This window comes from Tessaracoccus zhenghani, assembly GCF_055326325.1.
On record NZ_JBUZNQ010000001.1, the window covers coordinates 402,417 to 459,497 of the forward strand.

The window sequence follows — 57,081 nt, forward strand, 5'->3', positions numbered from 1 at the left end:
CGGCCGACGCCGTCGGACACCGCCACGTCCTCCGCGGGCACCACGGTGGCCAGGCTGACGACGCGCGCGAGGTAGTCCTCAACGCTCAACATCAGGCGGCCTTTCTCAGCGGGAGCACAGCCCAACGGCCGCGGGCGGCGTCGAGCACCATGACACGCCCGACGAGCGGCTCGCCGTAGCCGGCCAACAACTTGATGGCCTCGGTGGCCTGCAGAGCACCGATCTGGCCGACCATGGCCCCGAGCACGCCGATGTCGGTGGCCTTCGGGTAGTCACCGTCGGCCGGTTCGACGGGGATGAGGTCGCGCAGGTAGAGCCTGTCCCCGTGGGCGTCGGGGACACCGAAAACGGAACACTGGCCCTGCATGCCCACCGCGGTGGCCCACACGAGGCGTGCGCCCACGGCCTCCGCGGCGTCGGAGATGAGGAACTTGGCGCCGAACGTGTCACAGCAGTCCATCACCAGATCGAAACCGGTGAACAGTTCCTTGGCCCGCTCGAGATCGATGTACTCGGGGAACTCCTCGACGGTGACGTCCGGGTTCAACGCCCGCAGCCGCTCGGCGCCCGACACGGCCTTGTTGCGGCCCAGTTCGGTGTGCAGCACCTGGCGCTGCATGTTCTTGAGTTCCACGTGGTCGCCGTCGACGACCCCGATCCGGCCCACGCCGGCGGCCGCCAGGTACGGCAGCGCCGCGGACCCCAGGCCCCCGGCGCCGATCACCAGCACCGACGACGACAACAGCCTCTGCTGCCCCTGGACGCCCATGCCCACCACGTCGATGTTGCGGACGTAGCGCTCGAGTTGCTCCTCCGTGAGCGGTGCCTGCGTCACGGGCATTGGGACCACTCGTGCGTGCCGTCCGCGAGGAACTGCTTCTTCCAGACGGGAAGAATCTCCTTGACCCGGTCCACGAGATCCGACGCGCACTCGAACGCCTGCTTGCGGTGCGAGGCCGCGACGGCGACGAACAGCGCCACTCCCCCGATGCCGAGGTGACCGACGCGGTGCTGGGCGGCGATGGCGTGCACGCCGTCGCGACCCACGAACTCCTCCACCACCTGACGCATCACCTGATCCGCCGACGGGTGGCCGACGTACTCGATGGCCGTGACCGCCTTGCCGTGGTCGTGGTCGCGCACCACCCCGGCGAACGAGACCACGGCACCGGCCCGGTCGTCGTGCACGGCCGAGAGGAGCGCGTCGGTGTCGACGTCGGTGGAGGTCACGCCAGCGGTCCGGATCATGGCTGTCATGGTATGTCCTTCGATCGTTTCCCTCGCTCCCCTCGCACGGTCACCGTGCCGGCTCAGCTGGGCTTCGGGGCCCCGGGCCGCGCGTAGCGCACCCAGGCGATGCCGATGCACATCACCGCGAAGACGGCGCCGATGATGTAGAACGTCGTGGGCGACATGATGGTGAGGCCCACGCCGAACAGGAACGGCCCGAACGCGGCGATGGCGCCCGTCCAGCCGATCACGCCGCCGGCCTGGCGTCGCTCGAAGATCATCGGCATCTGCTTGAACGTGGACGCGTTGCCGATCCCGGAGAACAGGAAGATCGCCAGCATGCCCCAGAGGAACAGGTTGAACGAGCTCTGAAGGGCCTCCGCGCTGGAGTAGTCCGGCGTCAGCGACGGGATGGTGATGAGGATGGACACGAAGATGCCGATGCCGGACACCAGGGTCCAGACCGCACCGCCCATGCGGTCCGTGAGCGGTGAGAACAGGATGCGCGCACCGGCCCCGACCAGCGGGCCGAGGAAGACGAACTTCACCGGATCCGGCACCGAATAGCCCTCGATGAGCACCTGGGCAGCGGCACCGGCGCCCTCCACGATCTGCGGGTTCGCGGCGCCGTAGAGGTTGGCCATCAGCAGGCCGAACTGCGCCGACAGGCCCGAGAACGTACCGAAGGTCATGATGTAGAGCAGCGTCATCAGCCAGGTGTCCGGGTTGTTGAAGATGTCGAACTGCTGCTTGATGTTGGCCTTGACCGGCACGGACTTCAGGACGATGTAGGCCCAGATGGCGCCCGCGATGATGAAGGGGAGGTACACCAGCGCCGAGTTCTGGTACCAGATGGTGACCGGCTGCTCACCGGAGACCGCCATCTGCTGCGAACCCAGGAACGTGAACATGCCGAACGAGATGAGCCAGGGCGTCAGCAGCTGCACGAGCGAGACGCCGAAGTTGCCGATCCCGGCCTGTAGGCCCAGCGCGGTGCCCTGCATGCGCTTGGGGAAGAAGTAGGAGGTCGACGGCATGAAGCCGGAGAAGGCGCCGCCGCCGATACCGGCCAGGAACGCCAGCCCCATGAGGCGCCAATAGGGCACGTCGGGGTTGGTCACTTCGAAGCCCCAGCCGAGGACCGGCAGGATCAGCAGCAGGGTGGTGAGCACCACCATTTTGCGGGTGCCGATCTTGGGCGGGAGCACCATCCAGACCAGGCGCAGGAGGCCACCGGAGAGGCCCGGCATCGAGGCCATCCAGTACAGCTGCGCCTTGGTGAAGGTGAAGCCCAGCGCGTTGAGCTTGGGGATGATGGCGCTCGGCAGGAACCACGCCACGAAACACAGGGTGAGCGTGAACGTCGACACCGTCAACGTGTTCCAGGCGAGCTTCTTGTCCCACTTGGACTCGTCCTCGGGGTCCCACGAGACGAGCCAGTCGCCCTTCGTCTCCAGCTTTGTACTCATTGCGTGGCCTCCTCCATGGGTCGTTCGATCGTGCCGGCGAGTTGCGGGGTCTCCTCATGGAGCATCCGGACGATGGTGATGTGCATCCACGCGGCGCAGATCACCGTGAGGACGAAGATGACGAAGAACGTGCTGCTGGGGAACCCGGACCACGTCTTCGAGTAGGCGAACAGGGGCGGCAGGATGAAGCCGCCCAGGCCGCCGAGCGTGCCCACGAGCCCGCCGACAGAGCCGACGTTCTCCGGGAAGTACTCGGGGATGTGCTTGAAGACCGCCGCCTTGCCGAAGCCCATGGCACAGCCCAGCAGGAACACCACGAGGACGAACCAGGGCAGTTGCATGGAGTAGTGCAGGTGCTGGGTCTGGGAACCGTCGGGATGCACGATGGTGATGTGGCCGTTGGGCATCATGAGGATGCCGCTGGTGACCAGCATCAGCGCGAACGTCCAGTACATGACCTTGCGGGCGCCCCACCGGTCGCTCATCCAACCCCCGACGGGGCGCAGCAGCGAGGCGGGGAAGATGAAGGTGGCTGTCAACAGCCCGGCGAGGGCGAGGTCGATGTCGAAGTTGTCCACGTAGTACTTGGGCAGCCACGCCGACAACGCCACGTAGGCGCCGAACACGGCCACGTAGTAGACGCTGAAGCGCCACACGCGCACGTTGCTGAGCGGCTTGAGCATCTCGGAGACGGGCTTCGCCGTGCCGGGGGCGCGATCCACGCGCGGCACGATCAGCCACGTGGCGACGCCCGTGATGACGAGCAGCACCGCGTAGATCACGGGGATGAGCCGCCACCCACCCTGGATGCCCAGGAAGAAGGTGGAGCCGGCCGTGGTGGTGATCAGGACGGGGCCGATGAATTTGGTGACCGACGCGCCGACGTTGCCGGCCCCGAACACGCCCAGCGCGAGCCCCTGGCGGCTCTTCGAGTGCCACGCGGAGTTCCAGGTGGTGCCCACGGAGAAGAGGTTGCCCGCGAAGCCCACGAGGAACGCCAGGACCAGGAGCATCGTGTAGTTGTCCGCCAGCGAGACCAGATAGGCGGGGACGGCACAGGCGAACAGCAGGAAGAGCGTGACCTTACGGCCGCCGATGCGGTCGGCGATGATGCCCGCGGGCAGCCGCCACATCGACCCGTTGAGGACGGCCAGGGCGGCGATCCAGCTGAGTTCTTCGTCCGAGATCCCCAGTTCCTTCTGGATGGGGATGCCGAGGATGCCGAACATGAGCCACACGGCGAACATCAGGGTGAACGCGATGGTGGACATCGTGAGTACCCGGCCTGCGCCCTTGCCGGTTTCGTGGATGGGCGCGACCTCGATGAGGTGTTTGGTCAAGGGAGGTCCTAGCGACGGGTTTTCTCGTTGTCACGGGTACCCACCGGATCCCAGCCCCGGCCCGTGCGGGTGGCCGAGCGGCGCGGCGAGGTGGCGCGGGTGCGGTACACGATGTAGGGGCGGAAGAGGTAGTGGAACGGCGCTGAGAAGGCGTGCACCAGCCGGGTGAACGGCGTGATCGCGAACAACAGCAGGCCGATGACCACGTGCGTCTGGAACTGCCAGGTGGAGGCGGCCATCGCGTCCACGTCGGGCTGGAGGACGAACAGTGAGCGGAACCAGATGGAGACCGTCTCGCGGTAGTTGTGTTCGGTGCCGTCGGCGAACCGGTCGCCGGTGAGGGTGGCGACCATGCCCAGGCCGATCACCGTGGCCAACACCAGGTACATGATCTTGTCGTTCCAGGTGGTGGCGGCGAACACAGAACCGGTGCGACGCCGACGCCAGATCAGCAGCGCCAGACCGACGACGAGCGCCAGGCCCGCCAGACCGCCGCCGTAGTAGGCACCCAGGTGGTACGTGTGCTGGTCGAGACCGACCCAGTCGGTGAACACCTTGGGGATCAGCAGGCCCACGAGGTGGCCCATGAGCACGGCGATCAGCGCGAAGTGGAACAGCGGCGAGGCGACCTTGAGCATCTTCGACTCGTACATCTGCGAGGACCTGGTGGTCCAGCCGAACTGGTCGAACTTGTAGCGCCAGATCAGCCCGCCCACCAGGACGAAGAGGACGACGTAGGGCAGCACGCCCCAGAGCAGGAATTTCATCGTGCGGCTCCTTGCATCGTGGGATACGGCAGGAGGGTCTGCTCCAGGCCGACGGTTTCAGCAGGCGGTCCGGCCATGAGGTCGCGCACCTCGGCGCGCGACTGCGGCGACGCGCCACCCAGCTGGGCGCAGATGGCCGCCAGCAGCCCCGTCTGCGGCAGCTTGTCCTCCGCCAGGCCGATGCGCAGCAGTTCGAGCGAGGCCCGGAACTTGTTGAGCAGTGCGACGCCCAACTCGGGATTCCCGACCGCGGCGAATTCGAGCACCATCGGCAGGAAATCCGGCAGTTCGCCGTCGAGGTCGACAAGCAGGCCGGAGTCGCGGTACGTCTGCTTGATCGCGGCCAGCACCTCCCCGCGACGGCGGGTGTCGCCGTCGGTCCAGTACGTCAGGTGGAGCGCGTGGCGGCGGGACAGGTCGAACTCCTGGACGTGCCAGGACTGCAATTCCATCAGCGGCATGGAGCGCAGGTGGGCGATCGTCGGCGCGAAGTCGGCGGCGGCGCGGGTCTGCCCCACCGCCTCCTCCACGAGGTCGAGGCGGCCCAGGAGCTCCTCATCGGGGTACGTCAGCAGCAGGCCTGCGGCCTGGAAGATGACGGCGCTCATCACACCGCCCCCGGGTCCGTCTGGCGGGCCTTCGCCGAGGCGAAGCTCTCGATGGCCACGGGGATGGGACGCCCGGACGACGAGCCGAACGGCCCCTCGCCACCGGCGCCCGGTCCGCCTTCGAAGTCGAGCGAGCAGCCCATCTCCTCCAGGTTGTGGGCGTCCTCCCGGTGCGCCTTGGGGATGACGTAGCGCTCGTCGTACTTCGCGATGGCCAGCAACCGGTACATCTGCTCCAGCGCCTTGGGTTCCATGCCGACGGCGTGCGCCAACTCCGGCTGCCGCTCGCGGCCGAGCGTCACGTCACGCATGTACGAGCGCATCGCCGCCAGCTTCTGCAGTACCAGGGTGACCACGTCGGCGTCGCCCGCGGTGAACAGCTCCGCGAGGTACTCGACGGGGATGCGCAGCGTGTCGATGGCGCCGAACAGGTTGCCACCCGCCTCGGAGTCGTGGCCCTGCGCCTTCAGCAGGTCCACCACCGGCGACAGCGGGGGCACGTACCAGACCATCGGCATGGTCCGGTACTCCGGGTGCAGCGGCAGCGCGACCTTGAAGTGCTTGATCAGCGCGTAGACAGGGGAACGCTGGGCGGCCTCCAGCCAGTCCGACGGGATGCCGTTGGCCTTGGCGTCGCGGATGACCTCGGGGTCCTTCGGGTCCAGCATCAGGTCGAGCTGAGCCTCGTAGAGGTCCTTGTCATCGGCGAGCGCGGCCTTGGTGACCATGTCCGGGTCGTAGAGGATGATGCCGATGTAGCGCAGGCGCCCCACGCAGGTCTCGGAGCACACCGTCGGCAGCCCCACCTCCAGGCGGGGGTAGCACATGGTGCACTTCTCGGCCTTGCCGGAGCGGTGGTTGAAGTAGATCTTCTTGTACGGACAGCCGGTGATGCACTGGCGCCAGCCGCGGCACTTGTCCTGGTCCACCAGCACGATGCCGTCTTCCGCACGCTTGTAGATGGCGCCCGACGGGCAAGCGGCCATGCAGGACGGGTTGAGGCAGTGCTCACAGATGCGGGGCACGAAGAACATGAAGGTCTTCTCGTACTCCGCCTTGATCTCCTGGTTCGCCTCTTCGCGCAGTTTGCGCACGATGGGGTCCTGGTCGATCGTCTCGCTGATGCCGCCCAGCGAGTCGTCCCAGTTGGCCGAGGCGGTGATCGCCATGTTGTCGCCGGTGATCAGCGACTTGGGGCGCGCGACCGGGAAGTCGTCGCCGAGCGGGGCCTGGATGAGGTTCTCGTAGTCGTAGGTCCACGGCTCGTAGTAGTCGCCCAGTTCAGGCTGCACGGGCGAGGCGAAGATGCTCAGGAGCTTCTTGAACCTGCCGCCCGAGCGCAGCTTCAGCCTGCCCGACTTGGTGCGGACCCAGCCGCCCTGCCACTTCTCCTGGTCCTCGTACTGCCTGGGGTAGCCGAGGCCCGGGCGGGTCTCCACGTTGTTGAACCAGACGTACTCGGTGCCGGCGCGGTTGGTCCACGCCTGCTTGCACGTCACGGAACACGTGTGGCACCCGATGCACTTGTCCAGGTTCATCACCATGGCCACCTGGGCCATGACACGTCGCTGCTTTGCCATCAGTACTGAACCTCCTGCGAGCGGCGGCGCACCGTCGACACGATGTCGCGCTGGACGCCGGTGGGGCCGATGTAGTTGAAGGCGTACGCCTGGTGCGCGTAACCGCCGATGAGGTGCGTCGCCTTGAGCAGGATGCGGGTCACCGAGTTGTGGATGCCGCCGCGGCGGCCGGTGGCCTCCGACTTCGGCACGTCGATGGTGCGTTCCTGCGCGTGCTGCACATAGGCCACGCCGTCGGGCAGTTTCGGGGTGACGACGGCGCGGGCCACGAACACGCCGTTGGCGTTGGTGAGCTCGATCCAGTCGTTGTCCCGGACCCCGATGGACGCCGCGTCGGCCACGCTCAACCAGGCCTGTGGACCGCCTCTGCCCAGGCTCAGCATCAGGAGGTTGTCCTGGTACTCGGAGTGGATGGACCACTTGTTGTGCACCGTGAGGTAGCGCAGAGTGATCTGCTTCTCCCCGGTAGGGCCCAGTTCAGGCTCGCCATAGGCGGCCGTCATGTCGAGCGGGGGCCGGAAGGTCGGCAGGTTCTCGCCCGCATCCGTCATCCAGTCGTGGTCGAGGAAGAAGTGCATGCGGCCCGAGAGGGTGTGCCACGGCTTGAGCCGCTCCACGTTGATGGTGAACGCCGCGTAGCGGCGGCCACCGGTCTCCGAGCCGGACCACTCCGGGGAGGTGATGACGGGCTGGGGGGCCTGCTGGGTCTGGGCGAAGGTGATCCGACGCTCTTCGAGGCCCTCCGACAGATCTGCCAGGCGGCGGCCGGTCTTCTTCTCCAAGGTGCGGAAGCCCTGCGTCGCCAGTTCGCCGTTGGTGGTGCCGGAGAACATCAGGATCGCCTCTGCCAGGCGCTTGTCGGTGTTGATCGCTGGGCGACCGGCGGCCGGGCCCGAGGGGTAGACACCATGCAGCTGACCGAGCTCGCCCACCTGGTGCGAGACGTCGTACGTGATGTTCTTGACCGTGAAGCCCAGCTCCTCGGCCAAGGGGCCGACGGTGAGCAGCTTGTCGGCGATCGCCGTGTAGTCGCGCTCCACCACCTGCAGGATGGGCAGGTTCCTGCCGGGCACGGCCGGAAGATCCGTGCCCCGCCAGTCCGGCACCGTGCCGCCCGGCTGGGCCAGCTGGCCGGGGGTGTCGTGCTGCATCGCCACCGCGACGAGGTCCCTGCGGGTGTCGAGGCGCCCCTTGGCCATCTCGGAGAACTTGATGGCCAGCTCAGCGAACACGTCGAAGTCCGACTTCGTCTCCCACGGCGGGTCGATCGCCGGCGTGAACGCGTGCACGTAGGGATGCATGTCGGTGCTGGACAGGTCGTACTTCTCGTACCAGGTGGCGGCCGGGAACACGATGTCGCTCAACAGGGTGGAGCTGGTCATGCGGAAGTCAGCGGTGATGAGCAGGTCGAGCTTGCCCTCCGGGGCCTCGTCGTGCCACTTCACCACCTCGGGACGGAGGTCTGCCCCGTGCTGGTTCTCCATCACGTTGTTGTGGGTGCCGAGCAGGTGCTTGAGGAAGTACTCGTTGCCCTTGGCGGAGGAGCCGAACAGGTTCGAGCGCCACAGGATCATGGTGCGCGGCCAGTTCTGGGGCGCGTCGATGTCCTCCACGGAGCTCTTGATCTCGCCGGACTTCAGTTTCGCGGCCACGTAGTCCTGCACGCTGGCCGCGTCACCCCGGTCGACGGCGGCCTGCGCCTCGTCCGCCAGGTCCAGCGGGTTCGCGTCGAACTGCGGGTAGAACGGCATCCAGCCCAACCGGTGCGACAGCGCCACCGCATCAGCGGTGTGCACGCCGTCGAGGCTGCCGGTGGACAGCGGCGACTTGATCCGGTCTGCGGAGAAGCCGTCGGTGCGCCACTGGTCGGTGTGCATGTACCAGTAGGCGGTGCCGATCATGGTGCGCGGCGGGCGCGACCAGTCCATGGCGTTGGCCATGTTGAACCAGCCCGTCATGGGGCGGCACTTCTCCTGGCCGACGTAGTGGGCCCAGCCGCCGCCGTTCTTGCCGATACAACCGGTGAGCATGAGCAGCGCCATGATCGAGCGGTAGGTGGTGTCGGCGTGGAACCAGTGACAGATGCCGGCGCCGATGATGATCATCGTGCGGCCCTTGGATTCCTCGGAGTTCTGCGCGAACTCGCGGGCCGTGCGGATGCAGGCCTCGGCGGGCACGCTGGTGATCTCGGCCTGCCAAGCCGGGGTGTAGGGCGAGTCGACGTCGTCGTAACCCTTCGCCCAGGTGCCGGGCAGGCCGTCGCGTCCGACGCCGTACTGGGCGAGCATCAGGTCGAAGACGGTGGTGACCAGGTGGTCACCGACCTTCCGTGCGGGGACGCCCCGGCGGATGATGGAGCCCACACCCTTCGGGTCCTCGAAGACGGGCAGGGCCACCTCGACGCCCTGGGTGCCGTCCTGGCCGAGGAGCGACAGGGCCGGGTCGATGCTGCCCAGCTCCAGGTTCCACTGGCCGGCGCCGTCCTCGTTGTAGCGGAAACCCATCGATCCGTTCGGCACGGCGGGCCCGGCGGCGGCCTGGTCCCACATGACGGTCTTGAAGGCTGCGTCCGGCTTGTCGGCGTGCTCGGGCAGGTCTGCCGCGGTGAGGAACTTCCCGGCGGTCAGGCCGTGGCCGTTCGGGTGCTCCACCAGCGTGATCAGCATGCCCAGGTCCGTGTACTGCTTCACGTAGTCCTGGAAGTAGGGCACCTGGCGGTCGACGAAGTTCTCCTTGAGCATCACGTGGCCCATGGCCATCGCCAGGGCGGCGTCGGTGCCGGCCTGGGCGGGGAGCCATTCATCGGCGAACTTCACGTTGTCGGCGTAGTCCGGGGCGACGGTGACCACCTTGGTGCCGCGGTAGCGGACCTCGGCCATCCAGTGCGCATCCGGCGTGCGGGTGACCGGCACGTTGGAGCCCCACATCATGAGGTAGGTGGCATCCCACCAGTCACCGGATTCCGGCACGTCGGTCTGGTCACCGAAGACCTGGGGCGACGCGACGGGAAGGTCGGCGTACCAGTCGTAGAAGCTGGTCATGGCGCCACCGATGAGGTGGGTGAAGCGCGTGCCGATGGCGTGGCTGACCTGACTCATCGCCGGGATGGGCGAGAACGACACCACCCGGTCGGGGCCGTAGTTCTTGATGGTGTTGACGTAGCTGGCGGCGGCGATCTCCAGCGCCTCGTCCCAGCTGATCCGCACGAGGCCACCCTTGCCGCGCGCCTGTTGGTAGCGGCGGCGCTTGGCCGGGTCCGTCGAGATCTCGCGGAACGCCTCCACCGGGTCACCGAGGCGCTTCTTGGCCTCGCGGTACATCTCGATGAGGACGCCCCGGCCGTACGGGTAGCGCACCCGCGTCGGGGAGTAGGTGTACCAGGAGAACGCGGCGCCGCGGGGGCAGCCGCGCGGCTCGTACTCGGGGCGGTCAGGACCCGTGGTGGGATAGTCGGTCTGCTGAGCCTCCCACGTGATGATGCCGTCCTTGACGTACACCTTCCACGAGCAGGATCCGGTGCAGTTCACGCCGTGCGTCGAGCGCACCACCTTGTCATGGCTCCACCTGTCGCGGTAGAACACGTCACCCTCGCGTCCGCCCTGGCGGAACACGGCACGGTCGTCATCCGTGGTCTCCCATTGAGTGAAGTACCGCCCGAGTTTGAGGAGGGCGTCAGCGGCGGGGCCGTCAAGGCGCGCGGAATCTGTACTCATGCGCCACAGTCTGCCTGCATCGGGGGCCGTTTGTATGACATTTTCGAAATTATGTCTTACGGCGTGTCGTAGAGCAACCGATCTGCCCGAGCGAACTGGTCCGGCGTGTCGAGATCGGCTGTGACCGACGGCGGCGCGGGCACCCGTGCGACGTCCAGGCCGCCCAGGAATCGGCGCACCGAGAGGTCGCGCACCTCCCCCGCTTCGCCGACCGCCCGACGCAGGGCGCCGAGGCGGTAGCGGCCCGCGAGGTACTGGGGCCACCCCTCCGCATCGACCAGCACCACACCGTCCTTTCCGAGCTGTGCCGTGGTCAGGAGGTCGACGACTGCCTGGGGGTTCGCCAGGTCCCCCGCGAGGATGACCACCGAGTCCACCCCGTCGTTCTCAGGGGGCGCGTCCAGGGCCAGCAACCCCGCCACGATGCCCGCCACGGGCCCCCCGAAGGGTGGGTCCTCCAGCGCGAACTCGACGTCGAGCCCGGGCTGCTCGTGACCCGCCACCACCACGCGCGCGGCGACGCCGGCGGCGGCCGCGCAGGTGCGCGCGAGCAGCGTGGCGCCGTCGAGTTCGAGGGCCAGTTTGTCCGTGCCCATACGGGCCGATCGGCCCCCGCCCAGCACGATGGCGGCGATCACGGGCTCATCCCCCGGCGAAGGGCGGCAGCACGTCCAGCGACTGGACCTCTGAGAGGTCCGTGCTGCGGTCCGTGATGCGGGTGCCGTCTGCCAGCAGGGCGCTCACATTGAGCACCTTGGCCAGGCGCTCGTTACCAACGGCGAGTTGGCTGACCAGCTGGTCCGCGGTCAGGCCACGGGCCTCGATGACTCGGCTGTCGGCGCCTGCCGCTTCGGCAGCGCCGGCGAAGAACCGGACCTCCACAGATTCATCTCCCTACTGTCAGCCGCCGATGGCACTCATCGTGCGGTTTGGCTGGACGAAATCCACCTCGTCGATCCCGTGGGCCCTCGGCTTCGCGCGGTGGGCGCCGGTCCAGGCGGCGACGAGGTCGGCGTCGGAGCCGCCACCGCGCAGGATGGCGCGCAGGTCCGTCTCCGTGCGGGAGAACAGACAGGTGCGCACCTGGCCGTCCGAGGTGATGCGGGAGCGGTCACAGTCGCCGCAGAAGGGGTGCGTCACCGAGGCGATCACGCCCACGAGCCCACCGGGCTGCGCGTCGTCCGCCGCGACCCGCCACAGCTGCGCCGGGGCCGCACCCCGCGGTTCTTCGGCGGGGCTGAGCTCGAAGCGCTCTTCCAACGCGCCCAGGATTTCCGCGGCGGTGACCATGGCGTCGCGGTCCCACTCCCCCTTGGGACCCAGCGGCATCTGTTCGATGAAGCGCAGTTCGTATCCCCGCTCCAGGCAGAACTGGGCCAGCGGCACGATGTCCGGCTCGTTGACACCGCGCATGATCACGGAGTTGATCTTGACCGGACGCAGCCCTGCGGCCTGCGCGGCCTCGATGCCCCGCAGCACATCCGGCAGCCGGTCCCTGCGGGCGAGTTGCGCGTAGCGTTCGCGGACCAGCGAGTCCAGGGAGATGTTGACGCGGTTGAGTCCGGCGGCCACCAGGCCCTCGACCCTCTTGTCGAGGCCGAGGCCGTTGGTGGTGAGCGCCAATTCCGGGCGGGGGGTGATGGCGGCTGCCGACGCGATGATGCGCTCCAGCCCGGCGCGCAGCAGCGGCTCTCCGCCGGTGAAGCGGATCCGGGTGACGCCCAGCTTCTCGACGGCGACCCTGATGACGCGAGCCATCTCGTCGTCGGTGAGGGTCTCGTCAACGGGCTGCCAGTCCAGCCCCTCCGCGGGCATGCAATAGGTGCAGCGCAGGTTGCAGCGGTCCGTGAGCGAAACGCGTAGATCACGCGCCGTGCGTCCATATCCGTCAACCAGCATGTCCGCATGCTACCCGGACTTTCACCACACCCCTCGTGTAAATGCCCTGCGACGCTGTGTTTAAATGGATTGATGCACGGTCTAGGCCCCACTCGTACCCGCGTTCTGTCACTCCTGCAGTCGGCCAGCGGGCCATTGACTGTGGGCGCAGTGGCCCAGCAACTGGACCTGCACAAGAACTCAGCGCGGTTCCACCTCGACGCCCTCGTCGACTCCGGTTTCGCGGAGCGCTCCACGGAGCCCAGCGGCCGCACCGGCCGCCCACCGCTGCTCTACTCCGCCACCAGCGAGTCCCCCACCATCGGCAACACGCACCTGCTGGAACTGGCGAACGCCCTGCTGGGCGAGTTCGTCGCCCCGGAGAGCGACGGCCCCGAAAGGGCCCGCCACGCGGGCAGGATCTGGGGCGCACGGTCCCGCGACCCCGAGGCGCTGGGTGTCGAGAGCCTCAAGGCCCACCTCAGCCAGCGCGGCTTCGGAGTGCTGACCACGGAGGACTCGCTGACGTTCACCCGCTGCCCGTTCCGCGAGGTCATCGACGTCGATCAACTGCCGCTGGTCTGCTCCGTGCACCAGGGCCTGCTGGACGGCATCACCGAGGGCTCCCGGTTCACCGTGGGCCACCTCGAGGTGGGCCCACGGGTCTGCCGGGCAGCACTCAGCGTCGACGCCACCTAGGCCTTCAGCGCCTCGCCCTCCTGGGCGAGAGGACGACGGAGACCTGTGGCGTCAGCCCTTCACGCCACCTGCCGTCAGGCCGGAGACGATGTACTTCTGGAGGTACATGAACAGCAGGATGATCGGGATGGCCGCGATGACCGCGCCCGCCGCGAACAGTCCCCACGGGGCGTTGCGCTCATCGGAACCCCAGACGTACAGGCCCACCGCCAGCGTGTAGTTCTCCGGGCGGGCCAGGATGACCTTGGCCAGGATGAACTCACCGTACGAGCCGACGAAGCTGAGCAGGCCCACCACGGCGAGGATGGGCGTCACCAGCCGCATGATGATGCCCCAGAACACCTGGGCATGCGTGGCCCCGTCGATCTTGGCGGCCTCGTCGATGTCCATCGGGATGGTGTTGAAGAAGCCGTACATCAGGAAGGTGTTGGCGCCCAGCGCGCCACCCAGGTAGATGGCGATGAGCTGCAGGTGCGAGCCGATGCCGAGGATCGGGAAGATCTCGCCGAGGGTCAGCGCCAGCAGGAAGATGGCGATGAAGGCCAGCATCTGCGGGAACATCTGGATGATGAGCAGCGCCGTCAGCCCGCCGCGGCGGCCGGCGAACCGGAAGCGGCTGAAGGCGTAGGCCGCGGCCGCGCCCATCAGCACGGTGCCGATGGCGGTCACCGAACTGACGAAGAACGAGTTGATCATCCACTTCGTGAAGTCCGTGGTGAACAGGCGCTCGTAGTGCACGCTGCTGAACGCTCGGAACAGCCGATTGGAGCCCGTCAGGGTGCCGCCCGGGTTGAGCGAGGCCGACAGCACGTAGAGGATCGGGAACAGGCAGTAGGCGATCACCACCAGAGCGAGGATGTGCTTCCACCCCACCTGGCCCCACCAGCGGCCGCCGCGCAGGCGGGTGTCGTTGTCACCGTTGGCTAGCTTCCTGGCCATCACATGATCTCCTCAAGCTTGCGGGTCTGGCGGAAGCCCAGCCACGAGATGAAGCCGACCACCACGAAGATGAGGATCGACATCGCGCTGGCCAGGCCGAACATCCGGTTGCCGCCCTCGAACGCGATGGCGTAGACCATCGAGATGAGGATGTCGGTCTCGCCGATCGGCCACGGTGCGCCCGCATAGTTGGGCCCACCGCCGGTCAACATGAAGATCAGCGAGAAGTTGTTGAAGTTGAACGCGAAGCTCGCGATCAGCAGCGGCGCGACCGACACCAGCAGCAGTGGCAGGGTGATCGACCAGAACCGGCGCAGCGGACCTGCGCCGTCCACCACCGCGGCCTCGGTGAGCTCTCCGGGGATGGACTGCAGCGCTCCGGTGGCCACCAGGAACATGTAGGGGAAGCCCAGCCAGAGGTTCACGCCCAGGATGGCCAGCTTCGCCATGGTGCCGTCCGTCAGCCAGGGGATGGCCGCCCCTCCCAGCAGCACCTCGTTGATGAAGCCGAAGTCGCGGTTCAACATGCCGCGCCAGACCAGCGCCGCGAGGAAGCCCGGGAAGGCGTAGGGAAGGATGAACAGTGCCCGGTAGACGGTGCGGCCCTTGATCCGGGGATCATTGAACACCACCGCCAGCATCAGGCCGAAGGCGAAGGTGGTGAGCACCGACAGGATGGCGAACGCGAACGTCCAGCCGAGCGCTGCGAAGAACGGCCCGGCCAGGCGACCGTCGGTGAACATCGTGGTGAAGTTGTCGAAGCCGACGGTGACGCGCCAGCCCGGCGTCAGGCTCTGGCCGTCCTCGGCCACGAACAGGCCCTGGCTCTCGTCGGCCGTGTAGACCTTGCCCTCGGGATCAGTGAACGTGTCGGCCGCCTCGTCGTAGATCAGCAGCGACTTCGCGACATAGGCCATGGCGGCGTTGTCGGTGCGCAACCACCCGTCGTCGGGATTGTCCGTCATGGACACGCGGAGGTCGAGCACGTCGCGTTGGCGCTGCTGGATCTGGGCGAGCGTGAGCACTTCGGCGCCCGGCACCTCGGTGACCTTGTCACCGTCGACGACCGCGTCGGCAACCTCCTCGAGCGGGGTGTCGGTGTCGCCCACCTTGGCCACCCCGTCCTGCACGACGGCGAAGGCCACCTCACCTTCGCGCTCCAGCACGGTGACGGGGTAGGTCTGGGTGCCCTCGACGCGACGGTCGGCCGTCTTCATGATCTGCGTGATCGCGGGGGCCTTGGCGTCGTTGTGGCCGTCGCCGTAGTTGGTGAAGGCCACATAGGCAGTGTTGGCCATGACGTAGATCTGGAACACGATCAGGAACAGCAGGCCCGGCACGAGGTACTTCGCGGGGATCGCACGCTTCGTGAAGTACACGTAGTCGACGACGATGAGGGCCAGGGCCAGGAAAATGAGGACTCCCCATTCCTGCTGGCCGTAACTGGCCAGGATGCCGTACAGGCCAAGCGCGTTGACCAGCATCATCAGGACGAGCTTCACATAGAAGCCCGGGCGCGAGATGTCGCGCGCGTGGGAGAGCCGCGGCGACGGGTCTGTCGAGCTGCTCACAGTTGATCCACCTTCGCTTCGTTGCGGAATTGACATTGACTATAGGGGAACGGATCGCTCCAGGCGTGGAATCGGGGGCCGCACCGGCGTACGGTGCGGCCCCCGATCAGCTGTTATCAGCCTTCGACGGCGCCGAAAGCTTCCTTGATGTTGGCGTTCATGGCGTTCCAGGCTTCGGCCGGAGCGGCCTGGCCGTTGATGATGCTGACCTCAGCACCGCCCCAGAACTGCCACACGGCGCCCATCTCGGGGATGGCCGGCATGGGCTGGCCGTCCTTGCCCGCCTCGCCGAAGCCGGCGAGCAGTTCGTCGGAGACAGCGTCGGCGGATTCGGTCAGGGCCGGCAGACGGCCGCCCTTCTCGAAGAGCACGTCCTGGGCTTCCTTGGTGGCCATGTAGTCGATGAACTGACCGGCCAGGATGGCGTTCTCGGACTGCGAGGAGAGGAACACGCCCTGCACGCCCACGAACGGAGCGGAGGGTTGGCCGCCGGCGGAGGGGACGGGGAGGACCGAGATGTCCATGTCAGCGGCCGCGAACTCGGTGGTCCACCAGGGGCCGGTGATCATGTACGGGGTCTTGCTGTCGAGGAAGGCCTGCTTGGCCTGGTCGCCGCCCATGGAGACGGAGACGACGCCCTCATCAGCCAGCTTCTTCAGGTACTCGGCGAAGGCGAGCCCCTCGGGGCCTTCCATGCCGAGCTCAGCTGTGTAGTCGCCGTTCTCGTCGGTCTTGAACACCGGTGCGCCGAACGAGGTCTGGATCGGGTACAGGTGGTACGCGTCACCGTCCGGGCCCTGCTGGATCACGACGGGGAACTCGGCGCCTTCGGCGGTCTTGCCTTGGGCGATCAGCTCGTCGAAGGTGGCCGGGGTGTCCTGCACCATGGCGTTGTTGCGCACCAGCGCGATGTTCTCGACGGCGTAGGGGACGCCGTAGGTCTGGCCGGCGTCGGTGAACGCACGGAGCGAGACCTCGGAGAAGGCGTCGGCCTTGTCACCGAGCTCGACGGGGGAGATGACGCCGTTCTTGACGAGGTCGCCGGTCCAGTCGTGCGCGCCGACGATGAGGTCGGGACCCTGGCCCGTGGGTGCCTGCGCGATGAAGTCGGTCTTGATGTCCTGCGACGGCTTCTGGACGACGTCCAGGGTGACGCCCGTAGAGGTCTGGAACGTCTCGCCGAGGGCCTTGAAGCCTTCGATGCGGGTCTCGTCGACCCAGACGGTCAGCGTGCCGGTCGCTTCGGCGGGAGTGGATTCGGTGCTCGCCTCCGCCGAGGCCGAAGCCTCGGTCGAGGGGCTGGCGCTGCCGGCGGTCTCTTCGGCAGCGGGTTCAGTGGTCGTCGTGGCGCCGTTGCCGCCGCCACAGGCGACGAGCGTCAGCGAAAGCCCGGCCGCGGCAACGGCGAGGAGGCTCTTGCGCATGTGGGTTCTCCTTGGTTTGGGTCGGGTCGCCTCGGTGCTGACCCGCTAAAACGATAGTAACGGTTTTTGCAACGCTTGCAACCTCCCTTGCGTAACAAGTCGATAACGAAGGGCAGCGATCACGCCCTCTGCGCCGGACCACGGACGTCAGACCTCGACCTCCGCGCTCACCCGGCGATGTCTGCCCGCGGGAAGGGTTTCTGCAAAGAGCTTGCAACGGGTTGCAAAGTGTTGCAGGATGGGCTGCAACTGATCAGTTGCAACGCGCACGTCTTTTCAACGGAGAGGAGGCAACGTGATCCCCCAGGGCGCAAAACTCGCGGACCTCGCTCGGGCCGCCGGAGTGTCTACCGCCACGGTATCCCGGGTCCTGAACGGGAAACCAGGCGTGGCAGAGGCCACGCGCCGGACGGTGCTGTCCTCCATCGAGGCGCTCGGCTACTTCGTCGACGACCAGCGCGCCGGTGCGGACGACGGGTTCATCGCGGTGATGGTCCCCGAGCTCGGCAACCCGGGGTTCGCTGCCTTCGCCGCCGAACTCTCCCTGCAACTATCGGCGGCCGGCCGGCACATGATCCTCTGCACCGCCGGCCCCGGAGCCACCACGGAGGTCGCCTACCTCGACGCCCTGCTGGGCGTGGAGATCTCCGGCATCATCTCGGTGTCCGGAACGCTCGCCGACAAGCTCGTCGGGCACGACCACTACCAGCGGCTCATCTCCGCGGGAGTGCCCGCGGTCTTCATCAACGCGCATGACCCGAACATCGACGGATCGTTCTTCTCCACCTCCGACGCGGAGGCCGTGGCCATGTCCCTGGCCCACCTGCGCCAGTTCGGGCACGAGAAGATCGGACTCGCCGTCGGTCAACAGCGGTACCTCCCGGCCCAGCGCAAGATCGACGCGTTCCTCGCCCACGGCCTGTCGCGCGGCAGCATCGTGTCCACCATCTTCAGCGTCGAGGGCGGGCAGTCCGCCGCCGCGCGCCTCTTGGGGGCCGGCCACACCGCCATCATCTGCGGCTCGGACCTCATGGCGCTGGGCGCCATCCGCGAGGCGCACGCCCGGGGCCTCGACGTCCCCGGCCACGTTTCGGTGGTCGGCTACGATGACTCGCCAGTGATGGCTTTCACGTCTCCCGGGCTCACCACGGTGCGCCAGCCGGTGGCCGCTCTCTGCCAGGCCGCCGTCGGCGCATTGATGAGCGCGATCCGGGGTCTCCCCACAGATTCAACCGAGATGTTCTTCCATCCCGATCTCATCATCCGACAATCAACAGGACCTCACCATGGCAACTGAGTGGTGGCGCGACGCCGTCATTTACCAGATCTATCCCCGCTCGTTCGCAGACTCCACCGGCGACGGTTACGGAGACCTGCCCGGCATCATCGACCGGTTGCCGTACCTGCGCCAACTGGGCGTCGACGCCGTGTGGTTGTCGCCGTTCTACACCTCTCCCATGTCGGATGCCGGCTACGACGTGGCCGACTACTTCAGCGTCGATCCGCTCTTCGGCGACATCACGGACGCCGAACGGCTGATCGAGCGTTCGCACGAGCTCGACATCCGGGTGCTCGTCGACCTCGTCCCGAACCACACCTCGGACGAACACAAGTGGTTCCGCCAGGCGCTGGCCAGCGAGCCCGGCTCCCTGGAACGCGGCCGCTACCACTTCGTGGACGGCCTCGGCGAGAACGGCGAACTTCCCCCCAACAACTGGAAGTCCGTCTTCGGCGGCCCCGCCTGGACCCGGGTGGACGACGCGGCCGGCAACGGTGAACGCACCCAGTGGTACCTCCACCTCTTCGACGTGAAGCAGCCGGACCTCAACTGGAGCAACGAAGAGGTTCGTCAGGGCTTCGACGAGATCCTGCGGTTCTGGCTGGACAAGGGCGTCGACGGTTTCCGTGTCGACGTCGCCCATGCCCTCGTCAAGGCGCACGGCCTGCCGGACTGGGACGAGGAGCAGGCCATGCTCGACGGCCTGAGCGGCCCCATGTGGGACCAGGACGGCGTGCACGACATCTACCGCCGCTGGCGTCGGATCCTCGACGAGTACGACGGCGACCGCAGCCTGGTCGCCGAGGCCTGGGTCTCAGACCCGGACCGGCTCGCGCTGTACCTGCGCCCCGACGAGATGCACACGGCCTTCAACTTCCAGTTCCTGGACAGCCGGTGGGATGCCGAGGAGTACCGCACCAAGATCGCGCGGACCCGCGCGGCCGACGCGGAGGTGGGTGCGCCCACCACCTGGGTGCTGAACAACCACGACGTGGTGCGCAGCGTCAGCCGGTTCGGCCTAGCAGACCCCGGCTCCAGTCATGAGGGCCTCGGCTCCGAGGACGAGCAACCCGACAACGAGGTGGGCCTCCGGCGCGCCAGGGCGGCCGCGCTGCTGATGTTGGGCCTGCCGGGCTCCGCCTACCTCTACCAGGGCGAGGAGCTCGGCCTGCCCGAGCACACCACGCTCCCCGACGAACTGCGTCAGGACCCCACGTGGTTCCGCTCGGAATTCACCCGGGTGGGCCGCGACGGCTGCCGCATCCCCATGCCGTGGGAAGCGGACAGGGCGGCCTTGGGCTTCTCGCCCAACGGCGCGCGCTGGCTGCCGCAGCCGCCCGAGTACCGCAGCCTCGCCGTCGACCAGCAGGTGGGGGTTGAGGGGTCCACCTGGGAGCTCTACCACTCAGCCCTCGCGCTGCGGAAGGAACTGGGCCTCGGTTCCGGTTCGATCGAGTGGGTGCACGCGGGCGAGCACGTCGTCGCGTTCGACAACGGGGGCGTGCGCGTCATGACCAACGTGCTGGGCGATGCTGTAGCGCTGCCGGAGGGCTACCGCGTGCTGCTCTCCAGCACTCCCCTGGACGACGGCGTGCTGCCGACGGACGCGTCCGCCTGGTTGACCACCGAGTGACGCCGGCCCTTCAGACCAGTTGAAGCTCCACGACCGCCGCTGACCTCGCGTCAGTGGCGGTCGGTGCTTTGAGTGCCGCTTCGGCTGCCCGCCGGCACTTCTCCAGGGAGACCTTGGTCAACTGCACACCGACGCCGGGCACGGCCGCCGCGGCCATCGACAGGCTGGTGACGCCCATCCCCACCAACACACAGGCGAGGGCGGGATCCGCTGCCGCCTCGCCGCACACCCCCACCGGTTTCCCCACCCGCTGACCGGCATCGGCGGTCATCTTCACCAGCCGCAGGACGCCCGGCTGCCAGGGGTTGGTCAGGTGGGCCAACTCCGGTGCGAGGCGGTCCGCCGCCATCACGTACTGGGCGAGGTCGTTGGTGCCGATCGACACGAAATCCACTTCCCGCAGGATCTCCTCCGCCAGCAGCGCGACGGCGGGCACCTCGACCATGATCCCGGCGACGAGATCCCGTTGCCGGCATTCGCGGGCGAATCCACGCGCCTCGTCGACGGTGGCGATCATCGGTGCCATCACCCAGGGCCTCGGCTCGCGACCCCGGGCGGCGAGTGCGATCGCGTCCAACTGCCGCCGGACCAGGCCCGGCTGCGACATCGCGAGCCGGTGCCCGCGGATGCCGAGGGCTGGGTTCGGCTCGTGGGGCAACGACGCGAAAGGCACCGGCTTGTCCGTGCCTGCGTCGAGGGTGCGCACGACGACCTTGCGCCCCGGGAACGCGTCGAGCACCTCTGCGTACGTGTCTGCCTGCTGCTCGACCGACGGTTCCGTGAGGGAGTTGAGGAAGCCGAGTTCGGTCCGGTAGAGCCCGACGCCGCCCACCGGGCCCGTCGCCGCCGCGCGGGCGGCGGCGCCGTCTGCCACGTTGACCAGCAACTGGATGGCGGTGCCGTCGGCCGTGGCCGCCGGGCCGGTCCACCCGTCGATGACGGCGCGTCGGCGCAGATCCGCCGCAACGAGCGCGTCGGCGTCCAGCTCGGAGAGCCGCCTGGAGAGGGTGCCCGCGGCACCGTCGAGCAGCACCACGTCACCGTCGGCGATGGACTCGAGGTCCGTGACGCCCACGACACAGGGCAGGCCCCGCTGCCTGGCGATGATGGCGGTGTGGCTCGTGGGCCCGCCGAGCCGGGTGGCGATGGCGATGATGAGATCGAGGTCGAGATCTGCCGTGTCGGCCGGCGACAGGTCGTCGGCGAGCAGGATGGAGGGCCGCTCCGGCGTCGGCACGCCGGGCTCGGGTTGCCCGGACAACCGCGAAACCACCCGGTCGCGGATGTCGCCCAGGTCTGAGACCCGCTCCGCCATCACCCCGCCCAGGCGCCGGAACGTCGCGGCGATGGATTCGATGGCGTTGATGGCCGCGGTGGAGGCCGGCACGCCGGCGGCGATGGCCTTCAGCGCGGGCCGGACCCAGCCGCGGTCGCTGGCGAGTTGAGCAGTGGCCATGAGCACCTTCGCCGCGGCGCCCTTGGCCCGGCGGGCCCGCTCCTCGTACCCGGCCGAGACGCTCTGCACGGCCTGCATGAACTCCTCGGCGGCCGCCTCTCGATGATCCGAGGCAAGCGCGTAGAGCGGCGCGGGGGGCGTCAGGTTCGGCCGCTTCCACACCACGGGCGCCTTCACCACTCCGGCAACGACTCCAGTGCCGCGCACGACGTCGGTCATGGTCCTCCCACCTCCAGGGTCGACGTTGTCAATGTACTTCCCCTTCGGGGACATGGCTATGCTGGGGCCCGAGTCCGCGCAAAGTCGCGCTTGGGCCGTGAAAGGAGCCGCTCGTGCCGAGCAAGACTGTGACCGTGGGATCGACGGTGGGCCTGCATGCCCGCCCTGCAGCCCTCATCGCCGCTGCCGCCGGAGAGTTCGACGATGACATCACGCTCTCCATGGGGGGCGAGTCAGTGGATGCCGCGTCCTCGCTGCTGATCATGACGTTGGGCGCCGAGAAGGGCCACGAGGTCACGGTCACCTCAGACAACGTCGCTGCGGTGGAGGAGATCGCGACGATGATCGAGCAGGACCTGGACGCCTGACTCCTCACACATCGAACCAGCCGTCCCCTGCCGTCTCGAGCGCCGCCTGCGTGGTGTTGACCACCTCGCGGCCGACGGCGGCGTACTTCTCGTAGGCCCGCGCCAGGTAGGTCTTCACCGAACTGAGCGAGATCGGCGGGTCGAGCTGCCGGCCAATGGCCTTCACCGGCACCCCCTCCCCCGCCAACCGGAGGCACTGGAGCTCCTGCGGCGAGAGGCTGGGCACGCTCTCCGCCTCCTGGAGCAGCGTGGCAGCCATGACGCTGCTCTGCGACCATCCCCCATCGGCGACATCGCGGATCGCCTGGACCAGCACCTGGGCGGGGTCCGATTTCAGCACCAGCCCCCGGGCACCCGCCTGCATGGCCAGCATGACCGGCACCCTGCGGTGCTCCGCCGTGAAGGCGATACTCCACACGTTGCGGGCGGTGAGCGCCTCAATCATTTCGTGTCCGGAGATCCGGCCGTCGAGGAAGAGGTCCACGACGGCGACGTCCGGCCGGATGCTGTCGAGGTCTGCGAGCATGGCCGACGGCTCCGTGTAGGAGCCCACCATCTCGAGGTCGCCCCCTGCGAGCTGGGGCAGGTCGCCCAGCGAACGCAGAATGAACTCATGGTCATCGAGGGCGACAACTCGGATGGGTACAGCTTGAGTCACGTCAACTCTCCTTGCCGGTTCTGAACTGGGTGAAATCCGGGTCAGCAATGCTGACCCAGCGTTGCAGGGGTGAATCCTCCGCCATGGCGACGGCGGGGGTCGCCGTCACGGTGGCGGTGCCCTCCTCGGCTGAAACCAGCAGCTGGGCCTGGTCCTCGCCGGGCCGCCCCAGGCGCCCGAGCAGCTCAACGAGATCGTCCGACATCGAGCCGACGTCGCCGGTCAGCAGCCGGGCATCCCACCCCGCACCGCGGAGCCTGTCGAGTTCCGAGGCGAGGCGTAGGGGCCCCGGCCACAGGCGCAGTTCATCGCGTATCCGGGCGCCGAGGCGGGCCGCACGCGCACGCGTCTCCGGTGCGAAGGGGTCGCGACTGCCGTCGGCGACCTCTCCGAGGAAGGCGCCGGTGAGTTTCTCGGCGCGCGCGAGCCAGCCGTGCCAGACGCCGTCGCGCGCCTGCGCGGCCTGGGCGCGGAGTTCCGCGGCGGCGGCGAGACGTCGGGTGACATGCAGGTGCCGCGACACCGCCTGCGCCCCGAACACCAATACCAGCGTCACGATCGTGTAGAGCAGCACGGCGAGGATGCCGCCGAAGTGCGAGCCGATCGTGGCCTGCCAACCGAGCGTGAGCCAACTGGTGGTGACCGCGCCCACCACCACGACGCCGGCCAACGGTACCGCCACCCTGACGGGCTGGCCGGGCAGGCCGATGATCAGGAGCGCCGACACCAGCGACGGTGCCCACAGGTCCCAGTCGGTGCTCGGTCCGCCCTGGACGGCGGCGTAATTGACGATGAACGTGATCATGCCGACGCCGCACAGCACCGCCGACTGCCACGGCGCCAGGCCGCCCCCGCGCACCGCGACGGCGCCCACCGCGATCAGCAGGGCGACGATGACCGTGATGGCCATGGGGAAGGCCGCGCCGGGCCACTCCAGGGTCAGGATGTGCAGGGCGCTGGCCGCGACCAGTGGAAAGGGGCACCAGGAGATCAGGCGGCGGGCCCGCTCCCCCAGGCCGCCCGGCTCGGGAGGCGGCGCCGGCCACAGCATCTCGACCGTCGTGCCGCCGGTCCCGGAATGCACGCGCGCCTCGCCCCCGATGGCCGCTAAGCGCTGCACCACGGAGCCTTCGAGGCCCAGGGACTGCCCGCGCGGTGCCGTCACGTCGAAGCCCGGCCCCTCGTCGGTCACGGTCACGCGCACCGTGCCGCCGCGCTGGACCAACTGCACCTCCGGGATGCCGGGGGTGTGCTTCAGGGCGTTGCGTACGGCCTCCCTCGCGGCGCCCACCAGCGCCTGCGCAACGGAGAGCGGGACGAGGAGGATCTCCGGTTCGCAGGTGATGACCTGACGGCGGGGCTTCAGCGAGCGGTGCAGCATGGCACACACGTCGACGGGCTTGTCGTCGGTGAGCGGCTCCGGCATCTGGGCGAGCCGCTGGCGGGCCTCCTCACAGGACGCACGCACCTCGTCGGCGCTGGCTGCACTCCAGGTTGCGCCCATCCGCTGCAGGGCGTGCAGCAGCGAATCATGCATCTCGCGTCGCAGTCCGGCGAGGGCCTCTGCGCGGGCGGCCGACTCCCCGGCCTCCTGCTCCTGTTCGGCGCGCAGCTGCCGGCTCGCGAGGTATTCCTCGGTGATGGCGATCGTGATCAGGCGGGCCACCACGATGACGCCCAGCCCGCTGAGCGTGTAGGCGAGGCTGCGGACCTGCGGACCCCATTCGAGCTGCTGGGTGCCCACGACGACGGCCAGGCCGAGCACGAAGGTACCCCCGAGCACCACGAGTTGGGGCTTGTTGTGGCGCAGCACGATGCCGTAGGTGAGCAACGTGCCGAACCACGCGTCGGTGCGCCAGTGACCGGGCACCGCGAGGCCTTCCCCCAGTTGGCCGACGACGATGATGACGGTGGCGACGACGGTGAGGCCGACGATGAGCCAGCCGAGCCTCCGGAACCACAGGCAGTCGATGGCCACGAGGACGTGGGCGACGAAGAGAACGCCCAGGCCGGTGAGGAGGTACGTGGGATCCTGCGGGGAGACGCCTGCGACGAGTTTGGGCATGCCGAGGATCGCGATGACCGCGACGGCGACTTCGATCGGCCTCTCAAGTGACGCCCCGCCCCCGCGTGGCCAAGGCCGCAGAACCTCCTGCGGCCGACCCTGCCGGCGGTGAACGTCCGGCGGCTCCGTCGTCTCCAGCGCCACGGGTTCACAATAACGCGAAAAGGAGGATGATGCCCCTGGTCTCCCCCAAATGGCCAGGGACATCACCCTTCACGAGAAGGACCCCCCATATGCGCCCGACTCTGGTCATACTTCACCACTGTCCGCGACGTCCGTACAGTCGTCCGTACGGACGACGCTGGAGGCGGCTAGGGTGGGGCACCCCGGCAACGTCGCTAGGAGGCCCCATGCCGCTCCCCGAATCACTCACCAGCAGACTCCGCCTGCCCGTGGTGGCCGCTCCGCTGTTCCTGCTCTCCGGCCCGGAACTGGTCATCGCAGCCTGCCGCGCGGGCGTGCTCGGCGCGTTCCCGGCGCTCAACCAGCGCACCACGGAGGGGCTCGTCAGCTGGCTCGAACGGATCGACGGCGCACTCACCGCCTCGGACGCGCCCCACGCCGTGAACCTCATCGTCCATGCCACCAACACCCGGCTGACCGCCGACCTCGAGGCCGTCGTCTCCCACAAGGTGCCGATCGTCATCACGTCGCTGGGCGCGGTGCCCGACGTCGTGGAGGCAGTGCACTCCTACGGCGGGCTCGTGCTGCACGACGTGACCACGCTCCGGCACGCGCAGAAGGCGGCCGCCGCGGGGGTGGACGGCCTGATCCTCGTCTCGGCCGGGGCCGGCGGTCACGCGGGCACCACCAATCCGTTCGCACTCATGGCATCCGTGCGGCCGTGGTTCGACGGCATCGTCGCGCTGGCCGGCGGCATCACCAGTGGGGCCGACGTGCTCGCCGCGCAGGCGCTCGGGGCGGATCTTGCGTACATGGGCACCCGCTTCGTCGCCACCGCGGAGTCGCGCGCCTCGGACGACTACCGCAGGCTGATCGTCGAGGCCGGAGCCGCCGACATCGTCTATACGCCCGAGGTCAGCTCCATCCCTGCGAACTTCCTCGCCGCGAGCCTCGCTGCGGCCGGCGACGAGACCCGCGACGAGCACACGGCCTGGCGCGACATCTGGTCCGCCGGTCACGGGGTGGCGGGCATCCATGACATCCCGACGGTCGCCGAGCTGGTCGACCGCCTCGCGGCCGAGTACGACGCGGCCCGGACGCGGGTGGGTTAGGACTGGTCGCGGCGGTCCGCCGCGTCGAGCTTCTCCTCCATCTGCGCGATGAGTTCCGGCGTCATCGCCGGCAGGCGGCCCGTGTCGAAGAGCCCGCCGGAGAGGTCCGCCGGGTCCAGGGCGTCGTCGATCTCCTCCGCGGTGAGGTTGCCCTCCGCCAGCACCAGTTCCCGGATCGAGCGCCCACTCCTGAGCGCCTCTTTGGCGATCTTGCTGGCGTGCAGGTAGCCCAGCTTCGGCATCAGCGCCGTGACCACGCCGACGGAGGTCGACACCTGCCTGTCCAGGCTCTCGCGGTTGACGGTGATGCCGTCGACGCAGTTGATCCGCAGCGTGCGCACCGCTCGGCGCAGCCAGGTGCTGTTCTGCAGCAGCACGTGCGCCATGACGGGCTCGAACGCGTTGAGCTGGAGCTGCCCGGCCTCGGCCGCGAAGGACACGGTGATGTCTGCTCCCGCGATCACGAACGCCACCTGGTTGACCGCCTCCGGGATCACCGGGTTCACCTTGCCGGGCATGATCGAGCTGCCGGCCTGCACCGGTGGGAGGTTGATCTCCCCGAAGCCCGCCTGGGGCCCTGAGCTGAGCAGCCGGAGATCGCTGCAGATCTTGCTGAGCTTCATCGCGGCGCGCTTCATCACCGACGACGCGGAGATGAACACGCCGGTGTCACTAGTGGCCTCGATCAGGTCCGGGCCGTTGTGGAGCTGGGGGTGTCCGGTGATCACGCGCAGGTGCCCGATGACCGCCTTGGCGTAGCCGTCGGGCGCGGTGATGCCGGTGCCGATGGCGGTGGCACCCAGGTTCATCTCCTCCAGCAGCGGGAGGACGTCCTCGATGCGGTCGATGTCCTCGCCCAGGGTGGTGGAGAAACCCCGGAATTCCTGACCCACCGTCATGGGCACGGCGTCCTGCAGCTGGGTGCGCCCCACCTTCAGCACGTCCTTGAACTCGCGACCCTTGGAGGCGAACGAGTTGCGCAGCAGCCTCATCTCCTGGGTAAGCCGCTCCATGGCGTAGACGAGGCTGAGCTTCACCGCCGTCGGATAGGTGTCGTTGGTGGACTGCGAGCGGTTCACGTGGTCGTTGGGTGAGATGTAGTCGTAGTCGCCGAACGGCCTCCCGGCCAGTTCCAGCGCGCGGTTGGCGATCACCTCGTTGAAGTTCATGTTGGTGGAGGTGCCGGCCCCGCCCTGGATGACGCCCACGACGAACTGGTCGTGGAGTTCACCGTCGACGATGTCCTGGGCCGCCCTGTCGATGAGGTCGGCGCGCTCCGCGTCGAGCACCCCGATGTCGCGGTTGGCTCGCGCCGCGGCCTGCTTCACCTGGGCGTAGGCGACGATCAGGTCCGGGTACACCATGATCTGGCGACGGCTGATGTAGAAGTTCTCCACTGCCCGCAGCGTGTTGATGCCCCAGTAGACGTCGTCCGGGATCTCACGCTCCCCCAATGAATCACGCTCGATGCGGACCACGATTCCTCCTCGCTGAAGAACAACACCGTCACGCTACCCGACATGGTTGAGTTACGACCATGGATCTGATCGCCTGGGTGATTCTGAGGGACGACGTGGGCCGCGTGCTGCTGGCGCGGCGCAGCGGCACCATGCTGGCCGACGGGCTGTGGAACCTGCCCGGCGGTCACATCGAGGACGGTGAGCCCGCCGTCGTCGCCGCGGCACGCGAGGCTGGCGAAGAGATCGGGGCCACCGTCGCCGCCGGCGACCTTGCCCAGGTCGGCCTGCAACGCTTCGACGTGGCCTATGGCGCCACCCGGGCGCAGGGCTTCAACTTCTTCTTCGAGTCGACCGTGTGGCACGGCGACCTGGCGCCGGGCGAGGCGACGTCCGAGGTGGGGTGGTTCGCCCTCGACGACCTGCCGGAGGACTCACTCCCCTGGCTCTCCGCGGCCCTGCACACGCATCTGGTCGAGGGCCACTTCTACGTGGAGACTGTCGCCTGACAGGTATGTCGCCGGGCCCGGAGGGACGAGGAACTAGCCTCGATCGCCGGTTGAGAGCTTCTGCAGCAGCAGGGTCTCGGCCAACGCGGCCTTGGCGAAGTCGCCCAGGTCGAGGGACTCGTCGATGCCGTGCATCCGCGAGGTGGGATCCACCACGGCGGTGACCAGCACCAGCGCGCCCTCGTTGCGGCTGGCGAACTCACCGACGATCGGGATGGAGCCCCCGATGCCCATCTCCACGGGCTCGACCCCGAACGCCTCGCGGATGGCGTCGACGGCGGACCGGGCACGCTCGTCGTCGAGCGAGGTGCGGCTGCCCGCTCCCCCGCGCTCCGACTGGATGTCGATCCTGGCGCCCCAGGGGGTGTGCCTGATCAGGTGCTCGCGCAGCGCCCGGTCCGCGGCGACGGGGTCGTCGCCCGGGGCGAGACGGACGCTTACCTTGGCGCGGGCCGACGCGATGAGCGTGTTCGACGCGTCCTTGACGGGAGTGGCGTCGATGGCCAGAACGGAGCAGGCCGGCTTCGTCCACATACGCGCCGAGGCCTTGCCCTCGCCGATCCACTGCACGCCGTCGAGGATGCCCGCCTCCGCACGGAGCTGCGCGTCGTCCTCGTAGTCGATGGTGGGCTCGGGGTCCACGGCGAGGCCCTCGATGGCGACGTTGCCCTTGTCGTCGTGCAGGGTGGCCAGGACGCGGCACAGGGTGGTCAGCGCGTCAGGCGCGAGGCCGCCCCACTGGCCGGAGTGCACGCCGGATTCGAGCGTCGAGACGGTGACCACCGCGTCGATGAGGCCGCGCAGCGTGGTGGTGAGCGCGGGCTGACCCACCGTCCAGTTCATGGAGTCCGCGATGATGAAGACGTCGGCGGCCAGTTGCGTGCCGAAGGTGTCCAGGAGTCGCTGCATCGACGGGGAGCCGATCTCCTCCTCACCCTCGATGAAGACCTTCACGCCCACGGGCGGCTTGCCCTCGAAGGCGCGCAGCGCGGCCAGATGCAGCGCGACGCCGGCCTTGTCGTCCGCGGAGCCGCGCGCATACAGGCGGCCGTTGCGCTCGGAGGCGCTGAACGCGGGCGTGGTCCACGCCTCGGGATCGCCGATGGGCTGCACGTCGTAATGGGCGTACAGCAGCACGGTGGGCTGACCCTCGGGCGCCGGGAAGTGACCGTAGACGGCCGGCTTGCCGCCGGCCTCGAGGAACTCCACCTGCGGGCACCCCACCTCGCGCAGCAGTTCGGCCACCGCCTCCGCGGCCGTCAGTACGTCGTCGTCGTGTTGGGGCACCGACGAGATCGAGGGGATGGCGATGAGGCGCTCGAGGTCCGTGAGGACGGACGGCAGTACAACGTTGACGCGGTCATGCAGGCTCATGGATCCAGACTACTACTTTCGTATGAGCCGAAGATGTATTCTGCCTCCATGAAACAACGGCCACCGATGATCGCGCCGCTCCTGCGCACGGACCTCCAGGGAGAACTGCTGGCCGCGCTGTTCCTGCACCCCGATGGGGAGTACACCCTCACGGACCTGTCGCGCCTCCTGGACGCCGGGCTCAGCACGGTGCACACGGAGGTGGAGCGGCTGGCGGAGGCCGGCTTCATCCGCGAGCGCCGCATCGGACGGGCCCGGTTGGTCCGGGCGAACCCCACCCATCCGCTCACACCGTCGCTCACCGAGATGCTGACGCTCACCTACGGGCCCCCCGCGGTGCTGCCGACGCTGCTGTCACGGCTGAAGGGCGTGGAGGAGGCCTACCTCTACGGGTCCTGGGCCGCGCGCCGGTTGGGCGACCCCGGCCCGTACCCCGAGGACGTCGACGTGCTGGTGATCGGCGCCGTGTCCCGACGCTCCGCCGGCCGCGTGCAGGCCGAGGCCACCGGGCTCCTGCGCCGCGACGTCAACCTGACGGTGCTCCCCACCGACGAATGGCACCAGCCGACCACCGGCTTCGCCAAGACGGTCCGCTCCGGCCCACTCGTACCGCTGACGCTGTCCTAAGCTGGCAGCATGTCGCGCTCAGCCCTGGCAGACCTCATCAAGGAGCGCCGCGTCGAGTCCGTCGCGCGGGACCCCCAGCAGGTGGCCACCCTGCGCGAGCAGGCGCGGGCACACCTGGCCAGTTCGCGGATGATCGGACACACGGACGTGGCCGGCGCCTTCTCGCTGGCCTATGACGCCATCCGCAAGGAACTCACGGCGCTGCTGCTGGAACACGGGCTCCGGGCGAAATCCGCCGGCTCGCACGCGGCCACCGGTCAGGCCGCGGGCATCCTGCTCGAGGGGTTCGACACCAACGGTTTCGAGTGGTTGCGCCTCGTGCGCAACGCCACCGAGTACGGATCGACGAAGCGCCCCGGCGCCACCATGGAGGACGTGGAAGAGGCGTGGGAGTTCGCGCGCGAACTCGGTGAGTTGAAACCTAGGCCATCGCAGCGGGAATCGGCGAGACCCAGACGTTCCTCGCCTCCTCAGCCGACACGGTGAACTGACCGACGAACTCGAACTCGTCGCCCTCGGTGACCTCGCCCAGGCGCTGCACCGGAACGCCGTGCTCCGCGCAGAGTGCCTCGAACTCGGCGACGGCGCCCCCGGCCAGCGACACGATCGCACGCGCCGCGGACTCCGCGAACAACTCGACGGTGGGCTCGCCCTCGGGCAGCGTCACCGCGAAGCCGGTGCCACCCTTGAACGCCGACTCCGCGAGCGCGACCGCCAGGCCACCCTCGCTGAGATCGTGCGCCGACGACAGCAGGCCGCGCCTGGCGGCCTCGCCCATGAGCTTGGCCAGTGCCATCTCCGCGCCCAGCTTGACCACCGGCGGCAGGCCGCCGAGGTGGCCGTCGTGCACGGCGGCCTCCCAGATGGAGCCGGAGAGTTCCTCGCCGGTCTCACCGAGCAGGAGGATGGAATCACCGGGATGCGTGAACGACGCGCGGATGCGGGTGGCCACGTCGTCGATCACGCCGAGCACGCCGACGGTGGGCGTGGGGAGGATGGGCTCCTCAGCCGTCTGGTTGTAGAGCGACACGTTGCCGCCGGTGACCGGGATGCCCAGCTCACGGCAGGCGTCGACCAGGCCGAGGATGGCCTCCGCGAAGGTCCACATGACCTCCGGGTCCTCCGGCGAGCCGAAGTTGAGGCAGTCCGTGATGGCCACCGGCTCCGCGCCGGTGACGGCCACGTTGCGGTACGCCTCGGCCAGCGAGTGCTGCGCGCCCAGGTACGGGTTGAGGTAGGTGAAACGCGAGTTGGCGTCCAGCGCGAGCGCGATGCCCAGGCCGGTCTCCTCGTCGATGCGCAGCATGCCGGAGTTCTCCGGCTGCGCCAGGACGGTGTTGCCGCGGACGTAGCGGTCGTACTGCTGCGTGACCCACGTCTTGTCCGCCACGTTGCCGTGCGCGAGCACCCGGAGCAGCGCGGCGCGCAGGCCCTCAGCGGTGTTCTCGCGCGGCAGGTCCTCAGCGCGGTCCGCCTGCACGTCGTCCAGCCACTCGGGGCGGTGGTAGGGGCGCTCGTAGACCGGGCCCTCGTGCGCGACGGTCTTGGGGTCGACGTCGACGATGGTCTCGCCGTTCCATTCGATCAGCAGGCGGTCACCCTCGATGACCTCGCCAACGACGGTGGCCTGGACGTCCCACTTGCGGCAGATCTCCATGAACCGCTCGACGTTGCGGGGCTCGACCACGGCCATCATGCGCTCCTGCGACTCGCTCATGAGGATCTCCTCAGGCGCGAGGTTCGGGTCACGCAGCGGCACCAGGTTGAGGTTGACGAACATGCCGCCGTCGCCGGCCGAGGCCAGTTCCGAGGTGGCGCAGGAGATGCCCGCGGCGCCGAAGTCCTGGATGCCGTTGATGATGCCCGCCTGGAACAGCTCCAGCGTGCACTCGATCAGCAGCTTCTCCATGAACGGGTCGCCCACCTGGACGCTGGGTCGCTTGGCCGGGCCGTCCTCGTCGAACGTCTCCGAGGCCAGGATGGACGCGCCGCCGATGCCGTCCCCGCCCGTGGCCGCACCGAACAGGATCACCTGGTTGCCCACGCCCGAGGCGTGCGCCAGGTGGAGGTCCTCGTGGCGCAGGACGCCCACGCAGAGGGCGTTGACCAGCGGGTTGCCCAGGTAGGAGGTGTCGAACTGGACCTCGCCGCCGATGTTGGGCAGGCCGAGGCAGTTGCCGTAGCCGCCGACGCCGGAGACGACGCCGGGCAGCACCCGCCGGGTGTCGTCGGCGTCGAGGGGGCCGAAGCGCAGCGAATCCATCACGCCGATGGGACGCGCGCCCATGGCCAGGATGTCGCGGACGATGCCGCCGACGCCGGTGGCGGCGCCCTGGTACGGCTCGACGAACGACGGGTGGTTGTGGGACTCCGCCTTGAACGTCACGGCGTAGCCCTGACCGATGTCGACGACACCGGCGTTCTCGCCGATGCCCGCCAGCAGCGGTCCGCGCGGGGTCTCCTGGGACAGGCTGCCGAACTTCTTCAGGTGCACCTTCGACGACTTGTACGAGCAGTGCTCGGACCACATGACCGAATACATCGCCAGTTCCGCCGACGTGGGGCGCCGGCCGAGGATGTCGCGGATCATCTGGTATTCGTCGTCCTTGACGCCGAGCGCAGCGTACGGCTGCTCGACGTCGGGGCTCTGGAAGGCATTCTCAACGGTGTCTACCACAGGGACAATCTACCGTGCCGCGCTCGGAACCGTCGCCCGTGCTCAGCGAGGGCGCCCCTAACCCCCAGGGGTGGAATGCCCACCTGCGCCGATCGGCATGGGGAGAGACTGACCCCCTCGTCCTGCATGATGACCCATTCCCTTCTCCACGACGAAGTAGTCGTGGAGCCTTACCAGGAGGAGAACTGGATGTCGCATCCATTCGCCGCCCGCTGCGCGCGGGCCTTCGGTGTGGGTCTCCTGTCAGCCACCGTCGCGCTCAGCGCCGGGACTGCCATGGCCGCACCCGGGCAGGCACCCATCGCCACCACCCCCACCACCCCCGCACCCCCCATCGAGGAACAGCTGGCAGCTCTCGGCGACGAGGTCGTCAGCGGTCGCTGGTTCGTCGAGGTCGAGGGGGCCCCCGAGATCGCCGGCGGCACCGCCGGCGCCGCCAAACAGGCCCAGGACAAGGTCATGGCGGCAGCCAAGGCCGAGGGCATCGCGCTGAAGCAGCCGAAGCGCTTCACCGCCACGTGGAACGGCGTCGCCGTCACCGCGAGCGCCGCCGACGCCAGCAAGCTCGACGCGCTGGCCGGGGTACGCGGGGTCTACGCCGTCGTCCAGGTGGACAAGCCCGTCCAGGACGCGGCCGCCAGCCCCGCCATCAATTACGCGCGCACCATGACCGGCGCAGATGTCGCCAACCAGGAGTTGGGTTACACCGGCGCCGGGATCAAGGTCGGCATCATCGACTCCGGCATCGACTACAACCACCCCGACTTCGGGGGGTCCGGCACCAACGACGAGACCAGGGACTTCCCCGGTGAGCGCGTCAAGTGGGGCTGGGACTTCGTCGGCGACGCCTACGACGCGAACAGCGACGACCCGGCCATCAACACGCCCGTCGGTGACCGCTGGCCCGACGACTGCGGCGGGCACGGCACGCACGTGGCGGGCATCGTGGGCGCCGACGGTGAGGTCACCGGCGTCGCCCCTGAGGTTGACTTCGGCTCCTACCGCGTCTTCGGCTGCGACGGTTCCTCCAGCTCCGAAATCATCATCGAGGCCATGGACCGCGCGTACGCAGACGGCATGGACGTCATCAATATGAGCCTCGGCGCGTCGCTGCAGACCTGGCCCAGCTACCCCACTGCGCAGGCTGCGGACCGCCTCGTCGACGCCGGCGTGGTCATGGTCATCTCCCAGGGCAACTCCGGCGCCAGCGGCACCTTCTCCGGCGGCGCGCCCTCCGTCGCGCACAACGTGATCTCCGTCGGCTCGGTCGACAACGAGCAGTACATGGCGAACTACCTGACCTCCACCGCAGGCACCGAGCTCGCCTACATGACCGCGACAGGCTCTCCCGCCCCGGAGCCCGGCACCACGTTCGCGCTGGTCAACGCCGACCCGGTCACCGCCTGCGTGCCCGCCGAGATCGAGGCGGCGGGCGCGGACGGCCAGGCGCTGCTCATCCAGCGCGGCGGCTGCACCTTCCACGAGAAGGCGCTCAACGCCCAGAACGCCGGCTACGACGCCGTGCTGATCTACAACAACGCCTCGGGCATCATCAACATGACGGTGGAGGGCACCACACCCATCACGATCCCCGCCATCAGCCTGCTCCAGGCCGACGGTACGGTCCTGGCGGCCGAAGCCGCTGCCGGCGCCACCAGCATCACGTTCTCCAAGGACCAGAAGCGCTTCGACAACCCCACGGGCGGCTACCAGTCGGACTTCAGCTCCTACGGCCTGGCCGCAGATCTGACGCTGAAGCCCGATGTGTCGGCCCCCGGCGGCAGCATCTACTCGACCTACCCGCTGGAGGAAGGCAGCTACGCGACGCTGGGCGGCACGTCGATGGCAGCCCCCCATGTGGCTGGCGCCGCGGCGCTCGTGCTGGAGGCCCGCCCCCAGTTGGATCCGTACGAGGTCCGGACGCTGCTCACCACCACTGCTGACCCCTTCATCTGGGGCCTCTTGCCCCAGTACGGGCTGGCCGAACCGGTGCACCGCCAGGGCGGCGGCCTCGTGGACATCCCGCACGCCATCACCACGGCGACCTTCGTGGAGCCGCAGAAGATCTCGCTGGGCGAGAGCGCGGCCGGACCGGTCACGACCACGATCAAGGTGACCAACACCTCCGACCGTGACCTGACCTACGACCTCGGTGTGGAACACGGCGTGGGCACCTGGGGCGAGTCGACCGACTCTCTCGGGTTCTACATCCTCGAGGCCGACGTCACATTCTCCGCCGCCAGCCTCATGGTGCCGGCCGGTCAGAGCGCCACCGCCACAGTGACCATCGACGAGAGCTTCGAAGCGGAGCTCGACGGCGCCATCTACGGCGGCTGGATCACGCTCACGTCGGGGAGCGAAGACCTCGTGATCCCGTTCGCGGGTCTGGCCGGTGACTACCAGTCGCTCACCTCACTGGAGTTCGCGGCGCTCACCTACATCGACGACGAGGGCGTTCTCTCCGTGGCCGAGCCGTGGCAGACGTTCACGCTCGCCGACGGCGACATCCCGCGCATCGCGCTGTACCTCGCCTACCCCGTGTCGGGCCTGTACGTCGACGTCTACCGGGCGAACCCGGACGGCACCCGCGGTGAGAAGGTGCACGCGAACTACCTCAACTACGCCACGGAGGTGGACCTCGGCCGCTTCGGCGGCCTCGCCACCATCGCGTGGGACGGCACCTATCAGGGCAACCAGAGCGGAAACGGCAAGCTGCGCACCGTTGCCGACGGCAGCTATGTCCTCCAGGTCCGCGTGCTCAAGGCGCTGGGCGACCCCTCGAACCCGGACCACTGGGAGACGTGGGATTCCGCCCCGCTCACGATCGATCGTGCGGAAGGCATCGACGATCCCCGCGACTACAACGGTCCCAGCAAGGGCCGCGGTAAGCGCTGACCCCTGACCGAGGTGGCGATCTCGTCCTCGTGGATCTCCTCGCGGACGAGTCGCACCAAGGTCGCCGGGGCGGCGGGGTGCGCGGCGAGCCAGTCACGGCCCGCCGCGTGCCCGCCCTCCGGGAACCCGCCCCGCACGAGCCGCATGGCGATCTCAATCGGGTGGTCGCGCCACACCTGCTCGAGAGAGCCGAAGTACCGTCCAGCGTACGGTTCCCTCAGTTCCCGCTGGCCGGGTGCGGTGAAGCCCGCCAGCAGCGCATCGACGGCGTCGTTGGTCTCACCGTCGACGGCGTGCGCCCGGCGCCACGCCTCCTCCTTCACCGCCGCCTCCGGGCGCGAAGCCCAGGCCCGCAGGCGCGCCGTGCGCCCGGCCGCGGTGTCGTCGGCCGCCAACGCGGCATCGAGTTCGGCATCGGTGGCGGCGCCCTGCGTCGAGAGGCTCTGCCACGCCAGCCAGGTGAGATCGGGCGAGAGCTCGAGCCCGTCGATCCCACCGTCGAGCACCCACCGCACGTCCTGGGCGGCCAGCGCGGCGCCGCGGAGGTACGCGCGGGCCCAGAGCAACTGCTCCGGGGAGCCGGCCTCTGCGGCTCCGGTGGCCGCGCGGGCACCGTCGCGCCACTGCTCGGCCAGGCGCGGGTCGGTGCTGTACCGCGACACCGCGACGAAGGCGCGCTCGAGCAGCGAGGCGAGCACGCCGGTCTGCCGCTCGCCAGCCCCCAGCACCGATGCGACGAAGGCACCCGGCTCCAGGTCACCGGCGCGGACGTCCTGCCACAGCGCGGTCCAGCCGACGGCCCGCGGAAGCGGCTCGAGGTCGCCGACGTGGCCCAGCAGGTAGCCGCGCGACGTCTCGTCGAGGGCGACCCGGGCGAAGGTGCGATCCAGGTCGTTGAGCAGCACGGCGTCCGGCAGCGGCCGGCCGACGGCGGCAGCCACGGGCGTTTCACCGGCGGTGAGCACCACGTCGTGGCGGCTGTCGAGCTCCAACCGGTCCCCCATCAGGCGGTAGAGGCCCACCGTGGTGGCGTGGGGCCGGCCCGCGTCGGTGTCGCCCGCGCCGAAGAAGTCGCGGTGCACGACGAGTTCGCGCACGGTGCCATCGTCCGGCTCGGCGAGGACCGTGGCGCTCAGCGTGTCGTGGCCTGCGGTCTGCAACCAGGCCGCGCTCCAGGTGCTCAGGTCCCGGTCGGTCTCGGCGGCCAACGCGTCGATGAAGTCCGCGAGCGTGGCGGAGGAGAAGGCATGCGCCTTGAAGTAGCGACGCGAGCCCGCGAGGAACGCGGGGAGGCCGACGAAGTGCACCAGCTGCGTGAGGGCGGAGGCGCCCTTGGAATAGGTGATGCGGTCGAAGTTGGTCTTGGCCGCCTCGAGGTCCGGGATGTCGGCGACCACGGGATGGGTGGTGGGCATGGAATCGGCGAGGTAGGCGCCCACCTTGCGTTGGGTGGCGAAGTTGACCCAGCCCTCGTCGAAGCCCGCGGCTTCGACAGAGACGTGGGTGCCCATGAATTCGGCGAAGGATTCCTTCAGCCACAGGTCGCCCCACCAGCGCGGGGTCACGAGGTCGCCGAACCACATGTGGCTCATCTCGTGAAGCACAGTGTTGGCGCGCCCCTGCAGCTGCGCCGGCGTGGGCGTGGAGCGGAAGAGGTACTGCTCGGTGAACGTGACGAGCCCCGGGTTCTCCATGGCGCCGAGGTTGTATTCGGGCACGAAGATCTGGTCGTACTTGGTGCCCCACGGGTACGGGCCGAAGTGCTCGGTGAACCAGTCGAGGCCGGCCCCGGTGACGCGGAACAGTTCCTCGGCGTCCAGGTGCTGCACGAGGCTCCTGCGGCAGAGCAGCCCGAGTTCAAGTTCCCCGGTTCCTGAAGGCTCCCCGGGTTCGCGAGCGCCCGTCCAGGTAGTGCTCACCCGGTGGTACGGGCCGGCGCAGAGGCAGGTGATGTACGTCGACAGCGTCGGCGTGGGCTCGAAATCGACCCGCACCACACCGTCGGCGACCTGTGCCCGGGTCGCCTCGGGCTGATTGGAGCCGAACCACCAGCCCTCCGGCCCGGTGAGCGCGAAGGTGAAGGGCGCCCGCACATCGGGCTGCTCCAAGGTGGGGAAGACGCGCCGCGCGTCGGCGGGTTCGTACTGCGTGTAGAGGTAGGTCTCGCCGTCCACCGGGTCCACGAAGCGGTGCAGGCCCTCGCCCGTACGGGAATAGCGGGCGCGCGCCTCGACCAGCACCTCGCAGCGACGACCCACCGGCAGGTCGGCGAGGCGGAGCCGAGCGCCGTCATACTGCACGGGTTGCGGCTCGCCGTCGATGAGGAGGCGGTCCACTTCGCCGATGAAGTCGAGCCACGTCTCGCCTTCTGATGCGGTAAGGGACAGGAGCGCCACGACGGGGAAGTCATGGTGCGCCGGATCGACCGCGTCCCGCACGTCGACCTCGACGTGGTAGGCGTGCACCTCGACGGTGGTGGCACGGTGGGCGGTTTCCTGCTGGCTGAGGTTCGCAGACGACATGGAGCCTGAGTCTAGACGTGAGCATCGCGCCACCTCGGCGTGCGCCTCCGGTGTGGAGCAGTATCGCCCAGTGGGATCGGCCCGGCGCCAGGGGGTACTTCAGGTTCGGGGGTGCGGTTAGGGTTTCCCTAGAAGAAGGGATGCTTCCATGGCGAAAGACGAGGATGTCTCAGGTCCTACACCGTGAACTGCTCCATCCTCCTGACCGGGCTGCCGCTGCTCGAGCGCGCGCAGGCAGCACGGGACGCGGGATTCGATGCGGTCGAGTTCTGGTGGCCCTTCGCCACCTCCATCCCGCGTGCAGCCGAGATCGGGGCCTTCGAGGCCTCGCTGCGCAACGCGGGCGTGCAGCTCACCGGCCTCAACTTCAACGCCGGGGACATGGCGGCGGGTGAGCGTGGCCTCGTGTCACTCCCGGGCCGAGAGGATGAGTTCGTCGCCAACCTGGACGTGGTCGCCGGCATCGGGGAGCGCACCGGCTGCCGCGCCTTCAACGCGCTGTACGGCCTGCGCGACGACGCCTACACCCCGGACGAACAGGACGCGCACGCCGTAGAGATGCTCCGCAAAGCTGCGGACGTCGTCGACCGGATCGGTGGCACCGTGCTCGTTGAGCCCGTGTCGGGTGCCGAAGGCTACCGCCTGAAGACCGCCGCCGATGTGCTCTCAGTCATCGCCGAAGTCGGTCGTGACAACGTCAAGCTGCTCGCCGACTTCTTCCACCTCGCCGCCAACGATGACGACGTCGCCGCCGTGATCGAGGACCACGCAGCCGACTTCGGCCACATCCAGATCGCCGACTTCCCCGGCCGGGGCGCCCCCGGCACGGGCAGCCTCCCGCTGGCCACCTGGCTCGAACGCTCGAAGGAACTCGGCTACGACGGCCACATCGGCCTTGAGTACAAGCAGGCCGACGAGCCCTTCGCCTTCGTCGGCCGGGGCGTCCTCCCCGGCATCTGACCCGCTCCCACCCATTCTTCGAAAGGCCTTCTCATGACCAACATCGCATTCATCGGCCTGGGCATCATGGGGCTCCCCATGGCGAGGAACCTCGTCAAGGCGGGCCACACCGTCGTCGCCTTCAACCGCAGCCCCGGGAAGGTGCAACAGTTCGCCGCCGAAGGCGGCCGGGGCGCCACGTCCGTCGCCGAGGCAGTGAAGGACGCCGACGTCATCATCACCATGGTGCCGGATTCTCCCGACGTCGAGGCCGTGGTGACCGGTGACGAGGGAGTGTTCGCCAACGCGAAGCGGGGCGCCATCTGGATCGACACATCCACCATCCGTCCAGACGTCGCCCAGCGCCTCGCGCAACAAGCCACGGAAGCCGGCATCCGCGCCATCGACGCCCCCGTGTCGGGCGGCGAGGCCGGTGCGGTCGAGGGCAACCTGTCGATCATGGTGGGCGGCGACCCGGGCGTGGTGGAGGAGGCCCGCCCCGTGCTCGAGGACGTCGGTACCACCATTGTGCACGTCGGCCCGGCCGGTAGCGGCCAGACGGTGAAGGCTGCCAACCAGCTCATCGTGGCCGGCACCATCCAGCTCGTGGCCGAGTCGCTCGTATTCCTCGAGGCCCACGGCGTCGACCTCGAAGCCGCCGTCCAGGTACTCGCCGGTGGCCTCGCCGGGAACCGCGTCCTCGACCGCAAGGCCGCCTCGATGATCAAGGGCGAGTTCACTCCGGGGTTCCGCATCGACCTGCACCACAAGGACCTTGGAATCGTCACCTCTGCGGCCCGTGAGGCGGGGGTCATCCTCCCCGTCGGCGCGATCGTCGCCGAGCTTATGAACTCCGCCCGCCAGCGCGGGTACGGATCGCTGGACCACTCGGCTCTGCTGAAACTCGCGCGGGACCTGGCCGGCAAGAGCTGAGCCGCTCGCCCCAGCCCGACCGTCCACGACGACAACCGTCGCACCCACTAAGGAGACCCACCATGGCCCGGTACTCATCCACCTGCGTATCGACGTCCAGATGACGGAGATCGAGTTCCACATCGAGACCCACGGACCGTCGCCCGCCGGCGGCTGAGGAGGCCTTCGTGTTGGTCGTCATCGCCCCCGACAAATTCAAGGGTTCCCTGGCCGCGCATGAGGTTGTCGAGGCCATCGCCGCGGGTATCCGCGACGTGATGGGTGAAAGCGCAGAGATCGTGTCCCTCCCCGTCGCTGACGGCGGGGAGGGCACGGTCGAGGTGGCCATCGCGGCCGGTTACGAGCGGCGCACCGCCATGGTGCGCGGCCCACTCGGCCACGGAGTCAACGCCCACTGGGCACTTCGCGATTCGGAGGCCGTCATCGAAATGGCGGCGGCCTCCGGCCTCGAACTCATCCCCGCAGCTGAACGCGACGGTCTCCGGGCCTCGTCGTTCGGCACCGGAGAACTGGTGCGCGAAGCACTGGATGCCGGGGCCAGCACCATCGTCCTCGGCGTGGGCGGCTCCGCCTCCACCGACGGTGGCGCAGGCATGCTGGAAGCCCTCGGGGTCAGGCTCCTTGCCGCCGATGGCTCCCTCGTGGGTCCCGGTGGCGGCCAGTTGGCCGACCTCGCACTGGTCGACGCTTCAGGGCTCGACCCGCGGCTGGCCGCCACGCGTCTTGTGCTGGCCAACGACGTGGACAACCCGCTCTGCGGACCCAGAGGCGCCGCTGCCGTGTTCGGGCCCCAGAAGGGCCTGACCCCGGACGCCATCCCCGTCATCGACGACGCCTTGATGCGCTGGGCGAACCTCCTCGGCGAGGCCATCGGGTTCCCGCCAGGAGCGGATCTGCTCCCGGGCGCGGGGGCGGCCGGCGGGGTCGGCTTCGCGGCCCTCGCTGGGCTCGGGGCTGAATCCCGGCCGGGGGCCCAACTCGTGGCGGAGCTCGTGGGCGTGCCTCAGGCATTGGTCGGGGCGGATCTCGCCATCACCGGCGAGGGCAGCCTGGACGAGCAATCCTTGGGCGGCAAGGCCCCGATGGGCGTGCTCGCCGCCGCCAAGAAAGCCGGGGTGCCCGCCGTGATCGTCTGCGGCAGGTCCCTGCTCGACGACGAACAACGGCAGGAAGCAGGATTCACCGCTCTCTACGCGCTCACCGACCGGGCCACCAGCCGGGAGGAGAGCATGCGCGAGGCGGCGAGGCTCCTGCGCGAGGTCGGACGAGAGATCGCGATGTCGATGTTGACGTCGCTTCCCCTGCGAAAAGGCCAGACATGACGAACGAGCAGTCGCAGGGCGGCGACGGGATCTGCAAGGTGCCGACGCGGAAGAGGCGCTGCACCAGCGCCGTATGCCGCCCTGCCGCTGGCCGGGCAGTTGCTGACCCGCGGCGAGCAGTGTCAGTCAGAGCTCTCCGACAGGGCCCCGCTCAGACCTTGGCTGCCCGGTACCCGGCCGCCTCTGCCGCGCTACGCGTCGCGAAGCACTCCTCGGGCTGCGTGCGGCTGTAGTAGCGCTGATCGGGCATGTGGTAGATCATCGAGTTCGCGTTGCCCTTGATGGGATATGCCGACGGGCAGTTCCAGCCATTCGGCGAGGCGGACCCCGACGTCGGCGCCGGGGCCACCGTGACGGGAGCTGCGATCGCCGCCGGCTTGGGCGCGACAGCTGCGCTGAGGAGCTGCTTGGGGCCTGGAGCCGGCGGCGCCAGGTACGGCGCAGGGGCCGGGATCATCGTCACGGCGGGCACCGTGGAGGTGGAGAAGCGCACCATCGAGTTGAAGACCTCCTTGGTCTCCTGCTTCACGACTCCCCCGGTCTCCGAGGCGACGGTGGCGACGATGTAGTTGCGGCACGCGCCCCGGCCGGTGGTCGCGGTGTCACACTCGGTACGCCACGTTCGGCCGTCGGCCGAGGTCCAGGAGCCGGTGGTGCCCAGCGGGTTCGACGCCCACGCCTGCCGTGCCGAAGGGAGGTAGGCGAGGTTGTTGAAAGCCCAGGTGTTCTGCTTGTACCACTGGCCGTTCTCCATGAAGACCTTGGTGGCGAAGATGTCCGTGGTGCACCGGATGATGGTCGCCGAGTAGTTGGAGCACCCCGTCTGCCAGTAGCGGTCGTTGATGAGTTGTACACCGGGCGTTGAGTACACGTCGCCCGTGGCGGCCTGTGCGGGCGCCGGGACCAGTAGCCCCGCCGTCGCTATGACGGCTGCGGCGATCCCCGCGAGAGTTTTGCGCATGGACATGAACATTTCCCCAATCACCGGGACCCCCGCCCGGTTCCGAGCAGTCTGACACAGCCGAACTGGGCGCCATCCCCCGGGGTGGGTCTATGCAGCCGAAAGGGTCAGACGCGGGCGCCGAGGAACCCGATGACCGACTCGAAGAACCTCGCGCCGTCCGTGGTGGGCGACGTGAGCGGCTCGACGTTGTGCTCCGGGTGCGGCATGAGACCGACGACGTTGCCGCGCTCGTTGGTGATGCCGGCGATGTCATTGGCGGAGCCGTTGGGGTTGTCCAGGTAACGGAAAACGATCTGGTCGTTGTCCTCCAGTTTGCGCAGCGTCTCCGGCGTGGCCTGGTAGTTGCCCTCGCCGTTCTTCAGCACGATGGTGATCTCGTCGCCCTTGGCGAAAGCAGCGGTCCAGACGGTGTCGATGGTCTCGACGCGGAGCCGCTCGTCGCGGCAGATGAACTGCTGGCCGGCGTTGCGGATCATGGCGCCTTCGAGCAGGTGCGCCTCGCAGAGGAGTTGGAAGCCGTTGCAGATGCCGAGGACGGGCATGCCCTTGTTCGCGGCGTCGATGATGGTGTCCATGATGGGACTGAAGCGGGCGATGGCGCCGCAGCGCAGGTAGTCGCCGTAGGAGAAGCCGCCGGGCAGGATGATCGCGTCCACGCCGTCGATCGAATCCGAGCCGTGCCACAGCGGGACGGCCTCGGCGCCGGTGAGTTGCACAGCGCGCAGCGCGTCGTGGTCGTCGAGCGACCCCGGGAAGGTGACGACGCCGATGCGGGTCATCAGTCGGTCACCACATCGAAGGATTCGATGACCGTGTTGGCCAGCAGGGTCTCTGCGGCCTGACCGATCTGCGCGAGCATCTCGGGGGTGACGTCGCCGTCCACCTCGATCTCGAAGCGCTTGCCCTGCCGCACGGACATCCCGTGGAAGCCCAGACGCTGCAGGGCACCGGTGACGGCCTTGCCCTGAGGATCCAGGATCTCGGGCTTGGGCATGACGTTGACAACGACGCGTGGCATGGGGGCAATCGTACCGGAAACGGGATGGGCGGCCCGAAGTGTCTCTCCGAGCCGCCCACGTCCTGTGTCTGATCAGCTGAACAACACGATGTTGTTCAGGCGCCAGCCGGTGTGCTGCTCGAACCGGTAGGCCCCGGCGGGTCCGGGCTCGGCCGACACCGCCGTCGCCCGGACGTAGGAGCGGCAGGCGCCATGGCCGGTGGCGGCCGTGTCGCACTCGGTTCGCCAGTCCCGGCCGTCGGAGGCCCGCCACTCGCCCGTGCGCGCGAGGGGGTTGCCCTCCCAGACCGCGCGTTCCACAGGGAGGTAGGTGAGGTTGTTGAACGCCCAGCCCTGGCGCACCTCGTACCGGCCGTCCATCTGGGTCACGGTGGTGGCCCAGATGTCGGTGCGGCAGCGCTCCGTGACCGAGTAGGTCTCGCAGTCGGTGTACCAGCGCCGGCCTCCCACGTCGTGGAGCCCGGGCAGCGTGTACGGGGCGGTGCGCCCAGCCGTCGCCTGCACGGTGTGCGTGACCACCGCCGTGGCGGTCACGGTGGGCGCCGGCCCCGGCATGGCGGTCTCAGTGACCACGGCTGTGGCGGTGACGGTGGGCGCCGGCTCCGGTGTGGCGGTCTCAGTGACCATGGCTGTGGCGGTCACGGTGGGCGTGGGGACGGGTACCGGATCAACGGCCGTCACGAGCACGGAGCCCGCGAAGGTACCCCGGCCGGTCACCGTGCTGTTCCAGGTGAGCGTGTACGCCCCCGGCTCCTCGAACACCAGCCGCCCGCCGAGAGTGCGGCTGACGGTGGCGGGCAGCGTCAGGGCCACGTCCGTCCCGTCGAGGTGCGTGATGGACGTCGCGCTCACGGCTCGGCCGGTGTCCACCTGCTGCTCCACGCTCTGGTAGCGCGCCCGTACCTTGCTCGCATCCGTGACCACGAGGTCCTGCAGCGGGCTGAGGTCGACGATGGCGTTGCTGCTCAGGTCGAGGGAGGTGAGCGAGTCGAAGGCCGCCAGCGGCGTGACGTCCGAGATCGTGTTCTTCGACACCAGCAGCGACGTCAGGGAAGGCAACCCGCTGAGCGGAGCCAGATCGGAGATCTGGTTGCCCTGGGCGGCGAAGGTCTGCAACGACGTGAGCCCACGCAGCGACTCGAGCGAGGAGAAACCGTTGTCGTGCGCCACCACCCGGGTGAGGTTGGGCATCCCGGAGAGGTCCAGCTCGGCGATGGAGTTGGCGTCGATGGTCAGGTCGCCGATCGAGTCGCTCACCAGGTTGCCGACGCTGGTCAACTGGTTACGGCTGAGGCCCACGGTCTTCAGCCGCAGCAGGGATGACAGCGCGCCGGCATCGGAGACTGCGTTGGAATTCAGCATGAGCGAGGTCAGATCGGTCAGCCCAGCCAGCGGCGTGACGTCGGCGATCTGGTTGGTCGCCAGCCACAGGGAGGTCAGCCCCGTGAGGCCGGCCAGCGCCGAGACGTCGGTCAGGCCATTGCCCGTCAGGGTGAGCGTCTCGAGGTTTTTAAGCCCGCTGAGCGGCGTCAGGTCCGCCACCTTGTGTCCGCTGATCGACAGCGACGAGATCCCGGTGAGGTGGTCAGCGCCGGTGACGTCCGTAATGGTGCGGTACTTCGACGCGGCGCAGGTCAGTTCACCGGTCAGCCCAGTCAGGAGCTTCTGCGAGAGTGGCTTGTCAGCCACGATCCCGAGCCGGTCGGTCAGGCACAGACGGAACTTCGCGTCCGGCACCTCCACCGCCGTCGGGTCGGTCACGGTCAGGCCTGCAGGCTCACTGCGCAGCGTCCCGGCCTCGTTCGTTGCCACTGCACGCACCTGGCGGCCGTCATCGGCCAACGCGACGGAGGCGAGCGTGAGGGTGGCGCCTGTGGCGCCGTCGACGGGGACCCAGGCGACGCCGTCGGTGGAGGACTCCCAGGTGATGACAGGCGTGGGCCGTGCCTTCACCGCTACGGTGAACCGCGCGTCGTACCCGGTCTCGGTGACCACATCCACCGGCTGGGCCTCGATCACCGGGGCGAACGGTGCGGGGTCCGGCAGTTCGCCGGGCGCGTAGCCGGCCCAGCGCGGAGCAACCCCGCCGAACACCGACGACGGCGACACCGACCAGCCCTCCACACTTCCGGGCTCGGGGGTGTAGCTGCCGGCACCCAGGTCGGAGAACGTCCAGCTTCCCCAGCCGGAGTCGTCACTCCAGTGCCGGTGCCAGTAGGTCCACCACTGCCCGTCGAGCACGAAATCGGCCCGGATGCCGTTGATGACCTTCACGAACGACGGGTTGTCCACCGTGAAACCGGCTGAGGCAAGTGCGGCTGAACCGGTGGCGAATTCCGTCGCGCAGCCGCCCAGGAGTTCACCGACCCCGGGGTCAACGAGGACCCAGACGTTGTCGTCGTAGATGCATTCGAGCACGTCCGTGTCCGTGAAGGTGAACTCGGTGTCGGCCCGGGCGACCGGTGGGAGCGAGAGCCCCAGGGCGAGGGTGAGGGCGCCCACGAGGGCGCGTTTGATGATGGTGGCGTGTTTCATGGCCTGTCCTTCTCGCGACGAGCGTGACCAGGGCAGCAGAGCCGCACCGGACGCAGCTCGCTGTCCGCGGCGAGTACTGATTCCTGGAACAGGTTTTGGTCCGGCTCGCCGGAGTGCGGGACTCCGGTCACGGTTGCGGGTCAGCCTGGGATTTGCACCCAGTTCGCCACCTGTCTGGGCAGCACCCTATCCCTTCTGTGCGGACGGGGTCAGGCGGCGAAGGCCGCCACCAGCTCTTCCAGGCTCACCTGCGGTTCACCCGCGACGGTGCCGTCCGGGTTGACGTCGACCTGGTGCAGCGCGTCGTCCGAATGCCAACAGACGCTCCAGTCGACCCGGGCCGTCAGGAGTTTCTCGATGGTGCGGTCCACAAGCTCTCCGGCTTCAGTGACCGAACAGTTGAGCCCGAGCGTCTCCTCCTGGCCCATCAGGAACACGGCGCAGGAATCCTCGTACCGGAAGGCGAAGATCGACTGGGTCTCGCCCAGCGGCGCGATGACCTGCAGGTGCTCGGTGGCTGCCGCCACCGTCGAGGCCAGCTGGCGTTCCAGCCCTCGGGCGCTGTTCGTGGAGACGGCCGGCGACAGCGGGAGATCCTCCGGCGTCATACCCAGCAGGCTGAGCGCGAGCCGGCCTTCTTCCCCAGAGGCCAACAGTTCCAGGAACTGCGGCAACGCCAATACAACTGCACCTTCGGATGTGGTCATCTTGCCCCCCAAGAATCGACACGGGTGGAAATCCACCGATTATCAACAATAACAGCCTAGAATGCCCGCGCGATACGCTCTGCTGCATGCCTTCCCGTCGCTCTGCAGTGCCACCGTTCGAGGTGATGACCGTCCTGGACCAGGTCGCCACGATGCGCGCCGCCGGCCGCGATGTGATCTCCCTCTGCGCCGGCGAACCCGCGGGCGGTGCGCCAGCGGCCGTCAATCGCGCCGCGGCAACGCTCCATGCTTCGGGGCGGGTGTTCGGGTACACCTCGGCGCTGGGCATCTGGCCCCTGCGCGTGGCCCTCGCAGAGCACTACCGACGCTGGTACGGGCTGGACATCGACCCTGCCCAGGTGGCAGTCACCACGGGTTCATCAGGAGGCTTCCTCCTGACCTTCCTGGCCGCGTTCGAGGCCGGTGACCGGGTGGCGCTGGCGCGCCCGGGCTACCCGGCCTACCGCAACATCCTCACGTCCCTCGGGTGCGAGGTGGTCGACATCGAGTGCGGCCCCGACGTGCGGTTCCAGCCGACCGTCGAGCAGCTCGCCGCAGCACACGCTGAACGGCCGTTGCAGGGGCTGATCCTCGCCTCCCCTGCCAACCCCACCGGGACCATGGTCAGCCGCGACGAACTGGCGGCCCTGGTGGACTGGTGCCGGGCCGAAGGCGTGCGGTTGATCAGCGATGAGATCTACCACGGCGTGACGTACCCCGTCGGCGGCCACCGCGGCACCTCCGCCTGGGAACTGAGTGGGGACGCCGTCGTGGTGAGTTCGTTCTCGAAGTACTGGGGCATGACGGGCTGGCGGATCGGGTGGTTGCTGCTGCCTGCCGACCTGGCCCCCGCGGTGGACGCGCTGGCCGGCAACCTCGCCCTCTGTCCCCCGGCACCGGCGCAGTACGCGGCGCTCGAGGCATTCACCGACGAGTCCTACGCGCAGTGCGACGCCGCGGTCGCCGGGTTCGCGGGGGCGCGCGGGCTGCTGCTGGCCGCGGAGGACCGGCTGAACTGGGGCGTGGCTGCGCCAGCGGACGGCGCCTTCTACTACTACGCGGACCTCGGCCCGCAGCTGGAGCGCTGGGCCGACTCTGGGGCCTACGCCTCGGCGCTGCTGGAGGCTACCGGGGTCGCCGTGACGCCTGGACGGGATTTCGACACCGTGCTCGGTGACCGCACCGTCCGGCTGTCGTTCGCTGCCGGCGCCCCCGCGATCGCTGAGGCGATCGAGCGGATCGTGGCCTTCCAGTCCTAGCCGGTCCTGGAGTTATCCACAGCTGCATCGATAGCCCTTGTGAAGATCGCCGGGGGCTCTATCTTTTAGAACATGCACGTGAATCGACGCAGTACTCAGGGGGCCCTGGAGGTCGCCCGGGAGGCGTTGTCGTCGATCGATCACAGCGAGCGCGAGGGGTTGACCGCGGCGGAGTTGGTGGGGCTGATGCAATTGGCCCGCAACCTGGCGGACCGGTTCTCCGCCTTGGCATCGACGGTGACCAGCGAGGTGGACCGCCGCAGGTCTGCGCGGGAGGCCACCGGCACGGAACTGACCGCGTTGATCTCCACGACGGAGGGCCTGGATTCACGGGATGCAGCGGGTCAGGTGTTTCAGGCGGCGGAGATCAGCAGACACGAACCCGTGCGCGACGCCGCCCTGGCCGGCAATATCTCACCGAAGCAGGCCGTCGCGGTGGCCAAGGGCATGGCCACACTCCCCGAGTTGCCGGTGGAGATTCAACGCAAGGTCGAAGAGGCCTACGTCGGCAGGGCGCTGGAGATCGGCGCCACACCACGCAAATTGAGGGACATCGCGCCCTTGGTGCTGGCGGAGGTGGCGCCGGAACTGCTCCCCTCACGGGAGTCGGCGCAGGAGCACTTGGCCGCCCAGGCGGAGCGCGCCAGGGCCAGGCGGTATTTCGACTACTCGGACGACGGTGCGGGTGCGGTGAAGTTCCACGGCTGCCTACCCGAACTCGAGGCCGTGCCACTGTTGAAACTGGTGGAGGGCTACGTCGAGCGTGATCGCCGCGCCCAGCGCCGCCGGTTGGCCGGGCTGGCAGGGGCCAGGGCCAGCGCCTCGGACATCCGATCCCAGCGGGTGCTGGACCTGAACCGGACCCCCGGGCAGCGTCGCGCCGACGCCCTCCTCGCCCTGGTCGCCGACCACAGAGAGAGGCCGGTCGCCTCCGGAGACCGGCCACGAGTTGTCGTTGAGATGACGCTCCAGGAGCTGCGGGGGCAGGCGGAGGAAGCCCGGCTCCTGCCTGAGGGGAAGCAGGTCGCGGCAGGGGACCTGCGGCGGCTGCTGTGTGACGCCGACGTGATGCCCGCCGTCCTGGGTGGCCGCTCCGAGGTGCTGGACGTTGGCCAGGCGCAGCGGCTGGTGACCCCGGCGATGCGACGGGCGTTGACAATCCGCGACAAGGGCTGCATCTTCCCCGGTTGCTGCAAACCCGACGCCTCATGCGAGGCCCACCACGTGATCCCCTGGTGGGCCGGCGGTGCCACCTCGCTCCGAAACCTGGCGTTGTTGTGTCCCTTCCACCACTCCCAGGTCGAACCGGACAGGTACCGGCGATCCGATCAGTGGAAGGTCATCATGGACCCCCTCACCCAAAGGCCCAGAGTCGTCCCACCCGACAGGCAGTCGGTGTTCACCCGTAGGGGATCAGGATCGGCCAGGGGGCCCGACTAGGCGCGCCCGCGGGAGACGGTGGGGTCATCGGCGATGGAGAACCGCAGCGGGTAATCCGTGGCCACGCTGATGCCCACGCGCGGACCGGACACTGCCACGGGCGCGGGGCCGGTGCGGGGGCTCAGGAGCAGCCCGGTGGAGCCGTCGAGCGGCGCCCCGGTGTCCGCGAGCGTGATGCCCATGGCCACGGTGAGCCTGGCCGGGCCTGCGGCGAGGTCGTGATCGGTGCGGGTCCGCCCCTGCGCGGAGCGGCGGGCACGCGCTGTGTCCACTCCCTCGACGACCTCCCCGGCGCGCACCAGCACACCGGTGGCCGTGCCCTCAGGTCCCACCTTGATGTTGAAGCAGGTGTGGAGCCCCATATGCCGGTAGACGTAGGCGTGCCAGGGTGGGCCGAACATCGCCGCGTTGCGCGGGTTGGGGCCGCGGTAGGCGTGCGAGGCCGGGTCGTGCGGCCCCGCGTACGCCTCCACCTCCGTGATCCGCAGGGTCACCGGCCCCGGTTCGCGGTCGACCGTGAGGTGGGCGCCCAGCAGACCCCGGGCCTCCCGGGCCACGAGGTCGAGGGCCGCCAGGGCGTCGGCACCCAGGTGGGTGAACAGGATGTCGCGGGGAACCAGCACCCCTCCGACTCTACGTGTCTCCGCTAGCCTGAGAGCCAGTTCAATGACGAGCGGAGGCAAGACGAGCGGAGGCAACATGAGCAGGGTGTTACTGGCGGGCGAGTCCTGGGTCAGTGCCGTGGACGACCACAAGGGCTACGACGTCTTCCCCCATACGCAGGTCCACATCGGCTGCGCTGAACTGCTCGTGGCGCTGGCGGAGGCGGGGCACGAGGTCACCCACCTGCGCTCCCACGACGTGGCCACGGATTTCCCCCTCACATTGGAGGGCCTGGAAGCCTACGACGTGGTGATCCTCTCCGACGTCGGCGCCAACACCCTGCTCCTGCCGCCGGTCGTCTTCGAAGAGGGACGGAGGGCGCCCAACCGGCTGAAACTGCTCCGGGAGTGGGTGCTGCGCGGCGGCGGCCTGATGATGGCGGGCGGCTATCTCAGCTTCCAGGGCTTCCAGGCCAAGGCCAACTACCACGACACCGCCGTCGAAGAGGTCCTCCCCGTCACGATCCTCCCCTACGACGACCGCGTGGAAGCACCGGAAGGGGTGGAGGGCACCGTCGTCGTCGCGGACCATGACGTGACCCGCGGCCTCGATGGCACCTGGCCCGCGATCCTCGGCTACCAGAAGCTCACGGCGCGCGAGGACGCCACCGTGCTGGCGGAGGTCGAGGGGCGGCCCCTGCTGGTGGTGCGTCAGATCGGGGCCGGCCGCACCCTGGCCTACGCCTCTGACATCTCGCCGCACTGGGCGCCGAAGGAGTTCATGGCGTGGGCCGGGTACGGCCGTCTGTTCGGGAATGCGGTGACCTGGCTGGCGGGGTGACAGCCTAGAACGACAGGCGCTCGGGCTCCGGCCCGAGATCCGCCTCCTGCGGGTCCACCACCTGGAAGCCGTTGGCCTTGTAGGCCTCGTAGTCGAAGTTCTCGCACTCGTCGTAGCCGATGCGGTGGTAGTCGTAGAACCCGTCCCAGTCCTCGTAACCGTCGCCGAGTTCGGTCTCGAGGAACGCGTCGGCCATCGCCATCCCCAGGCGCGGAGCGATCCAGAAACCGCCCATCGCCAGCAGGTTGCAGTTGTTGGCGGCAGCGGCGCGCTTGGCGCTGTGCACCGTCTCGGCGACGGCGGCGTGCACGTGCGGCACCTTGCTGGCGGCGACATGGATGCCCATGCCGGTGCCGCAGAAGGCCAGCGCCTTGGTGAACTCGCCTTCGGCGAGCTTGGACCCGACCATGAACCCGACCCGGTGGTACATGGGGAGCCCATCCTTGAGCGGGGTCAGGTCTGTGACCGTCCAGCCCTTCTCCTCCAGGTGCTTCTTCACATGCTCCTTCAGGGGGAAACCGGCGAAGTCCGCCCCCATCACGACACGGCGCTCCTCAGTGGTCATCTTGATCACTGCTCCTTTCTCTTCCTGAAGCGGCTCCAGAAGTCACGCCCCAGGTCCTGCGTGCTGATGACGGTCAGCAGCACCGCTCCCCAGATGAGGGGGCGGTAGAAGTTGCTGATGTCGGGGAACATGTTGAGGCCCGACGACAGGATCTGGAGGATGGCGATGGCCAGCACGACGCCGATGAGCTTGCCGCTGCCGCCGTTGGGGTGCACGCCGCCGAGCACCACGATCAGGATGGTCAGCAGCGTGTAGGCCACGCCATAGTCGGCCTTGGCCGAGTTGTAGTTGGCGAGCATGACCAGGCCCGCCATCGAAGAGGCGAGGCCGGAGATCATGTAGGTGCGCAGCAGGAGGCTGGTGGCGTTGAGGCCACTGAACTTTGCGGCGGTGGCGTTGCTGCCGAGCATGTAGAGCTTCGAGCCGAACGCCATTCGATGCAGGATGAACCAGATGATGACCGCCACGACGACGAACACCACGAGTGGTGTGGGGACGCCGAGGACCTTCCCCCCGAACGTCTCGCCGTAGACAGGCGGCAGGCCCGACAGCGGCTTTCCCGCGGTGATGATGATCGCGATGCCGGTGAAGAGTTCGAGGGTGCCGAGCGTGACCAGGATCGCGGGGATCCGTACCTTGGCCACGAGGAACCCGTTGAAGAGCCCGGCCAGCGCTCCCATCACGAGGGAAACGACGACACCCACGGCGACACCGGTGGCCTGCTGCCCCGTGTCCGCGCCGGCCGGTGCCATGGTGAGCATGATGGACGCGGCGGCGATGGCGGTCATGTTCGCGATGCCGACCGACGACAGGTCGATGCCACCGGTGATCATGGTGAGCATCACGCCCAACGCCATCAGGCCGTACTCGGGGAACTGAACGCCCATGGACTGCCAGGTGCCCACGCTGATGAACGCGTCGGTCTTCACGATGAGGAAGAACGCCGTCAGCGCGATGAGGATGCCGAAGAGCCGGATGAGGTGCGCGTCCCGGGTGACCCGGGCTCGGCGCCGGCTGGTGGAAACGGTGGCTGTACTCATGTCAGTTGCCTCTCACTCCGCCACCAGGCGTTGCCGTCTGCGTCTACGCGTCAACTGCACGGCGGAGATGCCGGTGCCGACGATGATCAGCATGCCGAGGGCGAACCGCTGCCAGAAGGTGGGGATACCCATCAGGATCATGGAGTTCTGCACGATGACGATCAGCAGGGTGCCCAGCATGACGCCGGTCAGGGAGCCGGTGCCGCCGGTGATCGCAGTGCCGCCCAGCACGACGGCGGCGATGACCATCATCTCCATGCCGAGCAGGTTGGTGGGGTGCATCTGCCCCATCATCGAGGTCCGCACCAGGCCGCCCAGGGCGGCGATGACGCCGACGATGACGTAGAGCCAGAACTTGATGTTGCGCACCTTGAAACCCGCGCGGATGGCCGACGACTCATCGCCGCCGATGGCGTAGATGCCGCGGCCGAACATGGTGTAGCGCATCACGAAGAAGACGATGACCACCACGGCCACCAGGATCAGGAACGACACGGGCATCGACGACGTGAGTCCCGACGTCGGGTTCGTCGCCGTGAAAAGCGTCGCCCGGCCGAAGTCCTCCATGGACTGGGGCAGCTTGGGGATCTGCACCGATGACAGCGCGCCCTGCATGACGCCGGAGAAGACGTTGGCGGTGCCGAGCGTGATGATAAGCGTGGGCACCGCCACCGCCAGCCTGGCGGTGAACACGCCGTTGAACGCACCGAGCAGCGCGCCGAGGACGATCACCAGCGCAAACGGGATGAGGATGCTGCCCTGGAACCCGCTGTCCACGAGGTACCGGGTCACCGCGTAGACCGCGAGCGAGGCCAGCGCGGGGAACGACACATCGATGCCGCCGGACACCAGCACCATGTAGGTACCCACCGCGAACAGGCCGGGGACCACCATCGCGTTGGCGAGGTCGACGAGGTTGTTGGGGGTGAAGAACTGACCGCTGCGGGCCTGGATGATGAGGCTCACCACCACGATCACCAGGAAGACGTAGAATTCGTTGGCGCGGACGACCTTGTTCAGGAGACCCATGTCAGTTCTCCTTCGTGGCGCCGGTGATCATGGCCGACAGGTCGTGTTGTGAGATCTCCGTGGGGTCCACCTCGGCGACGATGCGGCCCTCCTGGAGCAGCAGCACCCGGTTGGTGACGCGGAGCAGTTCGGGGATGTCGTCGGAGATCACGATGATGCCCATGCCTGATTCGGCCAACTCCTTCAGGATCACGTGGATGTCGTGCTTCGAGCCGATGTCCACACCGACGGTGGGGCCGTTGAGGATGAGGACGTCCGGGTCGGTGGCCAACCATTTGGCCAGCACCACGCGCTGCTGGTTACCACCCGAGAGCGTGTTCACCGCGTTGTACGGGTTTTTCGTCGCGATGGCCAACTCGTCGACCCAGCGGTCGACCTCAGCCTGACGACGGCCCGGCCGGGTCACTCCCATGCCGGTGGAGAGCTTGTCGATCTCGGAGATCACGATGTTGTCCCCGATGGACCGCTCGAGCATGAGGCCCTCACTGAGGCGGTCCTCGGGCACGTAACCGATCCCGTTGGCGATGGCGTCGCGGATGCTGCGGAGCGTGACGGGCTTCCCGCCCACCTTGAGTTGACCGCTGTCGGGGGTGAACACGCCGAAGAGGGTGAGGGCGAGCTCGGTGCGGCCCGAGCCCAGGAGGCCGGTGACACCCAGCACCTCGCCCTTGCGCAGCGTGAAGCTCACGTCGTGGAACGCGTCCTTGAGGCTCAGGCCCTCGGCTTCGAGGGCGATCTCGCCGGGCCCACCCGTCGGCGCGGTGGTCTCCTCGCTGACGTCGCGGCCCGTCATGTACTGGGCGAACTTCTGGTGCGTGAGTTCCTCCGGGAGGGAGGTGATCACGAGCTTGCCGTTGCGGATGATCGTGAACCGCTCCGAGATCTCGAAGACCTCATCGAGTTTGTGGCTGACGAACAGGATCGCGATGCCGCGCGCCTGCAGGTCGAGGATGACCCGGAACAGCGCGGCGACCTCGCGGTCGGTCAACGCGGTGGTCGGTTCGTCCATGATGATGAGTTTGGTGTCGGTCAGCAGCGCCCGGGAGATGGCGACGAGCTGCTTGTCCGCCACCGACAGGTCCGAGACGCGGGCGTCGAGGTCGATCGAGAAGTTGATCTTCGAGACGGCCTTCTCCGCGATCTGCCGGAACCGCTTCCAGTTGACGAACATGCGCCGCTCGGACAGTTCGCTGGTGAGGGCCAGGTTCTCCATCACGGTGAGGTTCGGGAACACCGAGAAGTCCTGGTAGATCACCTGGATGCCGTGGTGGATCGCCTCGATGGGTGTGAGCTTCGAGTGCGAGCGACCGTTCAGGATGATCTCGCCCTCGTCGGGCTCATACACACCGGAGATGACCTTGATCAGGGTCGATTTCCCTGAGCCGTTCTCGCCGGCAAGGCAATGGATCTCGCCGGGATGGATCTCGAAATCGATGTGATCGAGCGCCTTCACTCCCGAGAAGGCCTTGCTGACTCCCCGGACCGCGATCACCGGTTGCGTCATTGTTGTTCCTCCAGAGGTAGGGGCGTACGGGGCCCGGTGCGGACCCCGTACGCCTTGGGTGCGGGTGGATCAGAAGCCGAGGCTGTCGACGTTCTCCGCGTTGATCACGATCCAGCCGGCGCCCTCGAGTACCTTGTCGCTCCCCTCGGCGAACTTGAGGTCCTCATAGCCCTTGACGCCGAGGTCCAGCCCGTCCTCGATCGGGGTCCCGTCGAGGACGGCCTTGGCCAGGGAGGCCATGGCGTAGCCGGCATCGGCCGGATCCCACAGGGTGAGTGCGGCGACGAGGCCCTTCTCCAGGATCTCCTTGTTGGCGGCGGGCATACCGGTGCCCGCGGTGAAGACCTTGCCCTTGAGGCCGAGTTCCTCGATGGCCCGCGCGACGCCGGGGGCGTCGAACGACGAGGTGCCCATGATGCCCTTGAGCTCGGGATACTTCTTGAGCAGTTCCTTGGCCGTCTGGTAGGCGACTTCGCCGTCGTCCTGCGACTCCACCCGGGCCTCGGCCTCGAGCAGCGTCATGTTGGGGTACTTCTCCTTCTGGTGCGCGACGCCGCCGTCGGCCCATTCGTTGTGGGACGCATTGGTGACGTGGCCGACCATCGTCGTGTAGACGCCCTCTTCGCCCATGGCCTCGGCGAGGTTGTCCATGATGAAGCCGCCGTAGGCCGTGTTGTTGAAGGCCTCGATGTCGTACTGGGTGTTCTGCTGGCTCGCGCCCTCGTGGGTCACGACGACGATGCCGGCGTCCATGGCCTCCTTGAGGACAGGCTCCAGTGCCCCGGGATCGACCGGGACCACGCCGATGGCGTCGACCTTCTGCGCGATGAGGTCGCGGATGACCTGGGCCTGCATGGTGGCGTCGGTCTCCGAGGGGCCCTTCTGGTAGACGTCCAGGCCAGAGTCCGCGGCGTACTTCTTGACGCCCTCCTCCATGCGGACGAACCAGGGGTTGGTGGAGTCCTTGGGCACGATCACGATGGTGTACTCGCCACCGCCGTCACCGCCCGCGGCGGTGGATTCACCGGCCGCAGGCGCTCCGGTGGAGGTGGTGTCCCCACCACCTCCACAGGCGGTCAGGCCGATCGCAGCCGCGCCTGCGAGGCCGCTGATCTGGATGAAAAAGCGCCGCTTCATGAGTGGGTCCTTTCGACGGTCAATCCGGCAACACTGCCGTGATTGAAGCGCTTCAAATGTCTTGCGCAAGAATGTACTCTCACGTTCGAGGGCCCGGAAGGGCTCCGCGAAGATCGATGCATTTCTGTGACATTCACCGGAGCAGCCATGAGAGATACCGGTCCAGACCAAGTGGCCCGCCTCAGAGTCAGCATCGCTGACGTCGCTGCCCGGGCGCGCGTCTCGACCGGCACCGTGTCCAACACGCTGAACCATCCCGAACGGGTCATGGAGACGACCCGTGAACGCGTCATGGCAGCGGTGCGCGAACTGGGATTCATCCCCAACCAGTCCGCCCGCGTCCTCACGGGTGCGCCGAGCAAGACCCTCGGGCTCGTGGTGGTGGACGTGCTCAGCCCGTTCTACATGGAGGTCGCCCACGCGGTGGAGCGCACCGCATCCGAGGCCGGTTACGTGATGATCCTCTGCAACTCCGAGAACGAGCACGACCGCGAGGCGGAACTCCTGCAGGTCCTGACCGCACAGCGGGTGGCGGGCGCCCTCGTGAGCCCGGCCGGCGGCGGCTCCCCCGCCGCGGAGGCCGGCACGCCCACCGTCCTGATCGACTACGAGGACGACGACCACCCCTGCTCGGTGCGGGTGGACCACGTCGCCGGGGGCCGGATGGCGGCGCAGCACCTGATCGGCCTGGGGCACCGGGACATCGCCTTCGTCGGCGGCCTCCCCACGCTGCGGCAGTTCGAGGAACGCGTCCGCGGTTGTCAGGAGGCGATGGCCGACGGCAGCCTGGACCCAGGCACCCTGCGCGAGATCCGCAGCGACGGCATCGGCATCGAGTCCGGCAGGTTGAGCGCCGGGGCCATGCTGGAGGCGGGGACACTGCCCACCGGCATCATCTGCGGCAACGACATGCTGGCCTTCGGCGTCTACCGCGGCCTCGCGGGCGCCGGTGTGCGGGTGCCGGAGGACGTCGCGCTGGTCGGCTACGACGATGTCGACTTCGCCGCGAACTGGATCGTGCCGCTCACCTCGGTGCGTCAGCCCACCCGCGACA

49 protein-coding genes (2 of these 49 running past the window's edge) are annotated in these 57,081 nt (G+C 68.5%); 16 read left to right on the forward strand and 33 right to left on the reverse strand.

Annotation, left to right across the window (positions count from 1 at the left end; translation table 11 throughout):
* The 12 genes from ACZK4S_RS01790 to moaA form a co-directional block, all read right to left on the reverse strand.
* A protein-coding gene (locus ACZK4S_RS01790) for a molybdopterin molybdotransferase MoeA (RefSeq protein WP_463643167.1) crosses the window boundary here: on the reverse strand, nucleotides 1-92 show its 5' end (the start). 1,108 nt of this gene lie to the left of the window's left edge; the window shows 92 of its 1,200 coding nt (coding positions 1-92); its start codon is at nucleotides 90-92; the stop codon falls past the left edge of the window.
* Nucleotides 92-841 (reverse strand): HesA/MoeB/ThiF family protein, encoded by a 750-nt coding sequence (locus ACZK4S_RS01795; protein WP_076060952.1) that lies wholly within the window; start codon nucleotides 839-841, stop codon nucleotides 92-94. The genes ACZK4S_RS01790 and ACZK4S_RS01795 overlap by 1 nt, the downstream gene beginning before the upstream one ends.
* Nucleotides 832-1,248, reverse strand: a complete 417-nt coding sequence (locus tag ACZK4S_RS01800; RefSeq protein WP_076061032.1) for a molybdenum cofactor biosynthesis protein MoaE — start codon at nucleotides 1,246-1,248, stop codon at nucleotides 832-834. The genes ACZK4S_RS01795 and ACZK4S_RS01800 overlap by 10 nt, the downstream gene beginning before the upstream one ends.
* Nucleotides 1,249-1,310: 62 nt before the next feature.
* Complete coding sequence (locus tag ACZK4S_RS01805; protein ID WP_076060954.1) at nucleotides 1,311-2,699, reverse strand: MFS transporter; 1,389 nt, start codon at nucleotides 2,697-2,699, stop codon at nucleotides 1,311-1,313.
* Nucleotides 2,696-4,039: an MFS transporter gene (locus ACZK4S_RS01810; protein ID WP_233120751.1), complete on the reverse strand. Its 1,344-nt coding sequence runs from the start codon at nucleotides 4,037-4,039 to the stop codon at nucleotides 2,696-2,698. Before ACZK4S_RS01810 ends, ACZK4S_RS01805 begins: the two co-directional genes overlap by 4 nt.
* An 8-nt stretch (nucleotides 4,040-4,047) precedes the next feature.
* Nucleotides 4,048-4,806: a respiratory nitrate reductase subunit gamma gene (gene narI / locus ACZK4S_RS01815; RefSeq protein WP_463643168.1), complete on the reverse strand. Its 759-nt coding sequence runs from the start codon at nucleotides 4,804-4,806 to the stop codon at nucleotides 4,048-4,050.
* Nucleotides 4,803-5,414 carry a nitrate reductase molybdenum cofactor assembly chaperone gene (narJ, locus tag ACZK4S_RS01820; RefSeq protein ID WP_076060959.1) on the reverse strand — a complete coding sequence of 204 codons (612 nt, stop codon included), beginning with the start codon at nucleotides 5,412-5,414 and terminating at the stop codon, nucleotides 4,803-4,805. Before narJ ends, narI begins: the two co-directional genes overlap by 4 nt.
* A complete protein-coding gene (gene narH, locus ACZK4S_RS01825; protein ID WP_463643169.1) occupies nucleotides 5,414-6,994 on the reverse strand; it encodes a nitrate reductase subunit beta in 1,581 nt (526 codons plus the stop codon). The genes narJ and narH overlap by 1 nt, the downstream gene beginning before the upstream one ends.
* On the reverse strand, nucleotides 6,994-10,707 hold the full coding sequence (locus ACZK4S_RS01830) for a nitrate reductase subunit alpha (protein ID WP_463643170.1): 3,714 nt from the start codon (nucleotides 10,705-10,707) through the stop codon (nucleotides 6,994-6,996). The genes narH and ACZK4S_RS01830 overlap by 1 nt, the downstream gene beginning before the upstream one ends.
* A gap of 56 nt (nucleotides 10,708-10,763) precedes the next feature.
* Entirely contained in the window at nucleotides 10,764-11,345 is a 582-nt protein-coding gene (gene mobA, locus ACZK4S_RS01835; protein ID WP_463643171.1) for a molybdenum cofactor guanylyltransferase, read from the reverse strand.
* A gap of 4 nt (nucleotides 11,346-11,349) precedes the next feature.
* A complete protein-coding gene (locus ACZK4S_RS01840; protein ID WP_463643172.1) occupies nucleotides 11,350-11,589 on the reverse strand; it encodes a MoaD/ThiS family protein in 240 nt (79 codons plus the stop codon).
* 18 nt (nucleotides 11,590-11,607) lie between these two features.
* Nucleotides 11,608-12,606: a GTP 3',8-cyclase MoaA gene (gene moaA / locus ACZK4S_RS01845; RefSeq protein ID WP_463643173.1), complete on the reverse strand. Its 999-nt coding sequence runs from the start codon at nucleotides 12,604-12,606 to the stop codon at nucleotides 11,608-11,610.
* A gap of 72 nt (nucleotides 12,607-12,678) precedes the next feature.
* On the opposite strand from moaA, the gene ACZK4S_RS01850 reads away from it, so the two are divergent.
* The gene (locus tag ACZK4S_RS01850) at nucleotides 12,679-13,284 is read left to right on the forward strand and encodes a helix-turn-helix transcriptional regulator (RefSeq protein WP_463643174.1); all 606 of its coding nucleotides are present in this window, start codon (nucleotides 12,679-12,681) and stop codon (nucleotides 13,282-13,284) included.
* Nucleotides 13,285-13,335: 51 nt separating this feature from the next.
* On the opposite strand, the gene ACZK4S_RS01855 is transcribed toward ACZK4S_RS01850, so the two are convergent.
* From ACZK4S_RS01855 to ACZK4S_RS01865, 3 genes are all read right to left on the reverse strand, one after another.
* Complete coding sequence (locus tag ACZK4S_RS01855; protein ID WP_463643175.1) at nucleotides 13,336-14,223, reverse strand: sugar ABC transporter permease; 888 nt, start codon at nucleotides 14,221-14,223, stop codon at nucleotides 13,336-13,338.
* On the reverse strand, nucleotides 14,223-15,794 hold the full coding sequence (locus ACZK4S_RS01860) for an ABC transporter permease subunit (RefSeq protein WP_463643176.1): 1,572 nt from the start codon (nucleotides 15,792-15,794) through the stop codon (nucleotides 14,223-14,225). Before ACZK4S_RS01860 ends, ACZK4S_RS01855 begins: the two co-directional genes overlap by 1 nt.
* A gap of 116 nt (nucleotides 15,795-15,910) precedes the next feature.
* Complete coding sequence (locus ACZK4S_RS01865; RefSeq protein WP_463643177.1) at nucleotides 15,911-17,218, reverse strand: sugar ABC transporter substrate-binding protein; 1,308 nt, start codon at nucleotides 17,216-17,218, stop codon at nucleotides 15,911-15,913.
* 295 nt (nucleotides 17,219-17,513) lie between these two features.
* Here ACZK4S_RS01865 and ACZK4S_RS01870 point away from each other — a divergent pair, with 295 nt between their 5' ends.
* Both ACZK4S_RS01870 and ACZK4S_RS01875 read left to right on the forward strand, forming a co-directional pair.
* On the forward strand, nucleotides 17,514-18,515 hold the full coding sequence (locus ACZK4S_RS01870; protein WP_463643178.1) for a LacI family DNA-binding transcriptional regulator: 1,002 nt from the start codon (nucleotides 17,514-17,516) through the stop codon (nucleotides 18,513-18,515).
* Entirely contained in the window at nucleotides 18,505-20,130 is a 1,626-nt protein-coding gene (locus ACZK4S_RS01875) for a glycoside hydrolase family 13 protein (RefSeq protein ID WP_463643179.1), read from the forward strand. The genes ACZK4S_RS01870 and ACZK4S_RS01875 overlap by 11 nt, the downstream gene beginning before the upstream one ends.
* Before the next feature lie 10 nt (nucleotides 20,131-20,140).
* On the opposite strand, the gene ACZK4S_RS01880 is transcribed toward ACZK4S_RS01875, so the two are convergent.
* Complete coding sequence (locus tag ACZK4S_RS01880) at nucleotides 20,141-21,805, reverse strand: phosphoenolpyruvate--protein phosphotransferase (RefSeq protein WP_463643180.1); 1,665 nt, start codon at nucleotides 21,803-21,805, stop codon at nucleotides 20,141-20,143.
* A gap of 113 nt (nucleotides 21,806-21,918) precedes the next feature.
* Between ACZK4S_RS01880 and ACZK4S_RS01885 the strand changes: the two genes are divergently transcribed.
* Entirely contained in the window at nucleotides 21,919-22,173 is a 255-nt protein-coding gene (locus tag ACZK4S_RS01885) for an HPr family phosphocarrier protein (protein WP_076060987.1), read from the forward strand.
* A 4-nt stretch (nucleotides 22,174-22,177) separates the two neighbouring features.
* Here ACZK4S_RS01885 and ACZK4S_RS01890 read toward each other — a convergent pair whose 3' ends face one another.
* Nucleotides 22,178-22,831, reverse strand: coding sequence for a response regulator (locus ACZK4S_RS01890; RefSeq protein WP_463643181.1), 654 nt, complete (start codon nucleotides 22,829-22,831; stop codon nucleotides 22,178-22,180).
* 1 nt (nucleotide 22,832) lies between these two features.
* Nucleotides 22,833-24,896: a sensor histidine kinase gene (locus tag ACZK4S_RS01895; protein WP_463643182.1), complete on the reverse strand. Its 2,064-nt coding sequence runs from the start codon at nucleotides 24,894-24,896 to the stop codon at nucleotides 22,833-22,835.
* A gap of 350 nt (nucleotides 24,897-25,246) precedes the next feature.
* On the opposite strand from ACZK4S_RS01895, the gene ACZK4S_RS01900 reads away from it, so the two are divergent.
* Entirely contained in the window at nucleotides 25,247-26,131 is an 885-nt protein-coding gene (locus ACZK4S_RS01900; protein WP_463643183.1) for an NAD(P)H-dependent flavin oxidoreductase, read from the forward strand.
* Here ACZK4S_RS01900 and ACZK4S_RS01905 read toward each other — a convergent pair.
* Complete coding sequence (locus ACZK4S_RS01905; protein ID WP_233120752.1) at nucleotides 26,128-27,609, reverse strand: aspartate ammonia-lyase; 1,482 nt, start codon at nucleotides 27,607-27,609, stop codon at nucleotides 26,128-26,130. The two genes, ACZK4S_RS01900 and ACZK4S_RS01905, sit on opposite strands and share 4 nt — an antisense overlap.
* 59 nt (nucleotides 27,610-27,668) lie before the next feature.
* On the opposite strand from ACZK4S_RS01905, the gene ACZK4S_RS01910 reads away from it, so the two are divergent.
* Entirely contained in the window at nucleotides 27,669-28,097 is a 429-nt protein-coding gene (locus tag ACZK4S_RS01910; RefSeq protein WP_463643184.1) for an NUDIX domain-containing protein, read from the forward strand.
* 33 nt (nucleotides 28,098-28,130) lie between these two features.
* Here ACZK4S_RS01910 and ACZK4S_RS01915 read toward each other — a convergent pair whose 3' ends face one another.
* Entirely contained in the window at nucleotides 28,131-29,471 is a 1,341-nt protein-coding gene (locus ACZK4S_RS01915; protein ID WP_463643185.1) for a dipeptidase, read from the reverse strand.
* A gap of 48 nt (nucleotides 29,472-29,519) precedes the next feature.
* Here ACZK4S_RS01915 and ACZK4S_RS01920 point away from each other — a divergent pair, with 48 nt between their 5' ends.
* The gene (locus ACZK4S_RS01920) at nucleotides 29,520-30,098 is read left to right on the forward strand and encodes an ArsR family transcriptional regulator (RefSeq protein WP_463643186.1); all 579 of its coding nucleotides are present in this window, start codon (nucleotides 29,520-29,522) and stop codon (nucleotides 30,096-30,098) included.
* 9 nt (nucleotides 30,099-30,107) lie between these two features.
* The gene (locus tag ACZK4S_RS01925; RefSeq protein WP_463643187.1) at nucleotides 30,108-30,584 is read left to right on the forward strand and encodes a hypothetical protein; all 477 of its coding nucleotides are present in this window, start codon (nucleotides 30,108-30,110) and stop codon (nucleotides 30,582-30,584) included.
* Here ACZK4S_RS01925 and purL read toward each other — a convergent pair.
* Nucleotides 30,520-32,775 (reverse strand): phosphoribosylformylglycinamidine synthase subunit PurL, encoded by a 2,256-nt coding sequence (gene purL, locus ACZK4S_RS01930; protein ID WP_463643188.1) that lies wholly within the window; start codon nucleotides 32,773-32,775, stop codon nucleotides 30,520-30,522. The two genes, ACZK4S_RS01925 and purL, sit on opposite strands and share 65 nt — an antisense overlap.
* A gap of 189 nt (nucleotides 32,776-32,964) precedes the next feature.
* On the opposite strand from purL, the gene ACZK4S_RS01935 reads away from it, so the two are divergent.
* Nucleotides 32,965-35,670, forward strand: coding sequence for a S8 family serine peptidase (locus tag ACZK4S_RS01935; protein ID WP_463643189.1), 2,706 nt, complete (start codon nucleotides 32,965-32,967; stop codon nucleotides 35,668-35,670).
* On the opposite strand, the gene pepN is transcribed toward ACZK4S_RS01935, so the two are convergent.
* Nucleotides 35,634-38,192, reverse strand: coding sequence for an aminopeptidase N (pepN, locus tag ACZK4S_RS01940; RefSeq protein ID WP_463643190.1), 2,559 nt, complete (start codon nucleotides 38,190-38,192; stop codon nucleotides 35,634-35,636). The genes ACZK4S_RS01935 and pepN overlap by 37 nt on opposite strands.
* Nucleotides 38,193-38,375: 183 nt before the next feature.
* On the opposite strand from pepN, the gene ACZK4S_RS01945 reads away from it, so the two are divergent.
* The 3 genes from ACZK4S_RS01945 to ACZK4S_RS01955 all read left to right on the forward strand — a co-directional run bounded on the left by ACZK4S_RS01945 (nucleotide 38,376) and on the right by ACZK4S_RS01955 (nucleotide 41,386).
* On the forward strand, nucleotides 38,376-39,152 hold the full coding sequence (locus ACZK4S_RS01945; RefSeq protein WP_463643191.1) for a hydroxypyruvate isomerase family protein: 777 nt from the start codon (nucleotides 38,376-38,378) through the stop codon (nucleotides 39,150-39,152).
* A 33-nt stretch (nucleotides 39,153-39,185) separates the two neighbouring features.
* A complete protein-coding gene (locus tag ACZK4S_RS01950; RefSeq protein WP_463643192.1) occupies nucleotides 39,186-40,064 on the forward strand; it encodes a 2-hydroxy-3-oxopropionate reductase in 879 nt (292 codons plus the stop codon).
* A 167-nt stretch (nucleotides 40,065-40,231) separates the two neighbouring features.
* Nucleotides 40,232-41,386, forward strand: a complete 1,155-nt coding sequence (locus ACZK4S_RS01955) for a glycerate kinase (RefSeq protein ID WP_463643193.1) — start codon at nucleotides 40,232-40,234, stop codon at nucleotides 41,384-41,386.
* Between the two features lie 151 nt (nucleotides 41,387-41,537).
* Here the strand turns inward: ACZK4S_RS01955 and ACZK4S_RS01960 are convergent, their stop codons facing one another.
* The 5 genes from ACZK4S_RS01960 to ACZK4S_RS01980 all read right to left on the reverse strand — a co-directional run bounded on the left by ACZK4S_RS01960 (nucleotide 41,538) and on the right by ACZK4S_RS01980 (nucleotide 46,610).
* On the reverse strand, nucleotides 41,538-42,347 hold the full coding sequence (locus ACZK4S_RS01960; RefSeq protein WP_143570974.1) for a sunset domain-containing protein: 810 nt from the start codon (nucleotides 42,345-42,347) through the stop codon (nucleotides 41,538-41,540).
* 107 nt (nucleotides 42,348-42,454) lie between these two features.
* Nucleotides 42,455-43,129 (reverse strand): phosphoribosylformylglycinamidine synthase subunit PurQ, encoded by a 675-nt coding sequence (gene purQ / locus ACZK4S_RS01965; RefSeq protein ID WP_076062025.1) that lies wholly within the window; start codon nucleotides 43,127-43,129, stop codon nucleotides 42,455-42,457.
* Nucleotides 43,129-43,368 (reverse strand): phosphoribosylformylglycinamidine synthase subunit PurS, encoded by a 240-nt coding sequence (purS, locus tag ACZK4S_RS01970; RefSeq protein ID WP_076062023.1) that lies wholly within the window; start codon nucleotides 43,366-43,368, stop codon nucleotides 43,129-43,131. Before purS ends, purQ begins: the two co-directional genes overlap by 1 nt.
* Before the next feature lie 72 nt (nucleotides 43,369-43,440).
* Nucleotides 43,441-45,903, reverse strand: coding sequence for a leucine-rich repeat domain-containing protein (locus ACZK4S_RS01975; RefSeq protein WP_463643194.1), 2,463 nt, complete (start codon nucleotides 45,901-45,903; stop codon nucleotides 43,441-43,443).
* A 209-nt stretch (nucleotides 45,904-46,112) separates the two neighbouring features.
* Complete coding sequence (locus ACZK4S_RS01980) at nucleotides 46,113-46,610, reverse strand: hypothetical protein (protein WP_143570973.1); 498 nt, start codon at nucleotides 46,608-46,610, stop codon at nucleotides 46,113-46,115.
* A gap of 86 nt (nucleotides 46,611-46,696) precedes the next feature.
* On the opposite strand from ACZK4S_RS01980, the gene ACZK4S_RS01985 reads away from it, so the two are divergent.
* Together ACZK4S_RS01985 and ACZK4S_RS01990 are read left to right on the forward strand one after the other, a co-directional pair.
* On the forward strand, nucleotides 46,697-47,869 hold the full coding sequence (locus tag ACZK4S_RS01985) for a pyridoxal phosphate-dependent aminotransferase (RefSeq protein ID WP_076062017.1): 1,173 nt from the start codon (nucleotides 46,697-46,699) through the stop codon (nucleotides 47,867-47,869).
* A 72-nt stretch (nucleotides 47,870-47,941) separates the two neighbouring features.
* Complete coding sequence (locus ACZK4S_RS01990) at nucleotides 47,942-49,309, forward strand: HNH endonuclease signature motif containing protein (protein WP_463643195.1); 1,368 nt, start codon at nucleotides 47,942-47,944, stop codon at nucleotides 49,307-49,309.
* Here ACZK4S_RS01990 and ACZK4S_RS01995 read toward each other — a convergent pair.
* Nucleotides 49,306-49,932, reverse strand: a complete 627-nt coding sequence (locus tag ACZK4S_RS01995; RefSeq protein WP_463643196.1) for a DNA-3-methyladenine glycosylase — start codon at nucleotides 49,930-49,932, stop codon at nucleotides 49,306-49,308. The genes ACZK4S_RS01990 and ACZK4S_RS01995 overlap by 4 nt on opposite strands.
* A gap of 76 nt (nucleotides 49,933-50,008) precedes the next feature.
* Between ACZK4S_RS01995 and ACZK4S_RS02000 the strand changes: the two genes are divergently transcribed.
* The gene (locus tag ACZK4S_RS02000; RefSeq protein ID WP_076062013.1) at nucleotides 50,009-50,752 is read left to right on the forward strand and encodes a glutamine amidotransferase; all 744 of its coding nucleotides are present in this window, start codon (nucleotides 50,009-50,011) and stop codon (nucleotides 50,750-50,752) included.
* Nucleotides 50,753-50,756: 4 nt separating this feature from the next.
* Here ACZK4S_RS02000 and ACZK4S_RS02005 read toward each other — a convergent pair whose 3' ends face one another.
* The 5 genes from ACZK4S_RS02005 to ACZK4S_RS02025 form a co-directional block, all read right to left on the reverse strand.
* Nucleotides 50,757-51,317, reverse strand: coding sequence for an RpiB/LacA/LacB family sugar-phosphate isomerase (locus ACZK4S_RS02005; RefSeq protein WP_463643197.1), 561 nt, complete (start codon nucleotides 51,315-51,317; stop codon nucleotides 50,757-50,759).
* A 5-nt stretch (nucleotides 51,318-51,322) separates the two neighbouring features.
* Entirely contained in the window at nucleotides 51,323-52,357 is a 1,035-nt protein-coding gene (locus tag ACZK4S_RS02010; RefSeq protein ID WP_463643198.1) for an ABC transporter permease, read from the reverse strand.
* Between the two features lie 12 nt (nucleotides 52,358-52,369).
* Nucleotides 52,370-53,386, reverse strand: a complete 1,017-nt coding sequence (locus tag ACZK4S_RS02015) for an ABC transporter permease (protein WP_076062009.1) — start codon at nucleotides 53,384-53,386, stop codon at nucleotides 52,370-52,372.
* A 1-nt stretch (nucleotide 53,387) separates the two neighbouring features.
* The gene (locus tag ACZK4S_RS02020) at nucleotides 53,388-54,890 is read right to left on the reverse strand and encodes a sugar ABC transporter ATP-binding protein (RefSeq protein ID WP_463643199.1); all 1,503 of its coding nucleotides are present in this window, start codon (nucleotides 54,888-54,890) and stop codon (nucleotides 53,388-53,390) included.
* A 69-nt stretch (nucleotides 54,891-54,959) separates the two neighbouring features.
* Complete coding sequence (locus ACZK4S_RS02025) at nucleotides 54,960-56,027, reverse strand: autoinducer 2 ABC transporter substrate-binding protein (protein WP_463643200.1); 1,068 nt, start codon at nucleotides 56,025-56,027, stop codon at nucleotides 54,960-54,962.
* Nucleotides 56,028-56,198: 171 nt separating this feature from the next.
* Here ACZK4S_RS02025 and ACZK4S_RS02030 point away from each other — a divergent pair, with 171 nt between their 5' ends.
* A protein-coding gene (locus ACZK4S_RS02030; RefSeq protein WP_463643201.1) for a LacI family DNA-binding transcriptional regulator crosses the window boundary here: on the forward strand, nucleotides 56,199-57,081 show its 5' portion. 122 nt of this gene lie beyond the right edge of the window; 883 of the gene's 1,005 nt are visible here — the first part of the coding sequence; its start codon is at nucleotides 56,199-56,201; its stop codon lies off the right edge, out of view.

Bases quoted from the DNA above. Each gene is read 5' to 3' on its own strand.
- ACZK4S_RS01950 (WP_463643192.1), top strand. From the start codon at position 39,186: ATGACCAACATCGCATTCATCGGCCTGGGCATCATGGGGCTCCCCATG.
- ACZK4S_RS01855 (WP_463643175.1), bottom strand. From the start codon at position 14,223: ATGGCCAGGAAGCTAGCCAACGGTGACAACGACACCCGCCTGCGCGGC.
- ACZK4S_RS01985 (WP_076062017.1), top strand. From the start codon at position 46,697: ATGCCTTCCCGTCGCTCTGCAGTGCCACCGTTCGAGGTGATGACCGTC.
- ACZK4S_RS01830 (WP_463643170.1), bottom strand. From the start codon at position 10,707: ATGAGTACAGATTCCGCGCGCCTTGACGGCCCCGCCGCTGACGCCCTC.
- moaA (WP_463643173.1), bottom strand. From the start codon at position 12,606: ATGCTGGTTGACGGATATGGACGCACGGCGCGTGATCTACGCGTTTCG.
- ACZK4S_RS01880 (WP_463643180.1), bottom strand. From the start codon at position 21,805: ATGACCGACGTCGTGCGCGGCACTGGAGTCGTTGCCGGAGTGGTGAAG.
- ACZK4S_RS02005 (WP_463643197.1), bottom strand. From the start codon at position 51,317: ATGACCACTGAGGAGCGCCGTGTCGTGATGGGGGCGGACTTCGCCGGT.
- ACZK4S_RS01925 (WP_463643187.1), top strand. From the start codon at position 30,108: ATGTCGCGCTCAGCCCTGGCAGACCTCATCAAGGAGCGCCGCGTCGAG.
- ACZK4S_RS01935 (WP_463643189.1), top strand. From the start codon at position 32,965: ATGTCGCATCCATTCGCCGCCCGCTGCGCGCGGGCCTTCGGTGTGGGT.
- ACZK4S_RS01850 (WP_463643174.1), top strand. From the start codon at position 12,679: ATGCACGGTCTAGGCCCCACTCGTACCCGCGTTCTGTCACTCCTGCAG.
- ACZK4S_RS01975 (WP_463643194.1), bottom strand. From the start codon at position 45,903: ATGAAACACGCCACCATCATCAAACGCGCCCTCGTGGGCGCCCTCACC.
- narJ (WP_076060959.1), bottom strand. From the start codon at position 5,414: ATGAGCGCCGTCATCTTCCAGGCCGCAGGCCTGCTGCTGACGTACCCC.
- ACZK4S_RS01795 (WP_076060952.1), bottom strand. From the start codon at position 841: ATGCCCGTGACGCAGGCACCGCTCACGGAGGAGCAACTCGAGCGCTAC.
- ACZK4S_RS01980 (WP_143570973.1), bottom strand. From the start codon at position 46,610: ATGACCACATCCGAAGGTGCAGTTGTATTGGCGTTGCCGCAGTTCCTG.
- pepN (WP_463643190.1), bottom strand. From the start codon at position 38,192: ATGTCGTCTGCGAACCTCAGCCAGCAGGAAACCGCCCACCGTGCCACC.
- ACZK4S_RS01865 (WP_463643177.1), bottom strand. From the start codon at position 17,218: ATGCGCAAGAGCCTCCTCGCCGTTGCCGCGGCCGGGCTTTCGCTGACG.
- ACZK4S_RS02025 (WP_463643200.1), bottom strand. From the start codon at position 56,027: ATGAAGCGGCGCTTTTTCATCCAGATCAGCGGCCTCGCAGGCGCGGCT.
- ACZK4S_RS01900 (WP_463643183.1), top strand. From the start codon at position 25,247: ATGCCGCTCCCCGAATCACTCACCAGCAGACTCCGCCTGCCCGTGGTG.
- ACZK4S_RS02010 (WP_463643198.1), bottom strand. From the start codon at position 52,357: ATGAGTACAGCCACCGTTTCCACCAGCCGGCGCCGAGCCCGGGTCACC.
- ACZK4S_RS01805 (WP_076060954.1), bottom strand. From the start codon at position 2,699: ATGAGTACAAAGCTGGAGACGAAGGGCGACTGGCTCGTCTCGTGGGAC.
- ACZK4S_RS01915 (WP_463643185.1), bottom strand. From the start codon at position 29,471: ATGAGCCTGCATGACCGCGTCAACGTTGTACTGCCGTCCGTCCTCACG.
- ACZK4S_RS01895 (WP_463643182.1), bottom strand. From the start codon at position 24,896: ATGCCCAAACTCGTCGCAGGCGTCTCCCCGCAGGATCCCACGTACCTC.
- ACZK4S_RS01960 (WP_143570974.1), bottom strand. From the start codon at position 42,347: ATGCGCAAAACTCTCGCGGGGATCGCCGCAGCCGTCATAGCGACGGCG.
- narI (WP_463643168.1), bottom strand. From the start codon at position 4,806: ATGAAATTCCTGCTCTGGGGCGTGCTGCCCTACGTCGTCCTCTTCGTC.
- purQ (WP_076062025.1), bottom strand. From the start codon at position 43,129: ATGACCCGCATCGGCGTCGTCACCTTCCCGGGGTCGCTCGACGACCAC.
- ACZK4S_RS02000 (WP_076062013.1), top strand. From the start codon at position 50,009: ATGAGCAGGGTGTTACTGGCGGGCGAGTCCTGGGTCAGTGCCGTGGAC.
- ACZK4S_RS01910 (WP_463643184.1), top strand. From the start codon at position 27,669: ATGGATCTGATCGCCTGGGTGATTCTGAGGGACGACGTGGGCCGCGTG.
- ACZK4S_RS01990 (WP_463643195.1), top strand. From the start codon at position 47,942: ATGCACGTGAATCGACGCAGTACTCAGGGGGCCCTGGAGGTCGCCCGG.
- ACZK4S_RS01800 (WP_076061032.1), bottom strand. From the start codon at position 1,248: ATGATCCGGACCGCTGGCGTGACCTCCACCGACGTCGACACCGACGCG.
- ACZK4S_RS02015 (WP_076062009.1), bottom strand. From the start codon at position 53,386: ATGGGTCTCCTGAACAAGGTCGTCCGCGCCAACGAATTCTACGTCTTC.
- ACZK4S_RS01920 (WP_463643186.1), top strand. From the start codon at position 29,520: ATGAAACAACGGCCACCGATGATCGCGCCGCTCCTGCGCACGGACCTC.
- ACZK4S_RS01875 (WP_463643179.1), top strand. From the start codon at position 18,505: ATGGCAACTGAGTGGTGGCGCGACGCCGTCATTTACCAGATCTATCCC.
- ACZK4S_RS02020 (WP_463643199.1), bottom strand. From the start codon at position 54,890: ATGACGCAACCGGTGATCGCGGTCCGGGGAGTCAGCAAGGCCTTCTCG.
- narH (WP_463643169.1), bottom strand. From the start codon at position 6,994: ATGGCAAAGCAGCGACGTGTCATGGCCCAGGTGGCCATGGTGATGAAC.
- purS (WP_076062023.1), bottom strand. From the start codon at position 43,368: ATGCCACGCGTCGTTGTCAACGTCATGCCCAAGCCCGAGATCCTGGAT.